The sequence below is a fragment of the Stygiolobus sp. CP859M genome (assembly GCF_037389975.1).
In the GTDB taxonomy this organism is placed as follows: domain Archaea; phylum Thermoproteota; class Thermoprotei_A; order Sulfolobales; family Sulfolobaceae; genus Stygiolobus.
Genome location: NZ_JBBHKS010000012.1, coordinates 57672 through 114835 on the forward strand (window position 1 = coordinate 57672; position 57164 = coordinate 114835).

A 57164-nucleotide genomic window follows, 5' to 3' on the forward strand; every position below is an offset into this window, starting at 1 on the left:
TTCTCAATCATCGGAGCTAATCCGCAACCTCCTCCGCCTCTGCTACAACAGAAGCTATTGACACCGTGGCTCGGTAACTCCCTGAACTTCTTCGATAAAGCTCTCATTAAAACTCTGGGAGGTTCAAATACTCCTCCTCTCCTTCCCAATTGACATGGGTCATGCCAAGTTATCACCTCGTCTACAGGCTCTATCTCGAACTCCTTCTCCTCATACCACTTCGCAAGCAATTCCGTAACGTGAACCACTTCGTACTTCGGTCTCACTTTAAGGACCTCATGCATCGTATACCTTAGCGATGGGTACTCGAATCCTCCCGCAGTAAGCACAACATACTTTGGAGACATCTCAATGAAATAAGCATAAACCCTCTTCATTACAGTCAACGCTCCTTCCTTATCTCCTATTACTAACCCTACTGGAGGTCTTATGCCCAAAGGTTTGGACATGAAGGTCCAATCCTTGCCCAACATGTCCAATATCTTCGCGGTCTTGATCAACACGCTAGGGTATACCATCGCTTCATAGATGCTCGCGTAAAACAGCACCTCTGAGTTCTTCTTGTCCAGCGGAACGTCTTTCCCTATTGCCTCCTTCATTTTCGATATCAGATTGCTCCACGCGTCCCTAAACACTGGAATGTCCCAATATTTGCCTGAAACCTCCAATTGTACTAGGTTAGCGTATATCTCCGGAGTTAACCCGGCTTTAAACGAAACCTGCCTCAGTAGGTCTATAAGCGCGCCGCTATCAATACCCATAGGACATACGAACATACAAGCTCCGCAATTAGTGCAGTGCCATACATAATCTGCCATAGTTTCAGCTTCTTCTAAGCTAAGGTACTTCTTGCTTCCTCCAATTATCCTTCCAATAGTTTTTCCCCAGACTGTAAATCTAGGCCTATATAACTGCCTTGCTATTTCTGCCTTGTTTACTGGAGAGTATTCTAGAGAGGTCGGCGTAAATGGGCATGCTGCCTCACATGCCTTACAGTTCACGCATGATTGTAAATAGTATAGAATTGTAGAATTCATCTGAGAGTAGAATACGTCATCAATAGCTCTCTTTAATGCTTCTAAGTTAATTGTTTCTTGTTCCATTACTACCATTTATTTCTCACCCCTCCTATATACCATGAAGTACCATTCTCTTACCTTACCCAAGTAAAATTCGAACATATGGAATCCTCTTGTGAAAGGTAATGTTGCTATTATTATCTCAGCGACTAGTATATGCGCTCCAAGTAAGTTATCGTACCAATAGACGTTATTAGGCGTGTGTGCAGTGGCGAAAAATCCTAGCAATACGTCGATGTACAGCAAAACGAAGAACCACCAGTCACCTGCCCTTAGAGATAATCTTTCCGCGGCCACTAGTAGCTTATGGCCTAGATGAACTCCTAAGAAAATTATTAGGAAGAATGTTAAGAATTGTCCATTTAGTATAACCGTTAATGGACCCCATATATCATTAACGAACAGCGTAGTTGAGGCGTGATTTGGTGTGGTTAATGCTAATAGTCCATCCTCAGAGCTTTCCGGAATTGCCAAGGGAAATAACGCACTGTATGGAGGAATATAATAAGCCCAAAATACCATGTGCTGGGCTAGTAAGAATATTATCAAGACTAAGGCGATATGGAACAATAAACCTACACCAGTAGTAACGGGCTTCCTTTTTATTCCAACCCTGCTGGAATTTGCAAAAGTGTTTACCAGAGCTGCTATTTTATGCCCACTACTCACTTGCCTTAGTTCAGAACTTGGATAAGGAATGAAAGGTTTTTGATAAGTCGCTAAATATCTGAATACCCTATACGAAGCCCCTAAGAAGAAAAAGAACACTGTTGGAACGAAGAGATCTAAAGCTAATGGATATAACGAATTACCTACTGGGTATGTGGCGTAAGGGATCTGCATTATGTTCCCCTTAATTTTCCTTTTTGAACCATCTTTTTCTCTGCTATGCCTGCAGCTGCACCTATTACAATACCTCCTGCTATTAATCCAGCAGTTGTAAGCGTTGAAGATGGTACTGGGACTTGTAACGGCTTATAGAAAGGTTCATATAAATCAGTGAACCCTGGCATTGTACAGCCTATACAGACTGCACCAGTCCTTGTAGGCCCACCTATTCCTCCTACCCAACCGTATTTATTCCATGGGCAATTCGATACTGGCCCTTTACATCCTACTTCAAATAGGCAGGCTGAAGTAGGTTGGCCTGGCTGTGTTCTAAAGTCTCCTGCAGCATACCAAGCGGCTCTAGGACACTGCTCATGTACAGTATATTTAAAGAAGTATAACGGCCTCCAGTACTGGTCTAATTCAGGAAGAGGAGCTAATCCACCTGCCCATAGTACTAGGTTTGCTAAAGTTCTCATTATTCCGTTACCGTTTGCAGGACAGCCTGGAACAGCTATTGCTGGCTTAACCGAAGCTGAGGGTGAAGGAGTTATGTCCAAATAAGCATTAGGATTCTTTACAAATGTATAGAATGGTGCAGCTCCGGCTTGTGCGTTTAAGTAGTTATCTTCATAAAATCTACTTAATAATCCTTTATATCCTCTTAAAGGATCGTCGAAAAAGCCAATAGCTCCAGTGGGAGACGGAGACCAAGAAGGAGTTATAAACTTTGGCGGGGGTTGGTAAACCTTATCGGCTATTAATCCCCCATAAGATGCACAATTACCTACTGTTAATACTGCAACAGCGTTAGGTAATAATTCTGCTACCCATTGGTTTAACGTCTTTGGTCCCAGCATTCCGAAATATCCAGGGTTATTTGGGTTGTATTGTTGTGCAGTATGTTCGTCTGGAAAACTACCCTCTATTACAAGAACGTATGGATTGTAATTCCCAGCTATTACGTCTTTTAAAATTTGTACTGCTTGCTCACCTTGTTGTGGCATAATAGATGGCCAGAAAGATATTTTAACACTTCCAGGACCTACTAACGGGCTCGCTCCAAATAATACTTCCGCTACTGAAGGATCGGTAGCTTGTATGATTGCAGTTGTATTTCCTTCACAAGCTTGAGCTTCGAACCATACTATGTTCACATCGCCATTTTTTATCATATTGACTGCTTTAGCAACAGCCTTATCCCATTCCGGAGCAGTAAGCATTGTTGCAGTTACTGCTAGCTTAAGAAAATCTCTTCTGGATATTTTGAATGACATATAGTATTCTATTAACCGACTCTACTTAATTACTTTTTCCTACGAAAGTCCTTGTAACATAAAATTAACTAAGTTAAAGACTAGAAATAATAAGACATTGATTTTATTATTGTTATAATTTTTGTTTTGGTGATTAATTATGATAGAGAATATCTCTGATACACTAATAACTTTTTTTTTTAATTTTTATCTCATACTTAGTCATATGAGCGACATAGATATTAAGATTAATGAGTACAAAAGGCTAATTAAAATTGAACCGACTAACGCATGGCATCACTTTCATTTAGGAGAGGCATTAGAAGAGAAGGGCGAACTAAATGAGGCTATAGAGGAATACTCAAAAGCCGTAGAACTAGATCCGACTTTTCCAGATTTTCATTTTAAGAAGGCAGAAGTTCTACTAAAACTATCTAAGTTCCAGGAGGCGCTACAAGTATACGATAACGCTATAAGAAAAGATCCTAAGAACGCACACCTTTACCATTACTTTAAAGGAGAGATTTATGAAAAATTAGGTAAATATGAAGAGGCATTAAAAGAATATAATAGGGCAATAGAATGGTCTCCTAATAACTCTTGGTATAGACAAGCGAAGATATACCTTTTGGAGAAAATGAATAAACTGGAAGACGCCCTCAAAGAGGTAGAGGAGTTGATTAAGATAGACAGTTCAGCCGTTAATCTAGAATTGAAAAATGAGATCTTGGTTAAGCTAAAGAATAACAACGACATTAAAGTTTAATTTATTAATTTTCTACTTTTTCTGTTAAATTTTTAATAGTTCTTTTCATTATCTATCTTCATGTCTTTTGAAGTAATACTGAAGGTAAGGAGGTATTCTAAATAAAAAGGAAGTTGGTGCCAAGAATATAAATTAAACGTGGATAAATTCACTACCGTTGTAGAGGCATTAAGGAGAATAAAAACCGAACAAGATCCTATGTTTTACTATGAATATTTTCTATTAGACTTATTTATGGTCGTTAATGATAAGACGCTATACGCTCTTTAGCTATAAAAAGGTAGCATAAGATCTTCTAGAGAAGAAAAATAGGAATAATAATTTATACTATAATACGTAAAATAGCTTATGCATGAGTGGTCTGTCGCAGATGCTGTCATTAGAACAGTAATAGATTGGGCAGACGGCAAAAAGATAAAGGTTAGGAAAGTAGTTTTGGGCGTCCCTTCATTCTCTTTTCTCGACGTAGAAATTCTAAAAGAGGCTTTCAATATGATGAAAAAAGACTCAGTTCTAGATGAGGCGGAGTTAGAAGTGAAGTTTAAGGAACCTAAATTTAAATGTAAAAACTGCGGTAAGGAATTTTCTCTTAACGAAGTTAAGGATCAAATAGACAGCGTTAGGTCTGAATTCGGAGAAGAATATCCAATGCATTTCATGCCCGCATTGGCTCCTTCTTTCATAAAATGTCCTTATTGCGGATCTCACGATATTGCTCTTGAGTCACAAGATATGACAATTGACGAAATCCAGGTGGAGGAGAATGGAACCGTTAAGACAGTTAGCCAAGGATAAACTTTCAGGGAAGAAAGTATACGCAGTTATGAGCGCTAAGGGAGGAGTAGGTAAGAGCATAATATCTTCACTACTAGCCCTAACAATGGGACGGACTACTTTAATAGACTTAGATATTCATACAATGGCAATATCTAAGCTTTTCGGACTAGAAGGTATGTTGCATGAGGTCACTAAGAATGGTATTGAACCGTTCGAAGTTAAAACTGTAAAAATAGTAAGTTTAAGTGGAATAGTAAAAGATAATTACGTGGTATTACCGGGGGGAAATCAATCATCTATCATGGAATCTCTAGTAGCTTATTCACATATTGACACCCAAACTGTGATTTTTGACCTTCCCCCCGGATTAGGAGACGAGATTTTAGTACTAGAAAGAATCTCGAATTTCACTCCTATAGTTGTAACCACACCTTCAAAAGTTTCGAAAAAGGTTGTAGATTACTTGATACGGTATTTGAGAGAAAGAGGGAAGGAACCTAAAGTCTTGGTAAACTTGGCGTACATAGACTGCGGCGGAAAGGTTGTAAAGCCTTTTGGTGAATATGATGGTTTTGGACTTCCTATAGATCCTAGCATTGAGGACTACATTGGAAGAATACAAGATTATGAAGGAATAGTAAAGGAAAAACTAAAAGAATTCATTTTAAGTTTATAACTTAAAAGATAATTAATTTCATTAGATATTAGTATATTGTTATAATTTAATGTTAAGATCTTATTTGTGAATATTACTAACTCCTCCCGCCAGCGAAGGTTTCCTTCTCATCTTTCCCACCATCGATTTGTCAGTCAAGGTAACCAGGGAGCCCTCAAGGAGGATCATTGCATAGCTCAAGTCCTTTTGGGACATCACTGGTTCCTCCTCTCACAGTCGAGCTGGAGAGAAGCGTCACTAAAAGAAATTTAGAAAAAAGAGGTATTTAAACACGGGCTACCCTAGCGAGGCTTTCCACCCCTCTTAGTAATCCTTATTAATTGTTTAAGGAAATATAATATATGGACTATTGTACGGCGCTTAAAGAAGTATTAAAACATAACATAATTTGGATAGAAGCTCAATCTTGTTCAGGAGAGACAGTGATGATATTAAGATCTGGTTGTGAAGGCTTAGAGGAGCTTTTCTTTCATTCTTCTCCAGTAAAGTTTGTCTCACTAGTTAGCGAGGAAAAATCAGGGAAAGAAATGTTGGAAAGTATACTGAATATGAACGATTTCGTCTTAGTGATTGAAGGAGCAATACCTACTAACGATTCCCTTTGCACATTCGGAGGATATCCTTGCACTCAAGTCATAAAACTTTTAGCTGAGAAGGCAAATAGCGTAGTTGCAGTCGGCTCTTGTGCAGTAAATGGAGGAATACTTAGAGAAACTGGAAGCAAAGGAGTTAAAGAAATACTTACAGATAAGAAAGTTTTAGAAGTTCCGGGCTGTCCCGCATCACCTCAAATGATAGTCGCAATGGTTTATTCCGCCTTAGGTGAAAGGTATGGATCTTGATCTAGATCCTATCAGTAGGATAGAAGGCCATTTAGGAGTTCACGTTAAAGTTGAAAATGGAGAATACATTGATGCCAAAGTTGGAGTGTCAATGTACAGAGGGTTCGAGAATTTACTCAAAGGTAAAGATCTCCATTTAGCACCTAATATTGCAGGAAAAATTTGCGGAGTTTGTGGTGCAACACACACTCTAGTTTCTACCGAAGCGCTAGAAATGACCTCAGGAATTTATCCTTCTGTTCAAGCTATAAAATACAGAAATATAGCTTATTCCTTAGCTGATCTGATGTATAATAATATAACAGTAACCTTTCTGTTCCAAGCTATCGATTATTCGACCGAAATAGTTAGTAAATATACACCGAGCGTTTATGATAAAGCTAAAGATACAAGTTGTGAGTTTAAAGATATTCACGGATATCCTAAGATTTCGTCAATTCTAGATAACTTATATTTTGGCAAGGAAATATACAGAACAGCTTTTCGCCTTCAGACTACACTTAGGGATCTTGCAACAGTTATATGGTTAAGATATCCCCAACCCCTTAGCCTCAAGCCTGGATCTATAACTATTAAAGATCCATCCGTAGTAGAGAAAGTTAAGAAATTTATGAAGGAAGATAAAAGTATAGAGAAACTTTTTTACATAATGGCGGATCTAAGAGAATTCTTTACTGAATATAAGAAAATAGAAGACACTTATGTTACATACGGACTTCTAGAGAGTGAAGAATATGATGCCGATTATGAGAAAATGGACGAATGGGCATCAAAAAGAGAGTTTCCACCGGCATTAATAATAAATGGCGAAATAGTTGAGAACAGACTTTCCAAGATTTTATTAGGAGTAAGAGTTTACGTAGACAATACTCCATATGATGAGTGGGATAGAGAATACGAAAAAGATGAACTTGGAAACGACATTGATAGAAGGCATCCATGGAATAAGGAAACTAAACTCAAGGACAAAATAATAATAAAAAATTTCGTTCCTACAGTAAGGCAGTATTATAATGGCAGGGATTACATGCCTACCACTGGAGATATAGCAAGACTTTATGCCTATAGACTAATGAGAGGCAAAATAAGAGCCTTAGGTTATGAGTGGGAACCTCGAGGTAATAACGTAATTGAAAGAACTTTCGCACGAATGTTCACAGTTGCTTATTTGAAGGAGTACTTACAACAAGTGGAAATAGATAAATCTGACCTTAATCCAAGAAAGGGCAAAAGAGAGTATAAGTTAGCGGTAGGTGCCCACGATGCTCCAAGAGGTGCTAATGCCCATTGGTTGGTTACTGATGGAAATAAAATTCTTAGATATCAAATAATAACTCCTACCGACAGAAATTTCAGTCCAAATGGCGGTCCGGTAGAAAGGTCAATAATAGGCCAAAAAGTTACTGAAATAGAAATTTCAGGCCTCGATGCTTTAAGAATTATAAGGAGTTTTGATCCGTGCTCTGCTTGTGCAGTTCATCTAGAATATAAGAATAACATACTAAAACTTATAGTTTGAAACTCTCTTCTAGAATGTAAATAATTCTTTTAAATTATTTATAATACTTGATATACTAAGATATTTCTCGTCTCTTTTTATTATTTTGATTGTAGTATCAATTTATACTATGCAAAACTTTCTTTGGTTCATGTTGAAATTCTTAGTGTTAGCTATTATTACACCAGTAAGCATAACGTTACCTATTGATAGAATCGTTGACGGTACCTTTATTAATTCCTTGGTTTTAGTACTAATTTCAGCTTTTATTTGATAAGCCATATAACCTCGTCCAGCCTTACCTTAAGAGAAAGCCATCTCAAATAATTATCGTGCAAGATTTGAGACTTATCAGTATTAAGAGAAGAAAAAGTTTTAGATTTATGAAGTTCTCATTTCTTTCGTCCCTATCTATGAATACGTTTACTCCTTTGTCGCTTATTTCACTGCTTACAGTTAACTTACTCCTTAAGCCTTGTGCTACGATTCCTATTTGAGATAAAATATTGATATCTTGAGCTTCTAATGCACTTGGTACATATAGTATTTCAGCGTCTTTTTGATCAACGCTTAATCCAGCAGATTTTGCATTATTTTTCCCACTGCGTTTTATCTATTCCCATAGCATTAGCCTAGTAAACGCCGAAATAGGAGACTATGTCTCAGTGCATGTAGGTTATGCTATAAAGGTTATAAATGAAGAAGACGTTAAGAATGAGCTTAAAAACTTCATAAAATCATTAAAATAGGCAATGAAAGACTACTATTATGAAAGCTTATAGAATACTTATCTCCGGCATCGTGCAAGGTGTAGGTTTTAGACCATTCATATATAGAATAGCGGTAAAATCTAATGTTTATGGTTATGTAAAAAATTTGGGTGGAAGCGAAGTAGAAGTTAAGATAATAGGCAGAGAAGAAAACATAGGCAACTTCTTTTCCTTGCTTTTCTCTAAAATTCCACCACCGGCTAAAATTGAAAAAATATTGATAGAGGAAGATAATATCCAAGACATTCACGAGTTTAAAATCTTGCCTAGTGGCAACGTAGTAAATGAACCTAGTCAAATACCTCCAGACCTATCAATATGTGACGATTGTTTAAGAGAGATTTTAGATCCTAAGGATAGACGATATAAATATCCCTTCAATAGTTGTGCCTATTGCGGACCAAGATATTCAATGCTTTATAAAATTCCTTATGATAGAGAGAGCACTGCTATGAGAGATTTTCCCTTGTGCGATAAATGTAAGGCAGAATACGAAGATCCTGAAAACGAGAGACGATTCGACGCACAAGGAATAAGTTGTCCAATTTGTGGTCCCAAAGTTTTCCTTTCTACAACTGATGGAGAAATAATAAAAGACAAAGATCCCATAGCTACAGCCGCGAAGCTTATTGAGGAAGGGTATATTTTAGCAATAAAAGGAATAGGAGGTTTTCACATTGCGGCTAACCCATTTGACGATGACGTTGTAATAAAACTAAGAGAAAGGAAAAACAGACCTCAACAACCTTTTGCGCTAATGGCCTTATCCGTAAATGTTATTAAAAAATACGCTGAAGTAAGCCAATTGGATGAGGAATTACTAAAATCCTTAGAGAGACCTATAGTATTGCTCAAGAAAAAGGAGGATTCAGAAATTTCCAAGTACGTTTCTCCTTACCTAGATAGAGAAGGATTCTTCTTATATTATACTGGATTACATTATTTACTACTCGATAATCTTAAGGAAAAAATATCAATAATGACGAGCGGAAATAAGCACGGCTTACCAATGTGTACTGATGAGGAATGCGTGAAAACTAAGTTAAAGGGAGTTGTGGATTATGTTTTATATCATAATAGAAAAATTGTAAATAGAGTTGACGACAGCGTGATAAGAATATCTGCTGGGAGAATTATGTTCCTCAGGAGGAGCAGAGGATATGCCCCTACATGGATAAGAATTAAGAAAAAATTGAGAAAAGTTGCAGTAGCAGTTGGCGCCGAACTCCAAAACGTTGGTGCTGTAGCTTTTGACGATAAGGTTACTCTTACTCAATACATAGGTGACACCGACGAGCTAAATACTCTTGAAGACCTGGAAAAATATATAAAGTTCTTCTTAAATACCTACCATCTAACTCCTGAAGTTATAGTAGCAGATAAGAATCCAGCATATCAAAGCACTAGACTCGCATCAAAACTTTCAGAAGAATACTCAGCAGAACTGGTACAAGTGCAACATCACTTAGCTCACGGACTAAGCGCCATGGCTGAGTATGGTCTTCACGACGCTATAGGAATAATAATTGATGGCATAGGTTACGGAGACGACGGTAACGGATGGGGCGGAGAGGTAATCAACATAAAAGATCACGGAGAAAAATATTCAAGAGAATATCATTTAAAATACGTACCTTATACTGGCGGAGACATAAATTCGTTAAAACCTGATAGAATGCTAGCACTATTTCTCTCAACATTTATGGATTGGAACGAAATTCAAAATTATGTCAAATTAAATGATATAGAACTAAAAGTATTAGAGTATCAAACGAGGAAAAACAGATTATTTACCTCAAGTACTGGGAGATTTTTAGACTCAGTCTCGGCGTTACTAGATATTTGTCATTATAGAACTTACGAGGGAGAACCGGCAATAAAGCTTGAAGCCTTTGCAAGAAATGGTAAGTTACTAGATTTCGAATTTCCAATAACTAATAACGAAATAGACACAACGGCGGCATTTAAGTGGATTATTGAAAACGGAATTCAAGATAAGCCAAGTATCGCGTATACTTTACAATACAAATTAGGAAAAGCGTTAGTTCAAGCTGCTTTGAAACTTAATCCAGAAAAAATAGTAGTATCTGGTGGAGCGTCAGTTAATGAATATATACTGAAAGGTATGATGGAAAATTCAGAAGGAGTCGAAATACTTACACAATCTAAAGTATCACCTGGAGATGGAGGAATAGCATTGGGACAAGTTTATTACATCAGTGAGGAAAAATGAAAGTCGTAATAGGAGTAGAGAAAATGTTTTTATGAAAGACGATGATTGCGGAAGCTTTATAACCTAAGCGTTAGACGGGTTAATTCCAATAGATGTTAAAGACTTGGGAATGGGAAGTTTATCTATCATAGATGATATTAAGGGATTATGATGAAATAATCATTATTGATGCAGCGGATATAGATAGTGACGTAGAAGTTTTTGAAATAAAAACTGAATTAGAAGATGAAATTCCTCGAGCAGTGATTTCAATGTCGTTAGGCGGCCCTCACTCCATGTCTATGAGAGATATACTCACAATCTTAAATTCTGATGGTAAAAATAGAAAAATAATTGTAATAGGCTGCAAGTCAAAGGAAATCGATGTAGGATATGGTTTAAGCGAAGAAATGATTAAAAACGGAATAAAAGTAATAGAAAAAATGGAAGAATTTATAGACTTTAACGTTGACGAGGCTAAGAAACGGTTTCTTACTATTATATGAGAAATCACAAGCCAATATTGAGGTAATAAACTTAGAGAAAACGAATAACATTTATATTCTATTTGAAATTACTTTGATTATACTAGCCAAAGTCTTTACTTCACGTAGGTTCATTCTTTCCTCATGAAAGCAATCAGTATGCAATTTCCATGCGGCTTTCCAGATATCTTTTAGCTCAACTTTCTTTTTAACGACTTTAAACAAAAGTTCAGATTCCCAATAATTTTTTGCGTTTACCTGATTTAGTATTTCACTCATATTATCTACAATAGCTATATACTTTAGAAAATCCTCTGTGGCTTTGTAATATTTTTCACAAGCATCAACTAAATCTCCCTTATTCAAAAACTCATCAGCCTCCTCCAAATATATTTCTGCTGAGGTTCTAATTAACATCAAGTAGTATATTTGCCTACTTACCTTAAAATAAATAATGGAGATCGGCAACCTAGGATTGCAAAAATAAGAGTTACGGTTAAGATGGACAATTCATGATATCGCAAAGCCTTTATGATTGATTTTCTTCGGTACGCTGGATTACTCTAACCCCTACATTAAACATTTGTTTAATTACGTATTCAACTAGCCTGATATTTACACCTTTCTGGCCTATGAAGCCTCCGGACTCTTCCTTTAATCTCACTACGAGCTCGTTACCTTGAAAATCTACACTATCAACGTGCTTAACTACCCAAGGTAAAGGATGCACCGCACTTATTATATCCTTAAAGTCTAGTTTTAACTCCACTACCCTAACCTTCATCTTAGTATCGCTCTCTATTCCGTTAATCCTTTCTCCGCTTTTACCTATTAGTCTATCCTCGTTGCCTTCCTTTACTACTATCAATGCGTCTGGGACGTGCTCTGAGGTTATATTAAGCTTTTTCTTTTCTTCTGAGAATTCAACGACAGTTATTATATCAGCATCTGGAGCTAGTAAGTGCGTTAAGTAATTCCTCATAGCCATTACTTATAGGTTTAATTGACTCAAGCATTTGATAATTTTTGAAGAAGGATTTTTGAGGTTAACTCATTGTGCACGTTTCCCCGTGCACTCGTGAATTTCGATCATCGTGCACGTATCCCCGTGCACTCCCGATTAATAACTTGTGTGGAGAAATATTTAAGCTTACACGTGTTTGATTTCTTTTTTACTCGTAGTTGAATTCTTTAAATAATGATTAAAAATGAGATTTACATAGCAATTGATGAGGCGGGAAATCCAAATGATGAAAAACCGTTTATAATTTCAGCAGTTTTAATTAACGATATAAACTGTTACCTAAATTTATACGGGGAAGCATTAAAGGATGTACAAAGGCTCACGGGCAAGAATATAAAATATTTTAAATGGTCGGAAGATTCACCTAAACAATTCAAGTTAGGAAAGGACGTTAAAGGAATTTTTGTAAACAAGGTATTAAAGAACCTGACGGGAATCTCCTTAATTATAAGGAAAGTAAATGAAACAAAATTAAGTAACTGCTCGGCGAAAATTTACGGAGAGATATTGGGCTTACATTTAAGGAAATACGTAGCAAGCAAGAGCGTCTTTGTTCATTATGATAGAACTCCGATATTAAGAGAAAGCGATAAACAATACGTTGTCATTAATTTTCCTAAATGGACTCTAGCTAAAGTCCTTGGAGTCGATTTCACCGGACATGATAAATGCAAATTAATTCATTCGGCAGATTATATCTCAGGTATAGTAAGAGAGCATGTAATGAAGGATGAACTTAAAGAAGAATATAGACAAAAAGTGGAAGAATATTTTAATGTTGTAATCAAAAATTTCAAAATAAAGGAGGTAAACATTAAAGATTGTGAGTAGTCAGAGAGAGTGACGTAGTATTTATCATAACTTATAAATTTAAGATATCATAATTAACTATGTCATCCGCGGGCGGGAAATACCTCTTTGAAGTCCGGTAACTCATGTTTTCATAAGTAGCGTCATATTCGTAGGGTTCTAATAAACCGTAAGTTACGAAGTCCTCACCTATGTCCTTGTACATACCGGCGAAAAACTCTCTCAGCTCTTTTGCTACATAAAGTAGTTTCTCAATATCCCCTTTTATACCTTTTATGCCTTCCTTATTTTATTGACCGGCGTTATGGTCTCTGATCTCAAGATCTCCTGCCCGTAGTGAAACATGTTGCGGATATCTCAACCACATCAAGGTAGCCATCTCTCTGATCTTAGTCCGGACTTTCAGGGCTATCTTGTACACTTCCCCGCTGAAGTAGAGCTGTTGCATCAAGTCTGAGACCCTAACGTAACCGTGTCTATCCTTTACAATAGTTTTCCCTCGCCTTATTGAACAAGGAAGGGTTATGGCGGAATACTACGTTCGAAGAAAAATCTATAGCCTCAAACATAAATGCTACTACTACGTTATTATACATTTAAGATTATTCTTCATATACGTTATAATTTCTCCTAGCCAGCTCTTCTTTCAGTTTAGTCTTGACTATCTCTACATCTCCTACATACATTATTAAATTACAGAAGATTTTCTCTATCTGAGAATACATGAAGTCATTAATTTTACAAGCTTCCTCAAATCCCAATTTTATAAGAAGTTCCCAGACCTCAAATTCCTTTCATCTACCCACGCAGTAAGTATTTTCACACCTTCGAGCCTTTTTATTGCCTCGTTAAAGAGAACATATATTAACCCCTTACCCCTGAACTCTTTGTCCACTGCATAGGCTATTTCCGCAACATGAAATTGTCTATCAGGACCGAAATATCTACCACGTGATGCTTGGAAAAAGCCCACAACTGTAGAGCCATTATATGCTAAGATCATAATGGTACTTTTTCCCCAAGATTTAGACCATTCAATGATCCGTTGTTCATCGATCTTACTATATCTTGTTAATGTATAATTGTCAGGGTCTCGGGAGAGTCTATTTATGAAATCCAGGTAGTCGTTAACTCTTTCATTTGAGCCTTCTGTTATGTGTAGTAACTTACCATCTATTTCTATTTTCATGTCTCTACTGACAACTATGGCAACATATTTTAAACTTTATACCTATACCTCGTTATCCCTCCTTTATTCTCCATTTAAACAGTCCATAAGGAGTTGACTTAAGGACTGCTTACCGTGCTCTGGAAAGTGTGAAGTAGATTTTTAAAAAAAGACTTTTAGTTATTCAGAACTCCACCTTTCTATTATTTCTTTGTTGTCTAGGACTAACATTAACTTACTCATGTTAGCTAAAGACCTCTCATGGGCTTGTTTGTCTGCCGAGGATACTGCTTCTCTAGCTATTACTGGTAAGAATCCTAAGGCTTGGGCGTGCCTCGCTGATGTTTCTACGCCGATATCCGTAGCGATTCCCGTGAAAACAATGACGTTGATTCCGGCATTTCTCATCATGAGTTCGAAGTTAGTCCCTACGAATATGGAAGCAGTGTTCTTGTTCAGTACTATGTCATTCTCCTTAGGATATACCTCTTTAACTATGTCGCCCGGATCAAATCTCCTCCTCAAGTACGGGGGCTGAAACCTCTCAGGTAAGGGTGTTATCTTAGTGTAAACTATTGGTACGTTATATTGCCTAGCAGAGTCGATTAACTCTTTAAGTTTGGCAAGAAACTCATCTCTGTTAAATATCGAGTTAACCAGGGCTTCTTGAACATCCCATACTACTAGAACGGAGTTCTTCCTAGTTATGAACTTTTTTACTTCGTCTTTGTTATACCAAGCCATAAACCCATATATTGATTATAGGTAAAAAGTTTATCACCAAACAAAATGACGAACTGTTAAACAAAGCTCGTACACGAATGTAATTAAGATTAGAAATTGAAGGAGGTTAATACTCATGGATTTCCTCGTTTCCCGCTTTGTCACTATTCATCGCAAGGACTGTTACCGATTTCTTCATCCTATCGGACAAACTTGTGTATATAGCTTCCGCTCTTGTCTCGTCGGTCTCGATATCCTTCTCCCTACAGTCCTCATAGAATTACTGCCTATTTTTAAGAGTTGTGTGATACTCGTTAACATTTAATGCTTAATGTACGAATAATGGTTATGGAACTGAAACTTCCTCCCAGAATTAAAGTGCTTGAGGCACTTGGAGCTATTGCTGATGGTAGAGTTGAAAAGACAGAGGAGGGTTGTAAGGTAGTCTCTTCCGAGAGGGATAAACAGTACGAGGTGAAGATCAAGGGACAAGTGGTCTACAGTGACGATAACGGGACAAGGTTTAGGGGATACATAGGTTACCCTATTATATCCTGCCTTATGTTAAACGGTGCCCTCCCTTTTGACGATAAGTATGCAAATGCGTTAAAGGGTATACCATGGAAGAGGCTCAACGAGGAGTACAAGAATTACGCTAGAGTAGAGGAAATAGTGTTTAAGGTAAGTGAAGAGAGAGGTGTTAAGAGGGAGGAACTGGAGAAATTTGTAGACCACGTTATGAATAAACTCAAGACTCTTCATCTCCGTCGTTAACAACTGCACTTATTTTCCTCTTTAAGTCATCCTCGACCTCATCCTCTCTGAGGACTTTTATAGCGTAGCCAGCATGTACTAACACCTAGTCACCTTCTTTAGCGCCTACTAAAGAGAGCGAAATGTTCCTCTTAACGCCTCCGAAGTCCACAATTCCTTCTTCTCCCTGCTTTTTCACCACTTTTCCCACAAAAGCCATGTCGTAGGGGTCATATTCCATAAGTAAATTATCTCAGAAGAGAGGATTAAAATATTGTTCTCTAAACACTTTTTTAAGCCAAATAATTAAATAATCATCATGGACAAAATAGATAAACGCATTATTATTGGGTTAGATCTCCTTTTAAATGAGTGAATATCTACGATAGCTTACAGATCTCTTCTTTATGTTGAATATTTTCTTATGATCCATTGTATTAAGAAAAAGAATTTTAATGAGATAAAAAATAAAAACTACCTAAGCTATTTTTGTGGAGTCGTTCTGTTTTAATTTATTCACTTTTTCTTCATATGATTTAAGTAGATTATCCATAGTTAATACTCCTAAATATTTACCGTCCTTTACTACACAGACCCATCTGCTTCTAAGTCTAGCCATTATATCCCAGCAGTCTTCAAAGGTAGATTCTGGTCTAACATATGGTACTCCTCTAACTACATATTTCCCTACAATATCATTACTGTCAGCTTTCTCTAAGTCCTTCAAATATACTGCCCCTACGAATCTATCATTATCATCTGTAACGGGTAAACTCAAGAAATTGTTTTCCATCATCTTAGATAAAGCTAAGCTTACTTTATCGTTTATCTTTACTCTAATGTCAGAAAGTTGAGCATCGCTTACCTTCAATATTTGTAATAATGGTATTTCATATTCAAGTTTATGTGCTGGTGAATCTCTTCTAGTAGGAACTTGAGCTTGATAAATGGTGTAATTTCCTGAAACTAAGTAGGAAAGAGCTACGGCTATCATAGTTCCGGGCAAGAGTTGTAAACTACCTGTCATCTCAGTGACCATTACTATTACTGATAGAGGTACTTTTCCTGCAGCACCGAAAAATGACGCCATTCCTATTATAACAAAAGGTGCTATTGTAGGAACTATGTTCGGGAAGATATGATTAAAAATAAGACCTAAATCAGCCCCTACGAAAGCTCCTATGAAAAGCCCTGGTGCAAATACTCCTCCACTACCTCCTGAACCTATTGAAAAGGAGGTAGCTAATATCTTTAATAAGGGAAGTAAAGCAAGAAGTAATATAGTAGGTAAAAAGGGAGAGTAAAAAGCGTTAGTCTTTTCGTACTCAATTAAATTTATCCAACCATAACCCGTGCTTATTACTTCAGGCGCTACTAACGCTATACTTCCCGTTATTAGTGCCCCTAGTACTGGTTTAAAGTAATTACTTATCTTTAACTTTTTGAAAAATGAGTGTACACCGTAAAACAGTTTAACATAAAGTATTGCTACGAGTCCATTAACTATTCCCAATACAGCATATAAGGGTAATCTGAGTGGACTAAATGATTCTGAGTAATAACCGAAAACTGGTGTAAAACCGTAAATTGATCCAAATATTACATAGCCTACTGCTGAAGCTATTAAAGAAGGATATAGTATTTCAGGTTCAAGGTCTCTCCTATATAATATTTCTGCGGATAATAATGCTCCGCCTATAGGAGTCTTAAAAATAGTTCCTATCCCTGCTCCAATACCTACAGCTACCATTTTTCTTCTATCCTCGGGAGGGAGTTTTAATAAATCAGCCAAAATAGAACCTATTCCCGCTGAGAATTGAGCTGTAGGTCCTTCTCTTCCAGCACTCCCTCCAGAGCCTATAGTTATTGCTGATGCTATGATCTTCACTGGTATTACTACCCACCTTATCTTACCTTGGTAATAATGATAAGCTCTTATTGCTGCATCAGTCCCATGACCTTCAGCCTCAGGTGCAAATGTATAAACTATGAGTCCCGAAAGTAGACCACCTATAGCCACTGAGACTGGAATTAGATAATAATTTCCAGGGTGAAAAGCAAAAGAAAGATTCCCTCCTTCCCCTAAAGGTTCTGGATAGGAAACACCTATAAATTTATGTATGAAGATGAATTCAAATATATGTAATAAAGTATAAAATATTGTAGCAGCTATACCTGCTATAACACCTGCTATAACACCTAGAATAAACCACTTTTCAAAGTAAGGTAGTCGTTCGAAACGGCTCATAACAATCTTTAACAATTTAGGTTTAAAAAATTACACTTGATTATCAGAATCTTTCATATTATTGTCGTTAAGCTGTTATTTTGCATAAATAGTTAAGGATTAGGAAAACTCTTATTAGATAAGACCCTTCTCGTCCCACTTGTAATACAAGGTGATTGTGTAAACCTTTAAATGGAAGTGGCTAGACAAGGACTTTGGTAAGGAGTTTTAGCAAATTTCTTCTGTTCATCATCACTCTTAAGAGGTAAGGAAGAGGGAGTTAATGGGTATACATTCCAGAAACTGGTATATAGAAAGGGAGTTTATGTAGCTCTAATCCTGCCTTAAGCTATATTGATAGAATTTACTGCTTCTCGCACTCTAGCAGACGATATATATCGAAGTTTATTAGATGTTAATAGTATAGTTAGTGAAATTGGAAGTATCGAATTAGTAAATGAGTGGAGAAGAAAACAATTAGAATATACATGGCTTCTAACCCTTATGGGTAGATATGAGAGCTTAATATAATTTATAACTGGATTACACGAGGGTAAATATGGATATTACAATTGGTTTAGAACGAAGAATCTTCAGTATGTAGGAAAAACGTTTATGTTTCTCTCGTTAAGATAATTACGTCTCCTAGCCCTGAGAAGGCAAGGGTCCCCTTATCGATTTTAGACTACATTCCTCATTTGAGGAACAGTCGAGAGCATCTCTGACCTCTCCAGTTTAAGTTCATAATTGCAATAACGTCCCTATCATTCTCGTAATCACAATACGTACAAAGAAATTACCCATAACCGACTTCCACCATCTTTTTTCGGCATCTAGGACATAATATAGAGGAGTAATTGAATTAAAATACCATAATTAAATCTTAAACTGGGTTAATTTATCCCCTCTCATCTTATCTATAATGACAAATATTATCCTCGGAAGAGAAAAGTATGTTATGGGGCTTGAAATAGTTCTTAGAGGAAGAGGTGGTATGGGGGTAGTAACTGCTGGTGAAATACTCGTTAAGGCTGCTGTCCTTGAAGGTAAGTATGGCCAGTCCATCCCCTCCTATGGCGGAGAAAGAAGAGGAGCTCCGGTAACTTCTTACGTTCGCCTCTCAGATGAGCCGATATATATACACAGAGAGGTTTACAACGCTGATCTTATCGGGGTATTCGACCCCTCACTCTTTAAGGTTATGAATCCTCTCGAGGGTTTGAAGGAAGACGGGATCTTGGTCATAAACACCAAGACTCCACAGAAGTTGTGGAAAAAGACCTTCTATCTAGATGCAGTGGAAATCGCTGAAAAGCTGAACCTTATCATTGCGGGATGGAGGTTAGTTAACATTCCTATGGTAGGGGCAATAGCGAGAATAACTGGAATGATATCATTGGATGCAATTGAAGAGGCTGTAAAAGAAGAGTTCGAAGGTAAGTTAGGTGAAACGAACGCAGAGGCGGCTAAACTAGGTTATGAGATGGTGAGGGAGGTATGATCAGCTATCCAATTCCCTTAGGAAGACCGAAAGTAGGTGCAGCGGGACTTACCGGGCATTGGAGGGTAATAAAACCCGTAATCCACTACGACAAATGCACTAAATGCAGGCTCTGTGTAATTTACTGCCCTGAAAACACAATAGACCTTTTGGAGGGATTTGACGTGAGGATAGACTATGATTATTGTAAGGGATGCGGAGTATGTGCACAAATATGTCCTCAAAAAGCCATCGAGATGGTTCCGGAGGTGAAATGAAGATGATGACCGTGACAAAACACGTAACTGCAATGGTAGGTAACCACGCAGTAGCTTATGCAGTAAAACAAGCTAAACCGCAAGTCTTAGCAGTTTTCCCAATAACCCCTCAGACTACGATGCTCGAGAAATTAGCAGAGTATATAGAAAAAGGAGAGCTCAAGGCAGAGTTAATAAAGGTTGAAGGCGAACACTCTGCTCTATCAGCTGTTTATGGTGCAGCTGTAGCTGGAGCTAGGGTTTTTACGGCAACGTCTTCTCAAGGTCTGTTATACATGACCGAGATGATTTACTGGGCTGGAGGTGAGAGGGTTCCTATTGTTAATGCTGTAGCTACTAGGGCTTTAGCTGAACCTTGGTCAATATGGGATGATCACCAGGATTTCTTCAGCAAGAGAGATGCGTCTTGGATCATGATGATGGCGGAAAACGTTCAGGAAGCCTACGATATGACGTTACAAGCCTTCAGGATAAGCGAAGACAAGAGGGTATTACTCCCGGTGATGATGGGCTTTGACGGATTTATCTTAACCCATACGATGGAGAGATTGGAAATCCTCGAAGATGAGACTGTTAATAAGTTCCTACCTCCTAGGGAATTCAATCTGATAGATTTTAACGATCCAGTCAACGTAGGCCCCATTGCAGCCCCGGATGATTACATGAGAATTAAGTTCGAGACTATGAAGGCAATGGAAGGGAGTAAGGAAGTCATCGAGGAGATAAGTAAGGAGTACGAGGAGATAAGCGGTAGGAAACAGTTTGGCTTAGTTGAGTGCTATATGTGCGATGATGCGGAATATGTGTTCACAACGGTTGGTGCATGGACTGGGGATGCTAGAGAAGCCGTGAGGAGGATGAGGAGCCAAGGAAAGAAAGTGGGCTTACTAAAGATAAGAGTGGTAAGACCCTTCCCCAGGGAGAGGATCAAGAATGTGTTGAAAGGAGTTCATGGTGTGGTAGTATTTGACAGGGAGTATTCCTACGGTATCGGAGGAATTTTAGCTACGGAGGTTAAAGCTACCCTCTACAACAGCGGAATCGATGTTCATAGTGTAATAGCAGGTATAGGAGGGAAAGATGTAAGACCACTTCACTTCCAAAAGGTAATGGAAGACGTGTTGAACGGTTACAAATTTGATGAGAGGTGGTTAAATGAGTGAGGAGTTAATTCCCGATTATATTAAACAAAAGAAAGTGATCAGACAACAAAACTTCTTCAGGGGAAACGCCGCTTGTCCAGGGTGTCCTATACCGAAGGAACTCGACTTACTGTTAGAGGTAATGGGTAAGAAAACAGTATTAGTGGTTCCTGCCTCATGTTCAACAGTGATCATGGGAGATATCCACGGATCTCCTTCACCGGTACCGGTAGTTCACAGTGCCTTTGCATCAGCTGCAGCCATAGCTAGTGGTTTATCAAGGCAGTTGAGGATAAGGGGAGAAGACGCCAAAGTTGTGGTTTGGGCTGGAGACGGTGCTACGGGAGATATAGGCTTTGCTACTGTCAGCGGAGCGGCGGAGAGAAACGAGGACATACTTTACGTATGTTATGATAACGAGGCTTTCATGAATACCGGCATACAAAGGTCATCATTAACACCCTACGGAGCCTGGACTACAACTACTCCAGCCGGTAAGAGGGAATTTAAGAAACCAGTGCCCTTTATTATGATGGAGCACAAGATACCTTACGTGGCTACTGCTTCAATTGCCTACCCGTTTGATTATCAAGCTAAGTTGAGAAGAGCAAAGAACATGCAGGGGTTCAGGTACATACATTTACTCTCTCCGTGTCCCCCAGGATGGAGGTTCGACAGTAGTTTGACTATCGAAGTGGCTAAACTTGCTGTGGAAACTGGAGTGTGGCCGTTATTTGAGGTTGTTAATGGCGAGTTTTCGTTAACGGGAGTAAGTAAGACCTTACTTGATAAGTCTAAGAGGAAACCGGTAGAGGAATACTTGAAATTGCAGGGAAGATTTGCAAAGATGAGTGAAGAGGAGATTAAAGTGTTCCAAGAAGCCGTTGATTATATGTGGGAATACATAAAGGAATTAGTAAAAAGATAACACAGTTAGACGAAGTTTATTTCTTTTTACTAATTTAATTATAGAAAGATTTTCTTAACCTGAACTTAAAAGGAATAGTTGTAGTTTTATGGCACTTTTTGATCAAAAGATAATATCTCTGACATCCTTCCGAGTAATATCGATGAATTCATAATAATTAAAAGGCGTTCATAAAAATTAGTTCAATTGCTAAAACTGCAATAAATGCTATAAGTCCTACAGTTTTCACATCATCTTCTTAACCTTTCTCAATGTTACAATAATAATTGAATTTGAAAATATTATTTTATAAGATATAATAGGAAAGCTGTTTTCAATATTAGATTAAATTTCTTAAAGAATGAAATAAAACTCATTATTACTGTTACTAAATGTAAATCGAATAACGTATTCATTAATATTTTCTATTACTTATAAATAAAGATTTAATCTCTGTAATAATTCTTATATTTTCAAATGCTATGTCTTTTCCCAACCAAATTCACTGTATATTTGTCCTTTTAATAGTCCTAAGTCAATTGCTTGTCTTACATAAGGAACTATATTTTCTGGAAGCTTGCTAAGCTCAAACCATCTTAAAGCTTCAGCCTTATTAGGTTCTTTAATTGTGGGTTCACCTATCCACTTAATTGCACTAAAGAAAAAGTCTACTCTTTCTTGGTTTTCAAATCTGTGCATTACATGGGTAAGCACTAAATCCTCACGGCTAAGTTTAATTCCAGCTTCTTCCATAGCTTCTCTTATCATCGCATTTGTTGCAGATTCTCTAGCTTCAACATGGCCTGCTATAACACTCCACCAACCATCCACATACCCTGTATTTTTCCTTAATTGCAAAAGAATTTTACCTTCCTTCAAAAGAAAAAGATGGACCGAAAGTATTTGAGGATGTCTGTTCACAGGATATGATATTAGCTAAAAAATAAAAAACTAGTCTAATTAAGTCCTATAATACCAATATTATAATTATTAAGATTATTTTTAGAAATTAACATGTAAATATCGTACAGCAAAATAATGAGATAATCAATATGAAAATTATAACCTAAGATGAAAGTCTTTCATATTCAGAAAAAATCTTTGTAAATTAATTTTTATTATCTTAAGATTAGTTACCGTGCTATTCATCTGTAAGTTTAACACTAACAGTTTGACCTTAGCAGTTATTCCTCATAAACTCCTCATATTGTAATATAGAATTTAATTTAATTTCGAAACACATGCCTTCATAGATTAGCCTTCTTAACCGAGTTCACTAATAAACTTAATTAGATAGTTAGAATAGAAAGATAATATATATTTTCTACGTACACAGTTAGGTAATAGTTTACAGAGCTTCTTTTCTGATTAGTATGACTGTTATAGATTTCACGTATACGAAATCACTGTTTTACCTCTTCATACCCTTCCCTTAAAACATTTACAACGTCATTTCCTCTCGTAACTATCATTTTGCTTAAATCTCATATTAATTAAGAAAATTTTTTTAACTAGCTTTCAAAAAAGAGAATTATGCCACTACTTGATTACGGCGAGGTAAAACTTGAGGTAAACGGTCTTAGTGACCAAGAGTTAAAAGACCTACAACAGAACATAGACAAACTATTCAAACTGTGCCATCTAGTAGCGGAGAAGTACGGAATTGCAATGAACGATGACGAAGTGAGGAAAATCGTGGACTATTTAGACCAGTTTACGGAGAACATGAGGGATGCTGTGTTTAAGAAGGGAAACAGCACGATAAAGGTAATCTTAGAAGAATGGGTAACACTCCCCAACCAGAGGAGGTTGATAGGTCTGTGGTACTTGTTGGACAAGCTGGGGTATAAGACCGACAGACAAGCTGACCTCGAGTTAATTAAGCAGAGGCTCCTCGAGTGGAGGACTAAGGCTCAAGAAAGAAACGACAAGGACGTCCTAGAACTGCTGAACTACTTCACAAAGTTAGGATTTTACAACTTCTAACCCTTTTTTCTTCTTCTTTTTTAACGTATACCGAGGTAGTGTGGTTAGTGTTAACTAGTTCTCCTCAGAAGGCGAGACCTCTATTAACCACATCTTTGTAAAAATTTTCTAGTTTTCATTACTATTATTTTTCATTATCTCTTCCAATTTGCTTAAGACATACGCGTAATTATATTCAGCTTTAAGAGTCTCTACAGTCACCTTTCTCTTATCTGGGAAATTGCTATTGAGTATTCTAGCGAAGGGCTCTCCGTTAACACTTATCTCTATCTTTTTGTAAAATGACTCACAGAACAACAACTCTCCTACGTCACGTTGTCCCTTAACCTTATCGTGCAATAAGATTACTTCAACACCCTGACTCATTCCTGACCTTCTAACACCTTGATCACCACTGATTACTGCCAGAGGGGCTGGTAACTCCTTCTTCAATGCTTTAGCTTCATTAATTAGAGCGACATCGGAACCTCTGCTAGATTCGGAGACCGGGACTTGCTTATGTATTCTTCTGTATGAACTCATGGCTAGGTAAAATTTAGGGTCTTCTCCCTTTTGTGTAGACTTAGTGAGCCTCAACAGTTCGTTATAAGTAGACCTCGAGGGGAGTAGACGGGGCCCATTTTCTCTATCCCAGGCGATCTTGGCGAGCCTTTCCCCTAGATGTACGTAAGCGTTAACGTCAGCTAGGAAGAAGTAACCCTTTTTGACGTATTCCCTGATCTCTTCCTCTTCCTTAAACCTTATATCTCCAGACCTCAATTTACATAGTTCTTCAAAGTCCTCATCATAGTCAACCTTACCTAGAAGAAAATAGAGGTTTACCAAAGCCTTTAGAGACTCCACTTTGATATCGACTTTTTCAGGTAAGTTCGGCACTGTCTTAGGAGGGTCGTATGAAACACTCGTGCCTTTCCTCACATCGAAAACTGTTATTTCTTGAAGCGGTACGTAACCGAAAATATGGTATCCCTTGCTCTCTTCCTTTAAGTAAGCGTAACGAACCTCTCTAGCCTGAGAATAGTTGAGTACGGCAATAGCCATGTACTTCCTCCCCGGGGTTATGTCAGCCACATCTATACTGATATCCTTAACCTTATCCCTCCAATTGTTTATCCCAACTCCAAGTTCTAAGACCTTAGTCTCGGCATTAATCCCGAAGGATTTCATTACCCCGGTTAAGTCTAGATCTCGAGCTTCTTCTGAAAGAATTAGGATTTTGTCGGGTCTGATCCCGGTAAATATTTCTGTCATTATTGCGTCTAACGTAGTGACAAGTTTATTTGAGCCGAGTGTAGCGAGGATCATTAGTGAATAATGATAAAACTAATATATATATTGAGTGGAAGATAGAATCTCGTGCATTAAGGTGCATAGAGTCTAGTTCAAGGGATAATAACATCCCTATAAAGACGAATGTATCTATTCAACGTACCATACTGACATTAATCACGTCCTTCCTAATGGGACTGTGGAAGGACAGTGAGCATATCATTCATTAACGAGACTAGACTAATGGATTCCTCTAATTTCAAATGGAGTTTGGATCTCTGAGCCGCTCGATTACTTTCTAGGTATAAAGACCGAACCGATGAATTGACGTTCTTCTGGAATAAGGAAAGTTCCAGTAACGGTTGCAGGGAACATTATAGGAGTAGCTTCTGCCAGAACCGTGGTAAAAGAGGCGATTAATAATCAAAACTGGGCTACAGAAAAGCTATCCGACATAGCTAAGCCTATAGCTATAAAGGTGTGCTTTCAAATTTTCTTAAATATGCTTAAGCCGACTATATTCTTGTGGTAAGCAGGGTCAACGATTGGATTAGGCAAGCTGAGAGAAATTTTAGATCTGCTGAAATTAATTATCAAAACGAACTTTATGAAGAAACTTGCTATGAAGCTCAGCAAACTGCAGAAAAAGCTGTCAAAGCTTTGTTAAGTTATTTTCAAAAAGAACAGAGAGGTCATTCTATCACCTTCCTTTTACAGTCATTATCTATTCAAATTCCAAGTGAAATATTAAGATGTGCACAAGAACTTGATAAACATTACATACCCTCACGATATCCTGACGCTTACGATCAAGGTGCTTTTGCAGATTATTATAATAGAGACGATGCAACTAGATGCTTAGATTGTGGTAGAAAAATTTTATCATGGGTGAAGGACGTTGTGGGAGGAACTTTGCAAGGAATATTCTAAGTTTAATCCAAAGCTAGTAGTGTTATTTGGATCTTACGCCAGAGGCGATTATACTAACGAGAGCGATATTGATGTTTTGGTTGTTTCCGACGTTTTTCCACACGATCCTAGGGAAGGTTTCGCAATGACCTATACCATGAAATTCCCCAAGGTAATGCCTGTAGCAATGAACACCCAAGTTTTTTTAAAGAAGTTAAATGAAGGATCTACGTTTATTCTTGAAACCATAGAAGACGGTAAAATATTGTGTGGAGATAAGGAATTTGAAAACGATGTTTTAGAAAAATTCAAGGAAATTAGAAAAAAGTTTAGAAGAAAAGGGAAGTTATGGGAATGGTGACAAAATCTCACCATAAAATTCTTTGTATATTTCTTTCGGGATTACATATGGTGGGCAGTCGAGTGGGTCAGAGAACCACTTGAAAGGGGGACTTTCATCCAAATTACGTCTAGTCCTTTGAAGGAAAGGAGATAACGGTTACTCCTCCTACAGTCTCATTAAGCCCTTAATCGAACTGGGAAGAAGCATCATTAGCGTCACTGAAAGATTAAGGAGTATTTAAATACAAGGCTATCCAGCTGGCGAGACTTTCCGCCCCCTTAACCTCAATTTTTGTAATTACTAAGTTTTGGCTTCTACTTTCCTTTCTTATTAACTTAGCTAAGTTGAATCGCGTTTAAATAGTCTGTAGCCAAACTAAAACCTATGAGAAGGAAAGTTGAAGGCTTAATACAAGGCAAGGTCACTAGAGACGGGGCTGGGGTAAAGCTATACCGCGTCTTTGGTGGCTTAGAAACTGTAGACATTACCGACCCCTTTCTTCTATTAGACTTCTTCGGCTCCGATAAGCCTGAAGAGTATATCATGGGCTTTCCTTGGCATCCTCACAGAGGGATAGAGACGGTAACACTATTATACAAAGGCAAAGTAGAACATGAGGATAGTGAGGGTAATAAAGGTGTAATTTACCCCGGTCAAGCCCAATGGATGACGGCAGGCAGCGGAATATTTCATCAAGAGATGCCGAAACCTATGGATAGAACGTTTAACTACCCTTATGATCCGAACACGGTGTCTGGTCTCCAGCTCTGGATCAACTTGCCTGCAAACTTGAAGATGACAGACCCAGTTTATAAAGACGTTAAACAAATACCCAAAGAGGAGTTCGATTTTGGCACTATCCAAGTCCTATCAGGAGAATACAAAGGACTAGTGGGACTGGTAAGAGTTAAGAGCCCAGTAGACCCATCTTACTACGACGTGGAATTACACGGCGAGTTTAACGCTTCTTTCAAACACGGTTACACTGTTCTGGCGTTTGTCGTAGAAGGAAAGGTAACAGCTGAAGAGTCCCTCCCTTCAATACCAAGCGGAAACTTAATAGTCTTCAGTAGAGAGGGAGAAGAGATTAAGCTCAGCGGAGAAGGGAGAGTAATAATTCTGGCTGGTAGACCGTTATACGAGCCGGTGGCTTGGTACGGTCCTATCGTTATGAACACGAGGGAACAGATCTATGAGGCTTTGGATGACTTAAGAAAGGGGACTTTTGTGAAAAAGACCGGATTAAGGGAAGATGTTTAATACCTTAACGTTAAGTTCAGAAAGGAAGGTATAATATATACACAGCTATACTACAAAACCATTTAATAGTTGTATTATCGCTATACCTAGGTTTAAGTATCTCAATCTTCCTAACTAGTTTAGTTTATAATTTAGTATTACCGTAAAAATCATGTGTCGTCATTAAGGTCACTCATCTCACAAGGACGACAATTTTACGATAGTAGGGATTACTACAACGCATACAAAACTTTCGAAAAAGCTTATAAGATGTTTCCAGACCATGAGGAAGTGTTACTGTGGAAAGGGAAGACAGAGATAAAACTGGGGAAATTGAAGACGGCAATTAACACCTTGAGAAAGATCGTAGAAGGCTATAACAAAGACTCATGGGAAGCCCTTTACACTTTAGCTTTAGCGATTTACTATTACTCCTTCTTGTTAGCGAGTTCCTCTTCAAGGAAAAAGAACCTTAAAGTAGCTCTAGATTATAGTGAGAGGGCTTATACTAATTCCAAGAAGAACAAGAGCGAAATAGCCTCTTTGCGTTCAGTCATCATTGCGGAATTAGGTCAGCTGGGGGAAGCGGAAAAGTCCTTAGCAGTAGTGAGAAGGGGAAACAATTTCAACCCCCCGGTGAGTATCGCCCTCACACACATTTACAGACTTAAGGGGTTACTAACAGAAGCCATATACGAGATAGACCGAGTCCTACTTTACGAACCCAATAATGTAGACGCATTAATCGAGAGGGCTCTGGTACTCAGGGACAAGGGAACTTACGACCAAGCGTTAGTGACCTTGGACATCGCTTTACAGACGGAACCTACCAACGTCCTAGCCATGCTCTTCAAAGCTGAGGTACTCGAGACGATCGGTAAGACAAACGAGGCTATGGCACTCTACAAGGTCATAGACTCAATAGTCTCGAGCCCTCTAATCAAGAAAAAGCTCTCAACGTCCCAGCCTAAGTCCTTGCCCTCCAAACTCCTGAGCACCTCCGCTCCTATTAACTGGGACCCGAAAGTGTGGGTAGGGAAAAAGCTCTCCATATATGAGGTAACTGACGTCTTGGGAGAGGGAGGCAACGGTTACGTGTTAAAGGCTAGGACTCCTAAGGGTAATGATGTTGCGGTCAAAGTTCTGAAAATCTACACCGGTGTACCTGAGGAACACTTCGACACACTCATAAGTGAAGCTAACAGTTTGTCAAAGCTCTCCAGCGACCCTAACGTAGTCAAGGTATACGCAGTACACGTGGACAAGTTCCTCATCGAAGAGGTCTTAGCCGGGAACTTTACGTTTTACAAAAGAGAACCTCCTTTGCTCGTCATGGAGTTCATGAGGGGCGGAAACATGGCCGAGTTAATGCACGACGACAAGTTCTTCTATTCTACCCAGTGGAATAAGGCTGTGTATAGGGCTATCGCAAGTGTCGCCTCAGCTATGTACCAGATGCACAAGTTAGGTTTGGTACATATGGACGTCAAGCCCCAAAACATATTCCTGACTGAAAAGCCCAATTACCCCTATGATCTCCAGAACGTTAAGTTCAAGTTAGGTGATTTGGGTAGTGTTGTTAGGGTCAACGGGAAAGTGCTACAACTGACCGTGGAGTACGCCAGTCCAGAAGCATATTTGGAGAATGCTAAGCCCTACTTCGACGTGTTCTCTTTGGGCATGACCATGTATGTCCTACTTACCAGAAAACTGGACAGACCAGACCTTCAGGAGATGAACAACGCTTACAACTGTTACCAGAGAAAGGACTTTAATTGTGTGAGGGATGAGGTCAGAAAGGCTCAGGGTAAATTAAGGGGATGGGATCCCAATGTACCCGCTGAGGTAAAGCCCTTGTTAGCGTCTATGATATCACCAGACCCCGTCAGGAGACCTACTTCCTTAGAGGTACACAATTTCTTGTTAAAATTGTTAAGATGATAAGAGTCTAGGGCAACAGAACAGAAAAAACAAGAAAGAGTACTCTTATCTTATTTCGTTTACCACTTTTTCTATCTCTTGATAAGGAGGTTCCTTTGTAGGATCGTCAGATACCCATTTGTACCTTATCACCCCTTCTTTATCTACCACGAACACCGCCCTCTTAGCGAGTATATAGTCAGGTAGTGCAGGGAACTCCCAATAAACATTATACTTCTTCACGATTTCTCTGTTGTAGTCACTGACTACGATGAAATTGAGTTTGTATTGCTCTTTAAATGCCTTGTTACTGAAAGGAGGGTCTACGCTGATCCCTATAACTACAGCGTTCATCTCGTTGAATTTAGCCATAGAGTCCCTAAAGGTGCACATCTCTTTAGTACAGACCGACGTAAAGACTGCGGGGTAAAAGGCTAGGACTACTACTTTGCCTCTGAAATCTGACAACCTCACTTTTTTCAACTCAGTATCCACAGCCTCGAAGTCCGGGGCTTTCTCTCCAATTTCTGGCATAGGAATTATTGTGTAACGTAAGAATTTAAACAAACTTTTGAAAAGTGCATAAATACTAATGATAAACACCTTTATATGTCCGGGTATTCAGGTCCAAAAAGTCACCACTTTTCCTCCTTTAACTTGAAACTTACATAATTTTTTTAAAATTAGCAAATGGATTTAAGCAACCGTTCAAAGATCATATTATGGAGAGCCGAAAAATAGTTGAAGAATCGGAACAGTTCTTAGCTACCTCTACACGAGACCTACCATTAGTTTTGGACAGAGGGGAAGGTATGTGGTTATATGACGTTGATGGTAATAAATACCTAGATTTTACCTCCGGGGTGGGTGTGAATAACTTGGGCTGGCCATCTCATCCTGAAGTCATAAGAGTAGCGGAAGCACAAATGAGGAAACTAGCCCACTCTATGGGGAACGACTTTTATAACGTCCCTCAATTAGAGTTAGCTAAGAAGTTAGTACAACTAGCTCCGGGAGAATTTCCCAAGAAAGTGTTCTTCTCTAATAGCGGGACAGAGGCTGTAGAGGCTTCCATCAAATTAATTAAACAATCTGACCCTAAGAGAAAATACCTTGTCGCGTTTATTGGTTCCTTCCACGGCAGAACTTTCGGTTCTCTATCCCTGACCGCCAGTAAGCCGGTACAGAAATACTTGTTCGGTCCCACTTTACCGGGAATATTCCACATACCTTATCCGAACCCTTTCAGGAATCCGTGGCACATAAATGGGTATGAGGACCCTGATGGTCTAACAAACGCGGTTTTAGAGTACTTAGAGTCTTGGGTATTCGCCCACTTGGTAGACCCAGAAGAAGTTGCCGGAATAATCTTTGAACCCATACAAGGTGAAGGAGGATACATAGTCCCGCCTAAGGGTTTCTTTTCACAGCTAGAAAAGACAGCGAGAAAGTACGGGATATACCTAATAGACGATGAAGTACAAATGGGTATGGGTAGGACGGGAAAAATGTTCACGATAGAGAACTTCAACTCTACTCCAGATGTGATCACTTTAGCTAAGGCTTTAGGTGGAGGACTTTACCCTATCGGAGCTACAGTGTTCAGGAAAGACCTAGACTTCAAGAAAAAAGGGATGCATAGTAACACTTTCGGCGGTAATGCAGTAGCATGTGCTATAGGAGTCAAAACGTTAGAGATTGTGAAAGAGCTCTTACCTAGAGTTAACGAGTTAAGTAAGCTATTCCGCGAAGAACTTACACAAATGAAAGTAGACGACGTAAGAGGGTTAGGGCTTGCTTGGGGTATAGAGTTCGTGAAAGGTGAAAGGAAAGATCCTGATACAAAGACGAGAGACAAAGTTATAGAAGAGAGTTTTAAGAAGGGATTATTACTCATTCCCGCAGGAAAATCTGCAATAAGGATTATACCTCCCCTAGTGATCAGTGAGGAAGAGGCTAAGATCGGTCTCTCCATGTTAAAGGAGGTGATTAACTCATTACGTTGAATTGGAAATATTTCGGTAGACCTTGGGGAAAGTGTGAGGAGTGTTGGGCTAGTTATGAAAGAGGTATACAACATGAAAATTCGTTAAGGTGTTATAAACTAGGGATACCCGTAAGGGCGCTGAAAGTAGGGTTAGAGGAGTTCATCAGGTTATTAGAGGAAAGATATACTGGTAAATATACCATATTCTCTTTTCCCATATCCTTAGCGAGTAAGGGAGTTGTGATCTTGTATTTCGAGAGCAGGGAAGAAATGGAAAAGGCTATTAGTGAACTTTCAAAGTACACAATGACTGAACCTAAGGATAAGTTCTTCTTCGATAGATTCGTCAATGTAGATTGGATAAATGGGTTTAATTACAGAAGGGGGTGTCCTGAATATGATGAGGTTTTCGGGGACTGGAGAAAATGGAAAAACAGAGATAAAAAGTAGATATATATCTTTTTTTTAATCCCATCAATCAGTTTTTTATGTCTTCCATCTTTGAAAAAAGCTCGTCTAAGTTTAAGAACTTTGATCTGAGAAATCTTTCATGTAACTTAATACCCTAATTCAGATAGTTACCTTTTACGAGCTTTTGAGCTTCCTCGCTACTTGGGCTAATCTTCTCCCTTGAAATCTCGCTATCTTTATCTCATTTTCGTCTAACTCTTTTTTAGAACCTAGATGTGTGGCACCGTAAGGGCTCCCTCCGGTGGTAGTAGAAGATATTTCAGGAATTGCGTAACCTAGGGGCACTATGATCATCCCGAAGTGATAGGCGTAAGTTGACATAGTTAGGATGGTAGTTTCATGTCCTCCGTGAACTGTAGATGCTTCTGTGAAGAAAGTTACAGGTTTACCGTAGAGCTCGCCAGACCTCCACAAGGGAGCAGTGCTGTCGAGGAATGTTTTCATTCCTCCAGCCATGTTCCCGTATCTAGTTGGAGAACCTATAGCTAATCCATCAGCCCATTTAAGGTCTTCTAAACTCACTTCAGGTATATTACTAGTGGTCTCAATAGGAATGTGAAATTTTTCTACTAATTCAGGGTATAATGTTTCTCTGACTTTTCTTATTTTTGTTTCAGCTCCTTCATCTTCAGCTCCTTTTGCTATCTCCTTAGCTAGTTCAACTATGGACCCGTACCCGTAGAATAAGACCAATATTTTGACGTCCATAAGTAAAAAGAGCTATACATAATTTAAAATTTGATTCAACATGACCAAGTAAATGTAGGAAAGGTTTTGATATCGGAATAATTATCAACGGATAAAAGCATATAAAAGGGACAAATATGAAAACATTGAAAAATGCTTGTGTTGAGATATTATTACAGCTCCTTCAGGGTCAATAATATATGGAGCTAATACTGAAGACAGCATATATACTTCATACTCTCCATCTCTACCTAAATTCTCTAGTGCTACACTTTTCTTTTCGTATACGTAGAATACTTGCTTTGATATTAATACTACCGAATCTACATTAGGTGAAACATACACATAACCAATTTCTCTGACTAATTCTATTTCCAATGTCCCCGCTTTGTCTACAACTCTATATAGTGACGAATATACGTAGGGCGGAATAATTATCTTTACACCTGAGAAACCAGCAGAGACTATACTTTCATAAGCTTTCACAATATAACTGGCTATATTATCTGGTGTTATCCAGTCACTCTTTTTAATCTTCTTACTACGTTGCAATATCGATAAAGGATGATCCTTAAATAAATTAGTAGATCTTCGAATACTTTGTTAGATAATTACTGACCTATTTATTACTCCCGCGAAATATTACTATCGATTTCGAAAACTTTAAATATTTTACTATCGATCTCGATATTTATGAGTGAACTGATAGCAAAACAAAGAGGAAGACTCAGGTCAATGATACTTTGGCTACTTTACCAATCGCCTAAGAGAGGAATAGATATCATAGACGATGTATATAAGATGACATGGGGTTTCTGGAAACCATCACCTGGATCAGTATACCCTCTACTAAGCAAAATGGAAGAAGATGGAGTGATCAGGAAAATCGACGGTGAGAGGTATACCATAACCGATAAGGGAATTAAGGAGATTGAAGAGATCTTACCTTTGAAACACAGAAGTAGTATTGACGACGCAGTAGAGGAACTGGAAGGGTTATCAACATTCTTCAGTGAAGTAGATAAGGCTCAACTCTCTCGATATAAGGAAAGAATTGAAAAGGCGTTAAGGAAAATCGAGGAGGTGATAAAAGGTGGGTGAGGCGATAAAGGCAATAAACCTCACTAAGGTTTTCGGTAAGTTAGTAGCAGTCGACCATATAAATTTCGAGGTTAGAGAGGGAGAAATATTCGGTTTTCTAGGACCTAACGGAGCGGGAAAATCAACTACCATAAAAATGCTAACTACAGTATTGAAGCCTACGGAGGGAACTGCTATAGTTAATGGTTACGATATAATTAAAGATCCAGCAAAAGTAAGGAGCTCCATCGGAGTAGTGCCTCAAGAGTTCACTGCTGACGAGGACTTGACAGGCTGGGAGAATATAATGATGATGGCTGGGCTCTACGGTATAAGGAAGGACGTAGCTAGAGAAAGGGCTAAGGAACTACTCGATATGGTCGAGCTAACACAAGCAATGAACAGAAAAGTACAGACATATAGTGGAGGGGTGAGGAGGAGGTTGGAAATAGCAATGTCTTTGATCAACAGACCTAAAATCCTATTCTTGGACGAACCCACTTTGGGTCTAGATGCCCAGACCAGAAGCGCAATTTGGAACTACATTATGAAGCTTAAGAGGGAGTATGGAATGACTATCTTCGTCACTACTCACTACCTAGAGGAAGCAGACCTTTACGCTGATAGAATAGCTATAATTGACCACGGTAAGATACTTGCTATAGGATCGCCTAAAGAGCTAAAGGAAAGTATAGGCGGTGACGTGGTTATGCTGACTACCACGAGTGATGAGGAGGCTATGAAATTATTACAGAATATCGATGGTGTACTCGATGTGAAGAAAGTCGACGGTATGTTGAGGATAAAAGTGAAGCATGGAGAAGAGATGGCCCCTCAAATTCTTGAGAGATTAATAAAGAACGGAGTGAAGGTGTCGAGAATGTCCATAACAGAGCCTACAATGGACGAGGTCTATATGGAATATACGGGTAGAAAAATGAGAGATGAAGAGAGTGATTCAAGGGAGGCATTTGCAATGAGAAGGACTCTTAGGAGGGCTAGGGGATAAACATGGTTGAGGAAATACAGAAAAGAAGAGAAGAGGTAGACAGATCTTCATTCCACGGTCTTTGGACTTTAACAAACAGAGAGTTAAAGAAGTGGTACAAGGCTCCAACAGTCCTCCTCTTATCCGTCGTGCAACCAATCTTCTGGATAGCACTTTTCGGAAAGGCTATGAACCTACAGAGTTTATTCTCTGGAACAGCTCTTTCAATACCCGGATTGAACATACCGAAAAGCATAATTGACCAGATCGGGCAGGAAATATTGAAACAAACTTTCGGCACAACAGATTATTTCTCTTACCTCGCTGCGGGAATGCTGTCCTTCATAGTATTGTTCACTTCAATGCAGAGCGGTATGTCAATGGTATGGGATAGAAGGTTAGGAGTATTGGATAGGCTTTTGACGACCCCAGTACCGAGGGGTAATATAATCATAAGCAAAGTGTTGTCTTCGGTGATTAGGTCATTGGTACAAGCTACTATTGTCCTAGCCGTAGGAGTGCTGTTAGGGATGTCCTTTTATCCGGGAATAAACGTCTTAGACTTTCTTGGAGCTTACGCTGCTCTATTCCTGATGTCCTTCGGACTTTCCTCCCTCTTCCTGGTAATAGCCATTAGAGCAAGTTCATGGCAGTCCCAAATGGCGGTGATGAACTTACTCAATCTGCCGTTACTATTTACCAGCAATGCGTTTTATCCTATAAAGTCGATGCCTTTCTGGTTAAAACCAGTTGCTGAGGTAAACCCATTAACTTATTCAAACGCAGTAGTAAGGGGAATGCTACTAGGTATACAAACAAACCTAGCAATAGACTTCACATACCTCGTCGTGTTTGCCGTAGTCCTATCTGGAGTCGGTATAGTTCTATCATGGAAATATTTTAGCTCTTAGTTACGGTTTGTTTTTTTGTCACCTTTTTAGTTTTTATCTACCAGATTATGTAAAATACTCATGAGACTCCTTTTTGTTCAGAAATTTAAGCTGAAGGAATGAGGGAAGGAGACGTGGAGTGAAGGTGAGGGAGACTACGGTTAAAATTTACGTGGGATTTATAGTGTCATATTCTACTTCTCAAAAATCTCATTAGTAAAGGTAGATAATATTCAAAAGATATAAGTTTTTGAGTGTTATCGACTCTCGAAACATTAACGTTGTAATTTAATTTGTAACTGTATTTTTATTTGTATCGAACTTAAATTGACCGAGGGTAGTGTATAACCGATTAGTTTGTATATTCTCAAACTAGCCTTTAACATCACAAACTTGAACTACTGTGCTAAAGACAGAGAGTTTTTGGCAAGAAATAACTACCTATCCCTTCCTTATGAAGAAGACTAAGCTAAAACCACTACTCCTACGTTACTAGTGCATTTAAAGTTAATTTACTAAATTTTTTCCAATGTCTCAAGATAATGGGTAGAAGTGTATATATACTAGAAAAATACTCGATCTCCTGCTCCTAACGCGCGTGTTTTCTCTTGTTTAGTCTATCACTTACAAGAAAAACAAATCTACCCCGAGCAACGCTCCACCTATAACCGTGAGGGGTAACATACCTAAAGCTATCCCTACCATAACCATTGCGACAGCTAACTGAAGAGTACCATACTTAAGCATTACCTTGAAAATATCACAAGTCATGACCGAAAATACACTTTAATATTTAATACTTATTTACTTTTTATTCTAAGATTTTAGCTTTCCGGCTTAACATAGTTTAAGGAGTTTATACACGGTGAATAGCATCGTTAAGCAATCAATAGTATGCAGACGAATATCTGATCAAGGGGAGTGTGATTACCGATAAGTTAACTGAGGAGTCGTGCTTAGCGTGTAGCATACTAAGATGTAGTACGCTTGGAATGTTTTCAATAATTCCCCAACGAGAAAAACCAGATCGAAAATAAGCCCACAATACTTAATAATGTTTAATGCCATTTCAATTCACGTGAGAGTCTTCATAACAAACATAAAGAAGCTCTGTTGTCATCTATGTCTTTAAAGTAAAGTATATATCTCCCAAAGATAAAGAAAAATAAGATGTGGAAAAGTAAAAAAATCTTAAGAATAGCCACGTTATTAATAATATTGACTACAATGCTTTTAATCACAAAGACTGATGCTTATACTACTTCAGATACGACTAATAATCTCGTCCTCGTAATTTCTACTAATTGGGATTATGTAGGTGCAGATAGTAATCATACAGTTGTAGCAGATCAAGTAAACATATATTACGCTGATGGTATAGTAACGTTAAATGGTGAGACAATACTGCCTATATTTGTAGTAAATCAGGGTTTAGTCGACGCTTCTGGGTGTTGGTATGAAGATGATGGAGGGTTAGGAGATAGTAATGGTCCTACGATGATTCAGTATATTAATATAACCAATGATCCTCCCAACACATGGATATACAATACATCTCCTAATAATGCATGGCAGTATTGTCAATACGCTACTCAAACAGAACAAGTATCATATTCATTAACTATTACAGTGACGCCAGTGTCTGAGTTATCGTCGTCCTCTACTGCTACAGCTGGAGTTTCCGAAACTTTCTATGTCTATCGTGTTCAAGGAGAAACTTTCTTACCAGGTTCTAATCCTAATCCTAATTATGTAAAAGGATGGAAATGGGCTATTAATCAGCCTGGTGCAAATTCCTATGCACAAGCTGAATGGACATGGCCAACAGCCACATTAATATATACTCCTAATGGTAATGGATTAAGTCCAGCATATCAGTTAGATATAGAAGTATTTACAATAGGTAACTTTTGGGATAATTGTTTTCCATGGAATTTACAGAATGGACCCGGTGCCGGATGGATAGTTAACTTCTAGTTAGGAGGTGTGGTAATATATGATTAAATGGAAATTAATATCCATAATTCTAATCGGAATAGTAGTGGTACAAAGTGTAATTATATTCAATCAATATAGGCACATAAATTTAGTTAATGAGCAATTTCTTGGTAATAAACAGATTATGGCTGTTGCTGTTTCTTCGCCGATATATAGGTCAACTCCGTTAGTTGGTAATTATCCATTTATAATTAATAGTGGAATATTAGTAAGGAACTTAACGCACTATGTTCTAATTATCGCATACGTTAATATTAATTTAACTAAGGTGAAAGTAGGAGATTCATTTCTAATATATCCATCAATTAATATTGGTAGTTATGCTCCGGAACAATTATATAATAATCCATTATTAAACGTGACAATACTTAACAATACTGTATTCAGTATGAATGGACTCGAATATCTTACTTTCACAATAAAAGTAAATATAATGGCATTGAATACAACGGCAAGTGGAGGTGCGACCATTTTATTGAATAGCAGTATTCATGGTGTAAAGATCGGTGCTCCAAACGGATCAACAGCCGTTACTGAAATATTTAGTAATACATTACTATTCACAGGGTTGCAATTATATAACAATTCCGAGATAAAACTGGAGTTTTATATAGCACCGAACACGATATCGTTTAAGTTATAATTTTTTTATCTATAAGTATTTCGAAATGTTTTTTAGATTTAATCCCTAAAAATTAAATTTAAAATGCCATTATTTCTACGTTGAAGTCCTATTTATAATCTGAATAAAACAGAAAGTTTGGGGGTAAACAGGCTGAAAGTCAGGATACCAAGGTTTATCCTCTTATACTTAAATATCTCTTTCTTAGTACTGGTGATGCTAAAGATGTCCAAACTTAACTGATTAGTTCGAGTTTTTCCTATTATTACTTACTTGGTTTAATTCTTCTTTAGGGCTAACAATAATCCCTTAACTTCTCCAAGTAGTCCTTAACATCTCTCCTTTCACTTTCAGCCTCTAAGTACGCCTTGTCTATAACGGGGAGTTGTGAACAGTATACTAAGACCGCCTTATTCCGATCTTCCATACTTCCCCAAAACTTCCACGCTTCCAAGTATGTTATCACTACTTCTTCTGGTGGCACAATATACACTCGGTAGGAATCGACACGGATCTCCAGAGGGGGTTTCCTTCTGTTATAGTTTTCTCCTACAATATCTATACCTTTTTCGGATATCTCTCTTATCTTAGGTAAATATATCCTGAGACCGAAGTCTGAGAACTCCCTCAATACTTCTCTTACTATATCAGCACTACCACCTTCTACAATTATATCTACGTCACCCGTTCTATAGCTCCTTCCTGAATAGATCTCCGCTGCAAAACCTCCTACTATGATTACCCTACCGAGCCTTTTCCTTTCAAGTAAGGTGTTGAGTATAGCTAAGAACTTCAAAAAGCGGTCTGTCTCACTACCTTTTAACTCTCCTACTCTTGAAAGTAATTCCCTAAGCAACCAGTCTTGTAATATATTACTCCACCTTCTATTTTCCAACAACCTAGTTCTTCTAATAACCTAATATTCTCTTCACCCAGTTTAGCTAATCTTTTCAACTCCTCGTCCTTAATCTTGCTCCCCCGAGGTCTCCCTCTGTCCTCAAGTAGCTTAATCACGATTTTAGGGTCTACCACAAGATGATATTAATGACCAAGGTTAAAAACTTATAAAGATAAATAGTTACTGACTTCCTCTCCACCAGCGAGGGTTTCCCGTCATCGACTCGTATTTATATCTGAGGGGCGGTAATTCCGCCTCGGTAAAGAAATCTAATGTGTTTCTCTTTAAGTGCTTAGCCATAATTCGTAGTCTTTTTCAGAAGATAAAAACAAAGCTGGTTCGTATAACTTTTCTTTCCCCCTTCTCCGCTTTATCCACCCTACGTTTTTCATTGTCTTATTGACTTTATTACTTTTCATCGGATTAATTTATCTATATAGATTTAACACCTCAAAAGTTGTTTGATATTCAAGTCTAAGTTTAAAGAAAAGGTGGTTAAGGAGGTGGAAAGCCTCTTCTAGGGGATGAATTACCGTCCATATTTAATACTTCTTTTTGTGAAATTCTTTTAGTAGTGCTAACAAGGTTCCTCCTTAGCTCGATTGAGGGCTTAATGGGACTGTGGGAGGAGCAACCGTTATCTCCTTCCTTCATTGAAGGGGGTAGAGCTCGGCAATGAAAGTCTCTCTCCTCAAATGGATTGTGGTATCTGAGTCAACTCGACTGTCTACCAGATGCAAACCCGAATCAATGAGGTGAATGATAGACACTCCAAATGAGAACCCTTATCCTTCCAGAGCAGGAAGGGAGTCTGACTTAACCCGTATTCAGTCAGGTTTAATTTCGCTCGGTTTTATTATTCTGATGCCTAACGATTTAGCTATAGCTATAATCCTCTCCTCATTCTTATCGTCAATGAAGGGAGTAATTACGACCACTTCAGAGACTTTACGTCCTTTCTCTTTTTCATATAATTCTTTTTTCTTACTGAAGGGAATTAAATCGCTTCTCTTCAGCGAAGCTGTTAGTTCAACTAGTATTACTTTGCCGTCACTAATGATCACGTCTATTTCTACTTCCGATGGATAGCCGTAAACTATTCCATCTTTGTCAAAGATAATTTCTCTATCTACTTTCCAGTTTGTATTAGATAAAAGTTCCATCATGCCTTTTCTAAATACATCCTCAGCCTGAATACCCCACCTGGTGCCTAAGGCACTAATCATCACTTCTAAGGTCTTTATATCCTGCTTGGTCGCCATAACTTTCTTAATACCCTCGATATCCTTCTTTACTTCTTCGAGTTCTTGTTTTGTAGCCATTGTTTTCTTTATCTCCTCAAGTTCTTGTTTTGTAGCCATAACTTTCTTAATACCCTCGATATCCTTCTTTACTTCTTCGAGTTCTTGTTTTGTAGCCATTGTTTTCTTTATCTCCTCAATATCCTGCTTAGTCGCCATAACTTTCTTTATCTCCTCCACGTCTTGTTTTGTAGCCATTGTTTTCTTTATCTCCTCAATATCCTGCTTAGTCGCCATAACTTTCTTTATCTCCTCCACGTCTTGTTTCGTAGCCAAATTCTGCCATGGTGTGAGTTTTGCCAAGACCTGATAAATAATTTCAGGATGTGAGGCTAGTACATCAGCTAATATTGAGGGATTCTCTGTCAATACTTTCTTAATCTCGTCGGCTAATGACATTCTAAATTATACCTCTTCTTACTAAAATAAAAACCTAATTACAAAGAAAGGTAGTTAAAGGGGCGGAAAGCCTCGCCAGATGGATAGCCCCGTGTTTAAATACTTCTTTGTCAAAATTTTTCTTAGTGACGTTGATGACGCTCCTCCGCAGCTCGATTGAGGGCTTAATAGGACTGTGGGAGAAGCAACCATCATCTTCCTTTTCTTTCAAGGGACTAGAGCTCGGCAATGAAAGTCCCCTTTGTGGGGGATACCCCCACGCCCCCAATGCTATTTTCAAATGGGAGTGGTTCTCTGAGCCACTCGACTGCCCACCAGATGAGAGATGTAATCCCGAATCGATGGTGGGAACGATGAGCCCTCTGAAGGCGAACCCTCGACCCTTCCAGGGTGAGGAGGAAGTCAGGGACTCTGAGAATCAAGCACTCTTGTAAGCTAAAACTTTGATAAATACTATGTTAAACCTCAAATCAACCGTGCTAAAGGATTGTTCAAAGAGTCTATCCCCCAAAGTCACTACTTCCTCTAGACAAACACTCGTCCATTCTATTCAATAATACTTTTTAATGTCCGCAAACAATACACCTTATGGAAGAGCTTTATACTGACAAATTAGTAGAGCAACTAAAGGGAAGGGTAAAAGAGGCTTACGAAATCGTAACAAAGTATTCCCGAGACGGGAACGTCATAGGTAAGGTAACACGATTCGAATACATTAACGTCGGGAGCAAACCCCTTATAAAAGTGGACATATCCTTTGAGAGCTACTTCAAAAACCCGGTAAAGAGGGGAGAAATTATAGCTATATCTTCTATAATACCGAAAGTGATTGTAATAGGCTCGGTGGACACAATAACTAGAGGCGACATGATGACGACCTTGGGTATCAAGGAGATAAGGGGAAGGGAAGACCCCTCGACAATAATAACTAATACCGTCCTCACCATCAATCCCTTGGCTGAGGTGAGGATAGAGGACTTAGAAAAAGGCGAACCCAAGCCCACCCCGGTAGTATCACCAATAGACCCACAGTCCCCGGTATTCTTGCCTAAAGATGACCTCATCGAGATAGCCCTCAACATACTAAAGGACGGAGTAACCGTTGGCAACGTTTTTTCCGGTTTTACCAAGATAGGGGCTAGGGTCGTTCTAGACGAAGAGACATTAAGACACCACGTACTGGTCATAGGTACTACCGGGTCCGGTAAGACTACATTGCTGAAGTCGATAATTTACGACGCTGGGATCCCCAAACAGTCAGTGGTCTTTGACAGGCAAGGAGACTTCGTAAGGTTTGCCATAGAAAAGGGAATGGAGGGGAGTGTAGTAGTCCCTATTACGAGGAATCTGTTGGAATATTACAATACTTTTGAGAATATGATAACGAGCAGATATTGTCAGGACGGAATAAGTGAAGGGGAATACGTTGAGTGCGGGAAAATTAAGTTCTACCCCTTCTCGTTAAAGTTCTCAACTGTGTTCAAGACCTTTAACAATATAACCCCTTACATGAGCGATCAGGCATCGATGATGTGGGAGCCGATATATAATCGCTTCAAGAAAAACCTTTATGAGTTCTTAAAGGAGCTGGTAGCCGGGAAGGGCACTAAGAATGTGACCGATGAACAGAGACAACTTATCAACCGCATATGGGGTTGGGTTCTAAATCATATTACCTTAAGTAACCTCGTAGACGAGCCGATATATCTTACGGGCGATTTGTTAAAACAAGTGAACGAAATGGTGAAGACTACTAGGGAGGTGTTTAGGGAGTTCCAGCACGGTAATCAGAAAGTTAAGTATACTATCATAAAGAAGGAGGGAGGAAGCGATAAGTTAGGAGGGAATTCTGACTCCTCTGTGGTCCTCTACTTAAACGAGCTATTAAAATACACAATGGAGGAAGACCTCGATATTCATTCAGGTACGGAGGCTAATATTAATAGGTTGCTGAGAACCCTGAACGATTACGGCATATTTGACGTTGAAACTACAATTCACGAACTACCGGAAGACCTCCTGAATACAGAGCTCTTAATAATCGACTTGTCCTTCCTTTTGGAATCGACGGAGTCCACAGACCCCCTCTCGATAGTCGTGTACAAGATATTAAACGAAGTTTACGGCTTTAAGGATAGGCTTTACAAAAGTAACTCAAAGAGGACTTTTCTGACGTTATTGATAATGGACGAAGCCCATGAGTTCTTCCCGCAGGCTAAAGGAGAAGTGTCCAAGTCAACTATAGAGAGGATGATAAATAGGATCCTTAGGTTAGGTAGGGTTAGGGGCTTAGGAGCAATACTAGCTACGCACATGCCTCAAGACTTGAACGAACTCATATTACAGTTAACTAATACAAAGATAATTATGAGGAATAATAAGGATGTCCTCGAGGATATAGGGGCAAAGGATTATGCCGACATACTAATAAGCGCACCACCAGGTTTAGCGTTAGTGAAGTCCATAAGGTTCAATGATATACTGATGCAGACCAATCCACCTTGAAAGAGAGTGAAAGGGGTACATTCTGTTGAACACCGTTAAAGATGGTTTGGTAGAGCTTAATAATGCGTCACAGCAAGGAATAAGACTCAAATCTTCTTCCTAAGTACGAAGTTAGACAATATATAGTCCTTATCCTTTAATTTCTCAACGGTCTTTACGGTGTAATACTCCCTGAACTGTTTAACCTCTTGGTTATTAATAGCGGAAAGGGCGTCAGCCATCACCGTTAGTAAGTTCAACTCAGCTCTGTCTTTGACTACCCATGTGGCAATAAGCGAGAGGACTTTTTCCACGTCATAACCGCTGATGTAAGCTATATCCACTCTACTCGGGACACCAATCCTCGACGCCTTAACGTAAACTGATGCAATTTTCAATTTCCCGTCACTGTACTCCTTATAAGCTTCATAAGCCGACATAAGCTTATCTAGTTCACTTACTTCCCTACTTATTTTATCCCATTCTATTACCCCGATACCAACTATTTCCTCCCCCACAAAACGAGAAAGGAGACTGTCCACCACCATTTTTTCCCTATAATCCGTGTCCTTCAGATAACCTCTCTCCTTAAGTAACGAGACAATAAACCGCTCAGAAAACCTCTTGGCTATCCCTAGTATTGCCTTACCCTTCTCCAGCATTCTTGTCACGTGTTGAGCCCTCGTCTTCGCGAGTTCCTTTAGAGAGGGAATCGACTGTTTACCTCCTCTTTCGTCTATTATAGGAGGGTCTACTATAGGACCGTCTAATAATACATAATCGCACTCGTCACACGTCCCCAAAAGTTGGCTTTCCAAGTTAATCATCAACCTAATTGAGTCGTTGCTCACGGTGTCCTCCCCCATATAATCGTCCTCAATTTCCACAGCGAATACCGGGTCTCTATTTACCACTTTCTTTCCAGACGTCACTTCGCCGATTACCTTTACAGCCTTAGCGATGATAAGGTACACATCACCTAAGTTCTGGACGTTCTTTGAACCGTCTATAGCACAATATATCCCTTTAACGCGTGAAAATTTAGGGTGATAAACGGACATGCCTAGCTCATTTAAGTCTACGTTATCTACTACGGTCTTTATAACGTTGTACCTATCGACGCTCTTTTCTACTATGTCGTCTATCTTTCTGAAGGCTTCCATTTACTCACCCTTCAGCTTTAGTGTTACTTTTAGTTTCCCCTTGAGTTTCCTGAGCTTTTCGTCCTCATCAAACCTCTTAAGCAGTGTTGCAAGCTCAGTTATGTCGTTAATCTCGACTTCCCCTTCGTCCACGAGCTTCGTCACAACTCCCTCCAGTTCCGAGCCTATCCTACTAACGATTTCCTTTTTCCCCTCCTCAGCCTCTCTGAGGGTCTCAGAAAGAGAGTTTAAGCACTCTTTTAATTCACATAAAGTCTTTGCATCGCACTCATCAAATTCCACTTCCTCATCGAAAGCCCTTAAAAACCCGTTGAGTGAGTTTAACCTCTCGGTCTTTATCTCAATTTCCTTCTTTAGGTCTTCCATCTTCTTGTCTAATTCCTCCTTTATAGACTTGATGTCATCCTCTACTTCCTTTACCTTGTCGTCGAGGAACTCCAACGCCTTGACTACTTCGTTTAGCGTTGATGATAATATCTTCAAATCCCCTAAGTTATCGACGTTTAGCTCCTTGCCTAACTCGTAAAGTCCCTTAATGGCTTTAGACAGTTCTCTCCTCCTCGTTAGGAGTTTATCCGTCGATACTGACTTGCAACACTGTTGAACCTCCTCTAGTTCTTTTAACTCCGCGTTTAGGGATGAAAGGACTGAAAATAGCTTGTCCTTAACCTTGTTTTGGTATAGTTCTTTGGATATTGTAGTTATGTTAGCTTTTATAGACGTCATTAGCGTGAGTATCTCTTCATTCCTCTTTTCCTCCCCTTGTAGAGAATTTATCAATTCGTCTAACTCCTCAATTATCCCCATTTACGAACCCCTCCTTTTTAGCCCTCTCGTAAATCTCGTTAATGTTAGCCCTTATACCGCTTATGTCCTTTTTAATATCTTCTAATCCCTTGACGTAAGGAGTATTTAACATGGTGTTAAGCATATCCTTAATCTTTTCCAGCCTTACCTTTACGGACTTCAACGTGTCGATGCTTTCGGCGATTTCACGACATTCCTCACCTACATCTTTCATTGTTGAGTACACCTCGTCGTTCTTATAGACCTCATCAATAAACTCCGCGTAAGTAAACAGCCTCGACTTGTTCAAAGCTTTATATAACTTCTCCACATTTTTACGGTCTTTTCTTATCTCGTGAACACAGTCGGTAAGTTTTTGCTCATCCTGGACGAGCCTTTTCAGCCTTTGTAAAGTGTCCTCAGTATGTTGGATAGCCTTCGCTTCTTTTACGAACTTTACGAGTTTCTCCCTTATTTCCCTAATCGTTGTTAGTTCTTGTTCAACTACCTTGACGGTCTCTCCCTTGATGGACATCCTCATCTGGGATAGTGTCGATATCGCTTCCAACATATCAAAAAGCAATGCCTGAGAAGCCACGTTGTCCTGAGCTCTCTTCCTCACCTCTAAAGCGATCCTCAAGAGTTCCTTAAGGTCTACGACCTTAACGTCCCTTTCCTTTATGGTAATCAACTTTACTTCCTGAACTTTACCTTTTACCTCTTCTAACTTTTTGTCTAAGTCCTTCAGCGTGTTGACTTTTACATAACCAGACCTTAACGCTACCCTTATCAAGTCGCTAACCCCTTCTACTATTCTCTCATCTAGTTGTACCAAGTCCGCATTGAGTATATTCTTTACTTTCTTTTCCAGACCCTTGTGCGTTCCCTCAACGATCTCGACGGCTATCTTCTCAACGTCTTCCTTACCAAGTCTTTTCAGTACTTTGTCCACAACCTTTTTAGCGTAGTCCCCTAAAAAGTCGTCTAAGTCGAGATCTGTCCCATCCAGTTTTATCAGTTTCTTCTTGTCTAAGTCCGATAGGAACTCCAGCAATCTGGTACCAGTCTCTATGTCTTGCACTGTAAACCTTACGTTCTTCTTTTCATAAGTTCTGAACTGGTCTGTTAAATCCCTTACCGTCTCGTAAACCTCCTGAACGGATACTTTACCGCTTTTTCCGGTCAAGCCCTTGTAATACAGCACGTAGTTCATAATACTCTGGAACCTATATTCAACTTGTTCCATTGAAGAGAAAGTATGGTAAATGTTCTCGTAGATCTTGTTAACCTCGTTTATGTCGTTAATGAGTAGGTCGAGCTTTGCTATCTCATTTGCAAAAACGAGCCTGAAAGCTGGATCTCTCACCCTCAAACCTTTAGAGAGGTATGATAATTGGAGAAAATACCTCTGTAAGGGGTGAGTTAACTTTATTGTGACATTTCCACCTTCCTTATCCGACGCCGTGTACAAAACGGTGAAATCAGACTGGGTTGTGTTCATTGGGTCGTCCGTTATTTTCACCTTATATGCAAATGAATAGAAGCCGTCCTTATGCTTGCACTCAAAGACGATTTCACTGCTCTTCCCCTCCGGTAACGGGGAGCAACTTACGTTATTCAACTTACCGTCCTTTTGGGCAATCGACACTACTTCTTTAACAAAGTTCTTCAAACCCTCAACTACCTTAGGGTACACGGCGTTAGTTTGTTTCAGCAGCTTCTCAGTCTCTTCCTTATACTCTTCTATCACTTTTTGAACCTCTTCGTACTTATCACCTTCGAGTAAGAAGTCCCTCAACTGGACATTAAGGTACCTCTCCACTTCCTCCCACTTAACCGCACATATCTCCTCTCCTTTCAGTGCCTTGTAAGCCTCTTTTAACACGTTCTCGTCGGGAAATAACGGATAATATTCTCTCGGCTCCTTGGGGATTATTACGTAAAGGTTGTCATCAACACTTAAACCTTCTCTTACCTTCATTGTCGTAATTACGTCCTCGATCTCCCTCCTCACGTTAGGGTCCAATTTGTTTGCAAACTTATTCCTCCACTCTTCGAATTTCACCAGTTTTGCGTTAATGCACGAGTAATCGTAACCCCTCATTATCCTGCCTATGTCCTCAGGTTCGGTCTTAAACAAGGTCGCGTCACTGACTTCCACCGTTCTGTATAGATCCGTTATCGCCTCTCTCCGGGTGACTAATAGCTTGTATAATGCCTCTGGGGAATTTTCATGTAGCTGACACATGAAATTATTAACTATTTTCGTTATATTCCTTCTCGTGACGGGGATTAGGTAATATAAGAAGTTAAGGTATTCGATGAGGGATATTGATTCACTCTTAACGTTCTTTAGCATACAGTACAACATCAGGAAATACTCGACCTTTGTAGGTTCTGTAAGTACTCTTTCCCTTATCCTATCTTTAAAGGCTGTGTACGTCTCGGGTAATAGGCTGTGTAAGAGACCCCCATAAGAAAACACTTTTGTGTAACCGGAAGGCGTAGCAAGTAAGAATATGACGGAGTCTACGTCTTTCAGCTCGCTTATCTTCTTCATGTGGGTGAAGAAGTTTATTATTTCCTCTTTGTACTTATACTGCAGGTTCTCTAAGTTCTCTACCTCGTCTATGATCATTACTTCTCTGTCCTTTACGGTGAAAGAACCGAGATTGCCCACGACGATCTCATCGATCTTGACGTTCCTCACTTCACAGCCTATCTTCTCTGCCTCATCCTTAATTACCTTGCTCAAGAATGTCTTACCCATACCCCAGTCCCCTATCAGAACCACGAACATAGGGGAAGACTTCTTCCTAGCTATGAAATCCAGTAATTCCCTCTCCTTTTCGTAGAACGTTATGGAATCGGTGAACTTCGTAGAAAGTACGCACTTGTATACTTCCGTTAGGTCACTCCATGCTCCCGTCTCCGATATGAACCTTTCACACACGCCCATCACCCGGAGAGAATTTCTAAGATATCACCTTCAGATCCTATATCGGACTCGAGCTCGGACTTCCTATCTATTTGAACCCTTACTGGAATCTCGAGGGAGTTTATTAGACCCGTCACTATCGCCTGACCCCTAGGTAATGATATGAGTTCTTTAGCTAGGTATTCGGATATTCCTCCAGTAGCTGACTGTATATACTTCACGTCTTCGTGGTATACCCTGTGAAAGATGAAAGAGTTTAACATCGAAAGTACTACTTTGTCGACGAAAGCAGGTCTCTGACTTATGAGTATCAACGAAGCCCCGAACTTCCTACCCTGAGTGGCTAAGGTAGCTAAAACGTCCTTAGTTAACCTCGCGTTGACTGGGTAGTTTTCACTCGGTATGTAGTTCTGTGCCTCTTCGATCACCAGTGAGAGGATCCTCCTCTCGTTATTCATCTTCTTTTTAACTAGGTAGTTTAACATCAACCTAGCGATGTATCCGACGACGATTTGTTTAGTGAGTAAATCCATCCCTGGTGCACCGTCGGCTGAAAAGTCTATTATCACAAGCCCCTGCTTGAAGAATATCTCATCCAACGTGTCGTAGCTAAATGCCTCTCCATCACTCGAAATCAGGTCATACTCCTTAACTTTGCTCCTGAAGGTCTGTAAAGCACTTTGTAGTGCCCTTTGTGTGTTTTTAGTGAACCCTAATTCATCCTTCCTCTCCTCTACGATCTCGTTTACCTTTTGCTGAAGTTTAGAGAACCCGTCCTCTACGAACAACGTATTGTAGTCCTCGTCCCTTAGCTCGTTCAGTGCCAATTCTAATAAGTTCATCTGTAAAGAGGCTTGCGCGACGTCAGTATCTCTATATTTCGCCGTTATGACCATGTAGGCTATATCGGAAGGGGTAAAGAGATTCATATCGAGCCTGAATCTCTGCGAGTTAGGTATGTCGGTGAAGGTGTAGCGGGTGATCATCTGCCTCGAACCGTTCCTGTTAACGTATTCTCTCTTCATCGAGAGGATAGCTAAGTCTATGTAGTCGCCGTTAGCATCTATCACTATCATAGGGATTGCGTAATACTTACCATCATACTCTATGTTAGAAAACACGTCTATTAAATACCTCATGTTATAGCTCTTACCCGAACCGGTCTCTCCGAAAATGCCCATGTGCATCGGTAGGGCGTTAATTTTGAGGAGTAAGGGAATGTTAGTGTTTATTATTCTCCCATACTTCACGTATCTCGGGTCTTCAAGCTTTTCCTCGTAAAGTAACTCGAGGAATTTCCTCTGTGTTTGATCGAGTTTATTTATGTCTTTTATTTCAGGGAACTTTAGCACTAAGTTTCCAGGCATTTGAACCTTGGCGTTATTCTCCTTTATTACTCTTAGCCACACTGAAAGGTATGTGCTCTTGTCCAGAACGGAAGCTAAGACTTCGCTGTCGATCAGGCTCTTCACTATTCCCAAGGATTCGGTGTAAAAGTCGTTCCCGTATTCGTAGTGTTCTACTTGTACGAGGCCCATCCTTCCTTCCCTATCTCGCACTATCAGAAACTCCCCTATCTTGACGTCATGATCAGCCCTGATCAAGGCTTTCACTACGTTAGGAGTTCCTCCTTCAAGCACTATTCCTATTGCATCAGCATTACTCACAGATGTGGATGGACGTGAGAGGATTTAGGTTTTTATTACTGTAAAACGGTATTAAGAAGAAAGCGGAAAAAATAGGTATGATTTAATTCGTACGTAGTCGTCACTTCTTCCTTCTCAGGGCGTAGTATACCAGTAATACACCGGCTACTATGAGACCGCCTATCGGTATGACATAGGTAGTTGACTGGCTGGTTTGGCTAGGTACTGAGGTCTGAGGTGTGGTAGTTTGGGTAGTAGTTGATGTTATTGAGGTTTGAGCTGATGTAGTAGTAGTTGAGGAAGTAGTTGTTGACGAAGAGGTCGTTGAGGAAGTAGCGGACTGTGTAGTTGTTATAGTGGTAGTTGTTGTCGTCACGCTGGTTTGAGTCGTGCTACTCTGAGTCGTGGTAGTTTGGACAGCACCTGAGGTAGTAGTCCTTATTTGAAGAGCTAACGAGGAATTTATAACTACATATGTGAGATCTGGTTTACCTACGCTTAATTCTGCGTAACCTTGAGGAGTAAAGGTCACGTAAACGTTGTCCGTTGCCTCAGCCGTATCTCCTCCGAAGGTGTAATAAGAAGGGAATTCCACATACTCGTTGTTTTGTAGGTAGAAAAGACCTAGTGTAGCCGAAATACTCTTAAACGTAGTAACCTCGCCGTTCCCTCCTCCTCCAAATATTAACTCTGTATCGTAATACGAACCGTAAAGACCCGTTGGACCTGCAGGTGTGTATTCCATACCGTTTACTTGGAAATACGCGGAGCTTACATTTGGATCGACCACCAGCACCTTATCAAACGTTTGGGAAGATAAGACCGTGGAAGACCCGTTCTCCAACACTACGACGTTGAAAGTGATTAATACGCCCTTACCTTTTACTACACTCTCGTTCATTACTAAATAGCCCGAAAACGGAAGGGAATATGTGAAACAAGGTGAGGAGTTGTAGTTGCCGTAGTAGTTCCCTCCTTGAGGACTAGGTTTTACGTATCCGTCTCCTTTTATGCTCTGGTTCGTTAGAGTAGCCGTGGGATTAGTCATGTTAAACACGTTGTCGTGATAAAGTACTATGCTCTCGTTAGTCAGGAAAATTAATACGTCTTGCGGCCACAATATCCACGTGGAGTTATCGTCGTTGTTAATGACCAATACAGAGTTTAGCTGAAGTGATGCTGAGTATGCAGGTACAAGGTTCTGAGAGCCGTTGTAAGCTAATAGAGAGGTTATGTTAAAGTAACCCAAGACTGAGGTGGTGTTAACTACGTAAGTCTTCGTCCCTGATACACCGTAACTTGCTATTCCCATGGGATAAGCATTTGTATGTGTTATCTCGATGTATAAATACGGGTTTACATATTCAGGAAGAACTCTATATGCAAAGGCTAGATACGCAGGCTTATCGTGAGGGTTAGTAATATTGAGGAAATAAATTCCAGTTGGTAGATCGACAGTGTAGAAACATGTTTCAGACGTGTAGTTCCACGTTAGGGTGATGGGAGAGGAATTGAAGAAGACCTGAGACTCATTATTGAAAACATTGTAGTAAACAGTTTGGTTCGAGACACCGAAAAGCGCTAAGGTCGAAGGAGAGCCCAGTGTAGACAAATGAATCGGAAGTGAATAGGTTCCACCAGGTGGTATGGTCACGAACTCCTCCACATAAGTCGAGGAGTTTTCGGGTGTAATGGGCGTAGTATTATAGTAATACGAAATATTGGCATATTGTGTAGGCGAGTATATTACTAGGTAATACATACCGGGGTTTGCCAGTACTCCGTTAACTATCGCCGAACTGTTCTGGACTACGATTCCTTGGAGCGACCCAGTACTGTTGAATTGAGAGAACTCGCTGGGAGTCATAAGTGCCACTGTCACTGTAGCGTTGCTCTCGACGGCGTAAACTATCGCCGATAGGCTATTAACGTGAACTGGAATGTATAAAAAGTATCCTGCCTTTAAAAGGAGAGCGTGTGCAGGTAGGAAAGAGGCGAGGAAGAACACCATTAATAGTAGGGGGAAAAGTTTCTTCATTGGAAGAAATGGTGAAGGGGACTTTTATAAGTATTACCCTCCACGTGGGTCATGATCTAGTGTGATACCGTAATTATTCTAAGATGTGCCATACACCGTTACCTAAGGCACATAATGTTCTGTCACCGTCATAGGCCCTTACCTCAACGAAGGCGTAAGTCTTCGTCCTCCTTATTACCTCAGCCTCATATTTGAAAGGAGATTTCTTCATCTGCCTCATGAAGGTTATTGAAAATTGTAGAGTGAAGGCTTCCTTTATTCCTAAACTCCTTACAGCATAACTCCCGGTGTAATCCATAGCGGTAAATATTATGCCACCATGAAGGATACCGCCAATCCTAGTCAGTTCCTCCTTGTAGTCCATTACAGTAACTGCCCTACCCTCCTTAGCTTCCACGAACCTAATCCCCATAAAACGGAACAAGTGTTCACTCCTCTCAAGGAGTTCGTTAAATTCGTTAGCCCCACTCATATGATCCAAAATAGTAATAAGCCCTATTTTAATTTATTCAAATACTTTTTTCAAAGTTCAAATTTAAGGATAAGCGATTTATATTCTTAAATTATTAATTATAATTATGGAACGCTTACTTTTACTCGGAAACGAAAGTATAGCGAGAGGTGCGTTAGAAGCAGGGGTTGCCGTAGCCGCAGGTTACCCCGGTACACCTTCTACAGAAGTAATCGAGACGTTACTCAAAGAGAAGGATAGATACGTAGAGTGGAGCGTGAATGAGAAAGTTGCATTCGAAACGGCGTACGGTGCAGCTATTTCTGGTGCCTACTCTTTAGTCACAATGAAACACGTAGGACTGAACGTCGCCTCAGACGCATTAATTAGTTCGTCATACACCGGTGTCGAAGGTGCAATGGTTATTTTTTCAGCTGGAGACCCTTCCATGTGGTCTTCTCAAAACGAACAAGACAACAGATATTATGGCTTAATGGCTTTAATCCCAGTGTTTGAGCCCTTTGACCCACAATCAGCCCACGATTTAACGGTCAAAGCTTTTGAGTTCAGTGCAAAAGTGAAGCACCCAGTCTTACTCGTAAGTAATACCAGAGTAAACCACTCTAGGACATGGGTTAACGTAGGGGTCAAAAAAGCACCGGTATGGGGTAAGTTAAACAAAAAGCCTCAGGTCTATTCTCTCGTCCCCAGTGTCGCGAGAGCTAATAGGGAAAAGCAGCTTAAGAGGTGGGAATTGATCACGGAAGAGGTTAAGGAATTTAACGTGATTGAGGGAGACGGTAAGAAACTTATAATAACCGCTGGTGTAGGCTACGCGTACATTAAGGAGTTAGTAGAGGATAACGTCAGAATATTGAGGTTAGGAGTATCTGTACCGTTAAACAAAGAACAAATTTTAAAAGCCGTTGACGGAGTCGATGAGGTACTAGTAGTAGAAGAATTAGAGCCGATAGTAGAGACGCAGTTGAAGAACATACTTTTTGACGAAGACGTCAGATTAAAGGTACACGGTAAAGACTACGTCCCTAGGACTGGTGAACTAACCTTCGAGAAAGTAGGTAGGGCTGTAGCTAAGTTCTTAGGTTTACAGCTACTGGAATTTAAAGAACCCGAAATAAAGATACCTGATAGACCCCCCGCTTTATGTCCAGGTTGTCCCCATAGATCGTCATTTATAGACCTTAAGAGAGGGATAGTGAAAGGGGGGCTAAATGTTACCTTTTTCTCTGGAGACATAGGATGTTACTCTTTAGGAGTTCTACCCCCGTTTAACGTCCAAGATAGCCTCATAGAGATGGGGAGCAGTTTAGGGATAGCCAATGGAGTCTTCAGAGCTACTAACACAATCCCAGTAGCTGTTATTGGGGACTCCACTTTCTTTCATAACGGTCTTTCAGGACTGGCAAACGCAGTGTATAATAACTTACCAGTGCTAATAGTTGTGCTGGACAACAGAGTCACTGCAATGACTGGACAAAACCCCAGTCCTTCAAGGGAAATTGAGATCGAGGAGGTAGCTAAAGGCTTGGGAGTAGAGTTCGTGAAGGGGTTCGATCCGTTCGACCTCAAGAAGAGCATCGACGTAATAAGTGAGGCTACAAAGTGGGTCAAGGAAAAGAGAAAACCGGCGGTGATCGTAGCGAAGAGGGCTTGTGCATTAGACGTTTTAGACAAGATTAACGGGGATTTACCCATAGCTGTAGTTGATGAAAAGAAGTGTACAGGCTGTAGTATATGTTACGATTTCTTTACTTGCCCTGCAATTACAGTAGGCGATAACAAGAAAGCAGTTATAGATACATCGCTATGCATAGGTTGTGGGGCGTGTATCCCAGTCTGTCCACATAATGCGATAACCTTGAAGGGTGAAACACCAAAAGGGTGGGATGAGTTATGGTTAAGTTAAACATCGTTATAGGAGGTGTAGGAGGACAAGGAGTAATAACTATGGGAAAAATGTTAATTAGAGCTGTGAAGCCTTGCTACAGAGCTATATCTTCGGAGACTCACGGTCTAGCACAGAGAGGAGGAGGCGTAAACGTTCACGTGAGAATGGGGGACGTTTATGCCCCTCTAGTACCCCTAGGGACGGCTGACTACGTAGTAGGACTTGAGGCAATTGAAGGTCTTAGGAATATAAAATACGCCAGTAGTACCTCTGGTATATTTATAATGAATACGAAAATACAGAGACCAGCTATCCCGAAAGTGTCTTTACCTACCATTGACGATGTCATCAGACTAGTTAAGAAATACATAAAGACAGTCGTGGTAATTGACGCTGAAGACTTGGCCCTGAAAGCAGGAAACCTTAAGGCTGTAAATTCGGTATTGGTCGGGACTATGCTCTCAGTAGGTAAATTGCGGGACTTTGTAGACGAAAGTGTGCTTCTCAATTCCCTTAATGAAGTTAATAGGAAAGCAGTTTATCTCGGTATGGATAATTATAGCGTCCTATAGAGAATTCGGGAAAAAGATCAAATTAGCATCGAAACTGATCGTTTGTCCCTACACTTTCATTTCAATCATTTTATGTTCATTCATGGTCGAGTGTAGGGACTTAGCCCTCAACCACAGGTGGGTCATGGGACTCTTTCGAGCCCAACGGCACGGGGCTCACATCTCCGTGATCTCCCTTTTGGGCATTATGTCACACTCACTTTTCGGGAATGATTAATTAATCGTGTTTTTTAATAATTCCTCTAAATCCTTCTTTGCTTTTTCTAACTTTTCGTCCCAAAAATCGTCAAAATAGTATTTTAAATTAAGTAACCACTCTATGACCTCTTTCACGTCGTCTATTACCTCTTTAGAGTTCCTATAATCAACAAAGTTAGGATCGAAACCATTATAAGAGAACTTGTGTAAAGTTAAAGCAATTCTTATCACGTTCTCAGCGTCAATGCCTAAGTTTTTTAGGTCTTTTGAGATCCCTATTAAACCTGTTGTAGGTGCTGAATACCCCACGTTCTCGTGCCAATACTTTTCCTTCTCGTCTTTTAATTTGATAATCTCGTTAAGGTTCTTTACAACCAGTGCACTAACAGCGGATTTTACACCTAAAAATGCCTTTAAAGAAGCGTTTTGTAACAGACCCTTTTGTATCATCTCTAAAGCTTGTTTACCTTCAACTAAACTATCGTATAATTTAGCGTAAATATAACCTTTAGAATTATTTTTATAATCTAAATATCCTTCCACGTGTTAAGTACACACCAACGAGTAAAAAGCTTTAAGTCACTGCGGTACTTTCCACTTACGTCTTATATAAAACATTTTAGTTAGATCCTGCAATATTGATCTAATTAATATATATTCTATACAAGCTTCCGGTATAAAAACCTTTCCTTAAAAATTAAGCATAGTCCACACTACTTACGCAATGGAACCTGCTTTTCTCGCTAGCATCAAAGGGCTTATTATAATACAGTATAGCCCAAGTAATAACTGCCAACTTTCTAGCACACGCAACACTCAACTTCTTATCCCTAAGCCTACCCTTATGATCCTAAAAAAAGCTTGATGACAGGTTTAAACCTTGATGGCAGTCAAAGCTACAAGATAGAAAGCCCTCCCCAAAACAGCATCACCCCTCCTAGAAATACCTATAGGTTCGTTGAGTCAACTCAAGTAGCTCTTTAAGATTAGATTCCTTTATCGGCTCGTGTCCTAATTTCTCGATCTCACTAAGTCTCACGCTCTTTTATGTAATTAGTCGCATTATTAATAATCTCTTACATTTACCTTGGATGCTTTATTCCAAAACCACTCACTCAATTTTTAGTGTAGAAATTTTATTCAACTAAAATATCCGATAAAACTCATTGGTATAGAAATATAAACTTATTTTAATTTTTATAACTAATTGGATTCCTTATTAACGTCGTTTATATCTTCCATTTCAACGTTCTCTAATACCTCTTTTATTACCTCCTCTGAGAGGAATATTAGGGTTATTCCTTTTATTCTTCTAACTATCATATCTGAACGCATTAGCTAAAAAGTGAGAGAGATGAAATAAACTGTAGAAGATCTTGAATATTATGTAAGATCAATATTTTAGTATATAAAGTGAGTCTTCTCATTTAAAATTTGCAAGCACGCTCTCTTTGAAAGACATAAGTTATTAAACAAATCGATAATTGATTTTCTCAGCCTAGAATATTTGCTCATGGTATTACGAATCAAATAATTAAAATCTCGTTCTTTAGACGTGCCAAATGGAAGAATTTTTAACTCGCTTCAAATTTTCCACGGTATGGAATGTCCTTTTTGCGGATTTAAGTACTTGATAGACGTAAATGTAGGGCAGAGCACTAACAGACGCAATATAAACCTAGGATTTAGTTTTCTATCTTTTGGCGTTTCAACAAACTTATTAAGAGAGACTTCGCATTTACTCTCCTTCAAAGCTGAATATTGTAGTAACTGCAAAAGAATATATACGGCGTGGAAATTGAATGATTTAAATAATATAGATTTGGATATAGGTAAGTTAAATTGTAGAATTTTAAAATGTTACATCGTAATACCTATTTCATCAATTTGCCCTTTTCAGAGGTATAAAAAGGATATTGCAAAACACTTTAGCCTTAACGTTACTGATGTTCAAGATCCACTGATTATAATCATATGGTGCAGAAAAATAATGATGGAATACTTAATTAGACAGTTAAGAGAATATTATGATATGAATGCTCACATTATAAGGATAGCTGACAAGGGTTACGACAATCTGACATCAGGCAGGTGAAAGATTATGTATGATAAATTGAGCACGTCAGAAATAATTCTATTAACACTGAGAGAAAAGGGAGGAAAGGTCGATATTGACAAACTGCAAGAGAGAATTAAAGAATTCTACAACTCTAAATGCACGAGCGAAATATGCGATAAAATTGATCCTGACGATAAAAAATTGATTGCTAACTCCTTGTATTATTTAACCA

62 protein-coding genes and 3 pseudogenes (2 of these 65 cut by a window edge) are annotated in these 57164 nt (G+C 39.2%); 33 read left to right on the top strand and 32 right to left on the bottom strand.

Annotated features, from left to right (window positions below; all coding sequences use genetic code 11):
- The 3 genes in view from WIW72_RS05240 to WIW72_RS05250 are tightly spaced (each overlapping or abutting the next) and all read right to left on the bottom strand, a layout consistent with a single transcriptional unit that may run on beyond the window.
- Positions 1-1112, bottom strand: partial view of a (Fe-S)-binding protein gene (locus tag WIW72_RS05240; protein WP_337720727.1) — the 5' portion only. The gene continues 253 nt to the left of window position 1, outside the view; the window shows 1112 of its 1365 coding nt (coding positions 1-1112); the start codon lies at positions 1110-1112; its stop codon lies beyond the left edge, outside the window.
- Positions 1113-1922 carry a hypothetical protein gene (locus WIW72_RS05245; protein ID WP_337720726.1) on the bottom strand — a complete coding sequence of 270 codons (810 nt, stop codon included), beginning with the start codon at positions 1920-1922 and terminating at the stop codon, positions 1113-1115.
- On the bottom strand, positions 1922-3184 hold the full coding sequence (locus WIW72_RS05250) for a hyaluronate lyase (RefSeq protein WP_337720725.1): 1263 nt from the start codon (positions 3182-3184) through the stop codon (positions 1922-1924). The genes WIW72_RS05245 and WIW72_RS05250 overlap by 1 nt, the downstream gene beginning before the upstream one ends.
- Before the next feature lie 205 nt (positions 3185-3389).
- Here WIW72_RS05250 and WIW72_RS05255 point away from each other — a divergent pair, with 205 nt between their 5' ends.
- The 6 genes and pseudogenes from WIW72_RS05255 (at position 3390) to WIW72_RS05280 (ending at position 7743) form a co-directional block, all read left to right on the top strand.
- Positions 3390-3929: a tetratricopeptide repeat protein gene (locus WIW72_RS05255; RefSeq protein WP_337720724.1), complete on the top strand. Its 540-nt coding sequence runs from the start codon at positions 3390-3392 to the stop codon at positions 3927-3929.
- 60 nt (positions 3930-3989) lie between these two features.
- Positions 3990-4139, top strand: a pseudogene (locus WIW72_RS05260) (succinate dehydrogenase/fumarate reductase iron-sulfur subunit); the annotation flags it as partial.
- A 138-nt stretch (positions 4140-4277) separates the two neighbouring features.
- Positions 4278-4724: a hydrogenase maturation nickel metallochaperone HypA/HybF gene (locus WIW72_RS05265; protein ID WP_337720723.1), complete on the top strand. Its 447-nt coding sequence runs from the start codon at positions 4278-4280 to the stop codon at positions 4722-4724.
- Positions 4693-5382, top strand: coding sequence for a P-loop NTPase (locus tag WIW72_RS05270; protein ID WP_337720722.1), 690 nt, complete (start codon positions 4693-4695; stop codon positions 5380-5382). The genes WIW72_RS05265 and WIW72_RS05270 overlap by 32 nt, the downstream gene beginning before the upstream one ends.
- A gap of 341 nt (positions 5383-5723) precedes the next feature.
- On the top strand, positions 5724-6224 hold the full coding sequence (locus tag WIW72_RS05275; protein WP_337720721.1) for a Ni,Fe-hydrogenase I small subunit: 501 nt from the start codon (positions 5724-5726) through the stop codon (positions 6222-6224).
- A complete protein-coding gene (locus WIW72_RS05280) occupies positions 6214-7743 on the top strand; it encodes a nickel-dependent hydrogenase large subunit (protein ID WP_337720720.1) in 1530 nt (509 codons plus the stop codon). Before WIW72_RS05275 ends, WIW72_RS05280 begins: the two co-directional genes overlap by 11 nt.
- Positions 7744-7845: 102 nt before the next feature.
- Here WIW72_RS05280 and WIW72_RS05285 read toward each other — a convergent pair whose 3' ends face one another.
- A complete protein-coding gene (locus tag WIW72_RS05285; protein WP_337720719.1) occupies positions 7846-8004 on the bottom strand; it encodes a hypothetical protein in 159 nt (52 codons plus the stop codon).
- Positions 8005-8348: 344 nt separating this feature from the next.
- Between WIW72_RS05285 and WIW72_RS05290 the strand changes: the two genes are divergently transcribed.
- From WIW72_RS05290 to WIW72_RS05300, 3 genes are all read left to right on the top strand, one after another.
- A complete protein-coding gene (locus tag WIW72_RS05290) occupies positions 8349-8471 on the top strand; it encodes a HypC/HybG/HupF family hydrogenase formation chaperone (protein ID WP_337721270.1) in 123 nt (40 codons plus the stop codon).
- Between the two features lie 19 nt (positions 8472-8490).
- Entirely contained in the window at positions 8491-10725 is a 2235-nt protein-coding gene (gene hypF / locus WIW72_RS05295) for a carbamoyltransferase HypF (protein WP_337721263.1), read from the top strand.
- A 131-nt stretch (positions 10726-10856) separates the two neighbouring features.
- Positions 10857-11210: a hypothetical protein gene (locus WIW72_RS05300; RefSeq protein WP_337720717.1), complete on the top strand. Its 354-nt coding sequence runs from the start codon at positions 10857-10859 to the stop codon at positions 11208-11210.
- Positions 11211-11261: 51 nt separating this feature from the next.
- Here the strand turns inward: WIW72_RS05300 and WIW72_RS05305 are convergent, their stop codons facing one another.
- Both WIW72_RS05305 and WIW72_RS05310 read right to left on the bottom strand, forming a co-directional pair.
- The gene (locus WIW72_RS05305; RefSeq protein WP_337720716.1) at positions 11262-11606 is read right to left on the bottom strand and encodes a PaREP1 family protein; all 345 of its coding nucleotides are present in this window, start codon (positions 11604-11606) and stop codon (positions 11262-11264) included.
- Positions 11607-11718: 112 nt separating this feature from the next.
- Positions 11719-12171, bottom strand: a complete 453-nt coding sequence (locus tag WIW72_RS05310; RefSeq protein WP_337721264.1) for a hypothetical protein — start codon at positions 12169-12171, stop codon at positions 11719-11721.
- A gap of 216 nt (positions 12172-12387) precedes the next feature.
- On the opposite strand from WIW72_RS05310, the gene WIW72_RS05315 reads away from it, so the two are divergent.
- Positions 12388-13044 (top strand): hypothetical protein, encoded by a 657-nt coding sequence (locus WIW72_RS05315; RefSeq protein WP_337720715.1) that lies wholly within the window; start codon positions 12388-12390, stop codon positions 13042-13044.
- Between the two features lie 31 nt (positions 13045-13075).
- On the opposite strand, the gene WIW72_RS05320 is transcribed toward WIW72_RS05315, so the two are convergent.
- The 5 genes from WIW72_RS05320 to WIW72_RS05340 form a co-directional block, all read right to left on the bottom strand.
- Positions 13076-13228, bottom strand: a complete 153-nt coding sequence (locus WIW72_RS05320; RefSeq protein ID WP_337720714.1) for a hypothetical protein — start codon at positions 13226-13228, stop codon at positions 13076-13078.
- A gap of 84 nt (positions 13229-13312) precedes the next feature.
- Positions 13313-13471 (bottom strand): hypothetical protein, encoded by a 159-nt coding sequence (locus tag WIW72_RS05325; RefSeq protein WP_337720713.1) that lies wholly within the window; start codon positions 13469-13471, stop codon positions 13313-13315.
- 154 nt (positions 13472-13625) lie between these two features.
- Positions 13626-13784, bottom strand: a complete 159-nt coding sequence (locus WIW72_RS05330; RefSeq protein ID WP_337720712.1) for a hypothetical protein — start codon at positions 13782-13784, stop codon at positions 13626-13628.
- A gap of 2 nt (positions 13785-13786) precedes the next feature.
- The gene (locus WIW72_RS05335; protein ID WP_337720711.1) at positions 13787-14212 is read right to left on the bottom strand and encodes a GNAT family N-acetyltransferase; all 426 of its coding nucleotides are present in this window, start codon (positions 14210-14212) and stop codon (positions 13787-13789) included.
- Between the two features lie 159 nt (positions 14213-14371).
- The gene (locus tag WIW72_RS05340) at positions 14372-14935 is read right to left on the bottom strand and encodes an isochorismatase family cysteine hydrolase (RefSeq protein ID WP_337707862.1); all 564 of its coding nucleotides are present in this window, start codon (positions 14933-14935) and stop codon (positions 14372-14374) included.
- Positions 14936-15262: 327 nt separating this feature from the next.
- On the opposite strand from WIW72_RS05340, the gene WIW72_RS05345 reads away from it, so the two are divergent.
- On the top strand, positions 15263-15688 hold the full coding sequence (locus WIW72_RS05345) for a hypothetical protein (RefSeq protein ID WP_337720710.1): 426 nt from the start codon (positions 15263-15265) through the stop codon (positions 15686-15688).
- 85 nt (positions 15689-15773) lie between these two features.
- Here the strand turns inward: WIW72_RS05345 and WIW72_RS05350 are convergent, their stop codons facing one another.
- The 3 genes and pseudogenes from WIW72_RS05350 to WIW72_RS05360 all read right to left on the bottom strand — a co-directional run.
- Positions 15774-15908, bottom strand: a complete 135-nt coding sequence (locus WIW72_RS05350; protein ID WP_337721265.1) for a hypothetical protein — start codon at positions 15906-15908, stop codon at positions 15774-15776.
- Positions 15909-16145: 237 nt separating this feature from the next.
- On the bottom strand, positions 16146-17915 hold the full coding sequence (locus WIW72_RS05355) for a chloride channel protein (protein WP_337721266.1): 1770 nt from the start codon (positions 17913-17915) through the stop codon (positions 16146-16148).
- 659 nt (positions 17916-18574) lie between these two features.
- Positions 18575-18753 (bottom strand): annotated as a pseudogene (locus WIW72_RS05360) (zinc ribbon domain-containing protein); the annotation flags it as partial.
- Between the two features lie 63 nt (positions 18754-18816).
- Here WIW72_RS05360 and WIW72_RS05365 point away from each other — a divergent pair.
- From WIW72_RS05365 to WIW72_RS05380, 4 genes are read left to right on the top strand one after another with little or no spacing between them, the layout of a single operon-like run.
- Positions 18817-19395 (top strand): 2-oxoacid:acceptor oxidoreductase family protein, encoded by a 579-nt coding sequence (locus WIW72_RS05365; protein WP_337702097.1) that lies wholly within the window; start codon positions 18817-18819, stop codon positions 19393-19395.
- A complete protein-coding gene (locus WIW72_RS05370) occupies positions 19392-19652 on the top strand; it encodes a 4Fe-4S binding protein (protein ID WP_337702095.1) in 261 nt (86 codons plus the stop codon). The genes WIW72_RS05365 and WIW72_RS05370 overlap by 4 nt, the downstream gene beginning before the upstream one ends.
- A 2-nt stretch (positions 19653-19654) precedes the next feature.
- Positions 19655-20815, top strand: a complete 1161-nt coding sequence (locus WIW72_RS05375) for a pyruvate ferredoxin oxidoreductase (protein WP_337702093.1) — start codon at positions 19655-19657, stop codon at positions 20813-20815.
- A complete protein-coding gene (locus WIW72_RS05380; protein ID WP_337702091.1) occupies positions 20808-21722 on the top strand; it encodes a 3-methyl-2-oxobutanoate dehydrogenase subunit beta in 915 nt (304 codons plus the stop codon). Before WIW72_RS05375 ends, WIW72_RS05380 begins: the two co-directional genes overlap by 8 nt.
- A gap of 459 nt (positions 21723-22181) precedes the next feature.
- Here the strand turns inward: WIW72_RS05380 and WIW72_RS05385 are convergent, their stop codons facing one another.
- Positions 22182-22622, bottom strand: a complete 441-nt coding sequence (locus tag WIW72_RS05385) for an NUDIX hydrolase (RefSeq protein WP_337702089.1) — start codon at positions 22620-22622, stop codon at positions 22182-22184.
- A 612-nt stretch (positions 22623-23234) separates the two neighbouring features.
- On the opposite strand from WIW72_RS05385, the gene WIW72_RS05390 reads away from it, so the two are divergent.
- Positions 23235-23687 carry a hypothetical protein gene (locus tag WIW72_RS05390; protein ID WP_337702087.1) on the top strand — a complete coding sequence of 151 codons (453 nt, stop codon included), beginning with the start codon at positions 23235-23237 and terminating at the stop codon, positions 23685-23687.
- Positions 23688-23795: 108 nt separating this feature from the next.
- Here the strand turns inward: WIW72_RS05390 and WIW72_RS05395 are convergent, their stop codons facing one another.
- Positions 23796-24992 carry a hypothetical protein gene (locus tag WIW72_RS05395; protein ID WP_337702085.1) on the bottom strand — a complete coding sequence of 399 codons (1197 nt, stop codon included), beginning with the start codon at positions 24990-24992 and terminating at the stop codon, positions 23796-23798.
- 489 nt (positions 24993-25481) lie between these two features.
- Here WIW72_RS05395 and WIW72_RS05400 point away from each other — a divergent pair, with 489 nt between their 5' ends.
- The 4 genes from WIW72_RS05400 (at position 25482) to WIW72_RS05415 (ending at position 29388) form a co-directional block, all read left to right on the top strand.
- Positions 25482-25886 (top strand): HEPN domain-containing protein, encoded by a 405-nt coding sequence (locus WIW72_RS05400; protein WP_337702083.1) that lies wholly within the window; start codon positions 25482-25484, stop codon positions 25884-25886.
- Positions 25855-26226, top strand: coding sequence for a nucleotidyltransferase domain-containing protein (locus tag WIW72_RS05405; RefSeq protein ID WP_337702081.1), 372 nt, complete (start codon positions 25855-25857; stop codon positions 26224-26226). Before WIW72_RS05400 ends, WIW72_RS05405 begins: the two co-directional genes overlap by 32 nt.
- Before the next feature lie 366 nt (positions 26227-26592).
- Positions 26593-27468 (top strand): pirin family protein, encoded by an 876-nt coding sequence (locus WIW72_RS05410; RefSeq protein ID WP_337702080.1) that lies wholly within the window; start codon positions 26593-26595, stop codon positions 27466-27468.
- Positions 27469-27621: 153 nt separating this feature from the next.
- Entirely contained in the window at positions 27622-29388 is a 1767-nt protein-coding gene (locus WIW72_RS05415; RefSeq protein WP_337702078.1) for a protein kinase domain-containing protein, read from the top strand.
- A gap of 45 nt (positions 29389-29433) precedes the next feature.
- Here WIW72_RS05415 and WIW72_RS05420 read toward each other — a convergent pair whose 3' ends face one another.
- A complete protein-coding gene (locus WIW72_RS05420) occupies positions 29434-29901 on the bottom strand; it encodes a peroxiredoxin (protein ID WP_337721267.1) in 468 nt (155 codons plus the stop codon).
- A gap of 188 nt (positions 29902-30089) precedes the next feature.
- Between WIW72_RS05420 and WIW72_RS05425 the strand changes: the two genes are divergently transcribed.
- Both WIW72_RS05425 and WIW72_RS05430 read left to right on the top strand, forming a co-directional pair.
- Positions 30090-31373, top strand: a complete 1284-nt coding sequence (locus WIW72_RS05425) for an acetyl ornithine aminotransferase family protein (protein ID WP_337702073.1) — start codon at positions 30090-30092, stop codon at positions 31371-31373.
- The gene (locus tag WIW72_RS05430; RefSeq protein ID WP_337702071.1) at positions 31370-31804 is read left to right on the top strand and encodes a hypothetical protein; all 435 of its coding nucleotides are present in this window, start codon (positions 31370-31372) and stop codon (positions 31802-31804) included. Before WIW72_RS05425 ends, WIW72_RS05430 begins: the two co-directional genes overlap by 4 nt.
- Positions 31805-31939: 135 nt before the next feature.
- Here the strand turns inward: WIW72_RS05430 and wrbA are convergent, their stop codons facing one another.
- Together wrbA and WIW72_RS05440 are read right to left on the bottom strand one after the other, a co-directional pair.
- Positions 31940-32533, bottom strand: coding sequence for an NAD(P)H:quinone oxidoreductase (gene wrbA, locus WIW72_RS05435; RefSeq protein WP_337702069.1), 594 nt, complete (start codon positions 32531-32533; stop codon positions 31940-31942).
- Positions 32534-32617: 84 nt separating this feature from the next.
- Entirely contained in the window at positions 32618-33064 is a 447-nt protein-coding gene (locus tag WIW72_RS05440) for an encapsulin (RefSeq protein WP_337702067.1), read from the bottom strand.
- A 141-nt stretch (positions 33065-33205) separates the two neighbouring features.
- Between WIW72_RS05440 and WIW72_RS05445 the strand changes: the two genes are divergently transcribed.
- The 3 genes from WIW72_RS05445 to WIW72_RS05455 are packed head-to-tail and all read left to right on the top strand — an operon-like array spanning position 33206 to position 35491.
- On the top strand, positions 33206-33613 hold the full coding sequence (locus tag WIW72_RS05445) for a PadR family transcriptional regulator (RefSeq protein ID WP_337702065.1): 408 nt from the start codon (positions 33206-33208) through the stop codon (positions 33611-33613).
- A complete protein-coding gene (locus tag WIW72_RS05450) occupies positions 33606-34601 on the top strand; it encodes an ATP-binding cassette domain-containing protein (RefSeq protein WP_337702063.1) in 996 nt (331 codons plus the stop codon). The genes WIW72_RS05445 and WIW72_RS05450 overlap by 8 nt, the downstream gene beginning before the upstream one ends.
- Before the next feature lie 2 nt (positions 34602-34603).
- On the top strand, positions 34604-35491 hold the full coding sequence (locus WIW72_RS05455) for an ABC transporter permease (RefSeq protein ID WP_337702061.1): 888 nt from the start codon (positions 34604-34606) through the stop codon (positions 35489-35491).
- Positions 35492-36094: 603 nt separating this feature from the next.
- Here the strand turns inward: WIW72_RS05455 and WIW72_RS05460 are convergent.
- Entirely contained in the window at positions 36095-36241 is a 147-nt protein-coding gene (locus tag WIW72_RS05460) for a hypothetical protein (RefSeq protein WP_337702059.1), read from the bottom strand.
- 399 nt (positions 36242-36640) lie between these two features.
- Between WIW72_RS05460 and WIW72_RS05465 the strand changes: the two genes are divergently transcribed.
- Both WIW72_RS05465 and WIW72_RS05470 read left to right on the top strand, forming a co-directional pair.
- Entirely contained in the window at positions 36641-37447 is an 807-nt protein-coding gene (locus WIW72_RS05465) for a hypothetical protein (RefSeq protein WP_337702057.1), read from the top strand.
- Positions 37448-37466: 19 nt separating this feature from the next.
- The gene (locus WIW72_RS05470) at positions 37467-38111 is read left to right on the top strand and encodes a hypothetical protein (RefSeq protein WP_337702054.1); all 645 of its coding nucleotides are present in this window, start codon (positions 37467-37469) and stop codon (positions 38109-38111) included.
- 274 nt (positions 38112-38385) lie between these two features.
- Here the strand turns inward: WIW72_RS05470 and WIW72_RS05475 are convergent, their stop codons facing one another.
- From WIW72_RS05475 to WIW72_RS05485, 3 genes are all read right to left on the bottom strand, one after another.
- Positions 38386-38946, bottom strand: coding sequence for a DUF6036 family nucleotidyltransferase (locus tag WIW72_RS05475; protein ID WP_337702239.1), 561 nt, complete (start codon positions 38944-38946; stop codon positions 38386-38388).
- Positions 38919-39122 carry a hypothetical protein gene (locus WIW72_RS05480; protein ID WP_337702053.1) on the bottom strand — a complete coding sequence of 68 codons (204 nt, stop codon included), beginning with the start codon at positions 39120-39122 and terminating at the stop codon, positions 38919-38921. The genes WIW72_RS05475 and WIW72_RS05480 overlap by 28 nt, the downstream gene beginning before the upstream one ends.
- A gap of 693 nt (positions 39123-39815) precedes the next feature.
- A complete protein-coding gene (locus WIW72_RS05485) occupies positions 39816-40688 on the bottom strand; it encodes a DUF3782 domain-containing protein (protein ID WP_337702052.1) in 873 nt (290 codons plus the stop codon).
- 125 nt (positions 40689-40813) lie between these two features.
- Between WIW72_RS05485 and WIW72_RS05490 the strand changes: the two genes are divergently transcribed.
- On the top strand, positions 40814-41122 hold the full coding sequence (locus tag WIW72_RS05490; protein ID WP_337702051.1) for a hypothetical protein: 309 nt from the start codon (positions 40814-40816) through the stop codon (positions 41120-41122).
- Positions 41123-41276: 154 nt separating this feature from the next.
- Complete coding sequence (locus WIW72_RS05495; protein WP_337702049.1) at positions 41277-43193, top strand: ATP-binding protein; 1917 nt, start codon at positions 41277-41279, stop codon at positions 43191-43193.
- A gap of 86 nt (positions 43194-43279) precedes the next feature.
- Here the strand turns inward: WIW72_RS05495 and WIW72_RS05500 are convergent, their stop codons facing one another.
- The 6 genes from WIW72_RS05500 to WIW72_RS05525 form a co-directional block, all read right to left on the bottom strand.
- Complete coding sequence (locus WIW72_RS05500; RefSeq protein ID WP_337702048.1) at positions 43280-44335, bottom strand: DNA double-strand break repair nuclease NurA; 1056 nt, start codon at positions 44333-44335, stop codon at positions 43280-43282.
- Positions 44336-45142, bottom strand: a complete 807-nt coding sequence (locus tag WIW72_RS05505) for a coiled-coil domain-containing protein (RefSeq protein WP_337702046.1) — start codon at positions 45140-45142, stop codon at positions 44336-44338.
- Positions 45129-48080: a hypothetical protein gene (locus tag WIW72_RS05510; protein WP_337721268.1), complete on the bottom strand. Its 2952-nt coding sequence runs from the start codon at positions 48078-48080 to the stop codon at positions 45129-45131. Before WIW72_RS05510 ends, WIW72_RS05505 begins: the two co-directional genes overlap by 14 nt.
- Entirely contained in the window at positions 48080-49726 is a 1647-nt protein-coding gene (locus WIW72_RS05515; RefSeq protein ID WP_337702043.1) for an ATP-binding protein, read from the bottom strand. Before WIW72_RS05515 ends, WIW72_RS05510 begins: the two co-directional genes overlap by 1 nt.
- Positions 49727-49826: 100 nt before the next feature.
- Positions 49827-51743, bottom strand: coding sequence for a thermopsin (locus WIW72_RS05520; protein WP_337702041.1), 1917 nt, complete (start codon positions 51741-51743; stop codon positions 49827-49829).
- A gap of 73 nt (positions 51744-51816) precedes the next feature.
- The gene (locus WIW72_RS05525) at positions 51817-52215 is read right to left on the bottom strand and encodes a PaaI family thioesterase (protein ID WP_337702039.1); all 399 of its coding nucleotides are present in this window, start codon (positions 52213-52215) and stop codon (positions 51817-51819) included.
- Positions 52216-52321: 106 nt separating this feature from the next.
- Here WIW72_RS05525 and WIW72_RS05530 point away from each other — a divergent pair, with 106 nt between their 5' ends.
- Together WIW72_RS05530 and WIW72_RS05535 are read left to right on the top strand one after the other, a co-directional pair.
- Positions 52322-54121 (top strand): indolepyruvate ferredoxin oxidoreductase subunit alpha, encoded by a 1800-nt coding sequence (locus WIW72_RS05530; protein WP_337702037.1) that lies wholly within the window; start codon positions 52322-52324, stop codon positions 54119-54121.
- Entirely contained in the window at positions 54109-54675 is a 567-nt protein-coding gene (locus tag WIW72_RS05535; protein ID WP_337702035.1) for a 2-oxoacid:acceptor oxidoreductase family protein, read from the top strand. The genes WIW72_RS05530 and WIW72_RS05535 overlap by 13 nt, the downstream gene beginning before the upstream one ends.
- Positions 54676-54888: 213 nt before the next feature.
- Here WIW72_RS05535 and WIW72_RS05540 read toward each other — a convergent pair whose 3' ends face one another.
- The 3 genes and pseudogenes from WIW72_RS05540 to WIW72_RS05550 form a co-directional block, all read right to left on the bottom strand.
- Positions 54889-55416: a PaREP1 family protein gene (locus tag WIW72_RS05540; RefSeq protein ID WP_337702034.1), complete on the bottom strand. Its 528-nt coding sequence runs from the start codon at positions 55414-55416 to the stop codon at positions 54889-54891.
- 154 nt (positions 55417-55570) lie between these two features.
- Positions 55571-55821: pseudogene (locus WIW72_RS05545) on the bottom strand (hypothetical protein); the annotation flags it as partial.
- A gap of 255 nt (positions 55822-56076) precedes the next feature.
- Positions 56077-56208, bottom strand: coding sequence for a hypothetical protein (locus tag WIW72_RS05550; protein ID WP_337702033.1), 132 nt, complete (start codon positions 56206-56208; stop codon positions 56077-56079).
- 265 nt (positions 56209-56473) lie between these two features.
- On the opposite strand from WIW72_RS05550, the gene WIW72_RS05555 reads away from it, so the two are divergent.
- Positions 56474-56968: a hypothetical protein gene (locus WIW72_RS05555; protein WP_337702032.1), complete on the top strand. Its 495-nt coding sequence runs from the start codon at positions 56474-56476 to the stop codon at positions 56966-56968.
- A gap of 6 nt (positions 56969-56974) precedes the next feature.
- On the top strand, positions 56975-57164 hold the 5' portion of the coding sequence (locus WIW72_RS05560) for a hypothetical protein (protein ID WP_337702031.1). Its footprint extends 41 nt past the window's final position; the window shows 190 of its 231 coding nt (coding positions 1-190); it begins with the start codon at positions 56975-56977; its stop codon lies off the right edge, out of view.

Bases quoted from the DNA above. Each gene is read 5' to 3' on its own strand.
- WIW72_RS05530 (WP_337702037.1), top strand. From the start codon at position 52,322: ATGGAACGCTTACTTTTACTCGGAAACGAAAGTATAGCGAGAGGTGCG.
- WIW72_RS05535 (WP_337702035.1), top strand. From the start codon at position 54,109: ATGGTTAAGTTAAACATCGTTATAGGAGGTGTAGGAGGACAAGGAGTA.
- WIW72_RS05335 (WP_337720711.1), bottom strand. From the start codon at position 14,212: ATGAAAATAGAAATAGATGGTAAGTTACTACACATAACAGAAGGCTCA.
- WIW72_RS05325 (WP_337720713.1), bottom strand. From the start codon at position 13,471: ATGCAACAGCTCTACTTCAGCGGGGAAGTGTACAAGATAGCCCTGAAA.
- WIW72_RS05525 (WP_337702039.1), bottom strand. From the start codon at position 52,215: ATGAGTGGGGCTAACGAATTTAACGAACTCCTTGAGAGGAGTGAACAC.
- WIW72_RS05550 (WP_337702033.1), bottom strand. From the start codon at position 56,208: ATGCGTTCAGATATGATAGTTAGAAGAATAAAAGGAATAACCCTAATA.
- WIW72_RS05390 (WP_337702087.1), top strand. From the start codon at position 23,235: ATGCCACTACTTGATTACGGCGAGGTAAAACTTGAGGTAAACGGTCTT.
- WIW72_RS05285 (WP_337720719.1), bottom strand. From the start codon at position 8,004: ATGGCTTATCAAATAAAAGCTGAAATTAGTACTAAAACCAAGGAATTA.
- WIW72_RS05380 (WP_337702091.1), top strand. From the start codon at position 20,808: ATGAGTGAGGAGTTAATTCCCGATTATATTAAACAAAAGAAAGTGATC.
- WIW72_RS05410 (WP_337702080.1), top strand. From the start codon at position 26,593: ATGAGAAGGAAAGTTGAAGGCTTAATACAAGGCAAGGTCACTAGAGAC.
- WIW72_RS05395 (WP_337702085.1), bottom strand. From the start codon at position 24,992: ATGATCCTCGCTACACTCGGCTCAAATAAACTTGTCACTACGTTAGAC.
- hypF (WP_337721263.1), top strand. From the start codon at position 8,491: ATGAAAGCTTATAGAATACTTATCTCCGGCATCGTGCAAGGTGTAGGT.
- WIW72_RS05485 (WP_337702052.1), bottom strand. From the start codon at position 40,688: ATGTCATTAGCCGACGAGATTAAGAAAGTATTGACAGAGAATCCCTCA.
- WIW72_RS05425 (WP_337702073.1), top strand. From the start codon at position 30,090: ATGGAGAGCCGAAAAATAGTTGAAGAATCGGAACAGTTCTTAGCTACC.
- WIW72_RS05315 (WP_337720715.1), top strand. From the start codon at position 12,388: ATGATTAAAAATGAGATTTACATAGCAATTGATGAGGCGGGAAATCCA.
- WIW72_RS05255 (WP_337720724.1), top strand. From the start codon at position 3,390: ATGAGCGACATAGATATTAAGATTAATGAGTACAAAAGGCTAATTAAA.
- WIW72_RS05460 (WP_337702059.1), bottom strand. From the start codon at position 36,241: ATGACTTGTGATATTTTCAAGGTAATGCTTAAGTATGGTACTCTTCAG.
- WIW72_RS05275 (WP_337720721.1), top strand. From the start codon at position 5,724: ATGGACTATTGTACGGCGCTTAAAGAAGTATTAAAACATAACATAATT.
- WIW72_RS05520 (WP_337702041.1), bottom strand. From the start codon at position 51,743: ATGAAGAAACTTTTCCCCCTACTATTAATGGTGTTCTTCCTCGCCTCT.
- WIW72_RS05250 (WP_337720725.1), bottom strand. From the start codon at position 3,184: ATGTCATTCAAAATATCCAGAAGAGATTTTCTTAAGCTAGCAGTAACT.
- WIW72_RS05510 (WP_337721268.1), bottom strand. From the start codon at position 48,080: ATGGGCGTGTGTGAAAGGTTCATATCGGAGACGGGAGCATGGAGTGAC.
- WIW72_RS05420 (WP_337721267.1), bottom strand. From the start codon at position 29,901: ATGCCAGAAATTGGAGAGAAAGCCCCGGACTTCGAGGCTGTGGATACT.
- WIW72_RS05300 (WP_337720717.1), top strand. From the start codon at position 10,857: ATGATATTAAGGGATTATGATGAAATAATCATTATTGATGCAGCGGAT.
- WIW72_RS05310 (WP_337721264.1), bottom strand. From the start codon at position 12,171: ATGAGGAATTACTTAACGCACTTACTAGCTCCAGATGCTGATATAATA.
- WIW72_RS05320 (WP_337720714.1), bottom strand. From the start codon at position 13,228: ATGTACAAGGACATAGGTGAGGACTTCGTAACTTACGGTTTATTAGAA.
- WIW72_RS05365 (WP_337702097.1), top strand. From the start codon at position 18,817: ATGACAAATATTATCCTCGGAAGAGAAAAGTATGTTATGGGGCTTGAA.
- WIW72_RS05370 (WP_337702095.1), top strand. From the start codon at position 19,392: ATGATCAGCTATCCAATTCCCTTAGGAAGACCGAAAGTAGGTGCAGCG.
- WIW72_RS05555 (WP_337702032.1), top strand. From the start codon at position 56,474: ATGGAATGTCCTTTTTGCGGATTTAAGTACTTGATAGACGTAAATGTA.
- WIW72_RS05375 (WP_337702093.1), top strand. From the start codon at position 19,655: ATGATGACCGTGACAAAACACGTAACTGCAATGGTAGGTAACCACGCA.
- WIW72_RS05495 (WP_337702049.1), top strand. From the start codon at position 41,277: ATGGAAGAGCTTTATACTGACAAATTAGTAGAGCAACTAAAGGGAAGG.
- WIW72_RS05305 (WP_337720716.1), bottom strand. From the start codon at position 11,606: ATGTTAATTAGAACCTCAGCAGAAATATATTTGGAGGAGGCTGATGAG.
- WIW72_RS05280 (WP_337720720.1), top strand. From the start codon at position 6,214: ATGGATCTTGATCTAGATCCTATCAGTAGGATAGAAGGCCATTTAGGA.
- WIW72_RS05340 (WP_337707862.1), bottom strand. From the start codon at position 14,935: ATGGCTTGGTATAACAAAGACGAAGTAAAAAAGTTCATAACTAGGAAG.
- WIW72_RS05455 (WP_337702061.1), top strand. From the start codon at position 34,604: ATGGTTGAGGAAATACAGAAAAGAAGAGAAGAGGTAGACAGATCTTCA.
- WIW72_RS05270 (WP_337720722.1), top strand. From the start codon at position 4,693: ATGGAACCGTTAAGACAGTTAGCCAAGGATAAACTTTCAGGGAAGAAA.
- WIW72_RS05265 (WP_337720723.1), top strand. From the start codon at position 4,278: ATGCATGAGTGGTCTGTCGCAGATGCTGTCATTAGAACAGTAATAGAT.
- WIW72_RS05245 (WP_337720726.1), bottom strand. From the start codon at position 1,922: ATGCAGATCCCTTACGCCACATACCCAGTAGGTAATTCGTTATATCCA.
- WIW72_RS05500 (WP_337702048.1), bottom strand. From the start codon at position 44,335: ATGGAAGCCTTCAGAAAGATAGACGACATAGTAGAAAAGAGCGTCGAT.
- wrbA (WP_337702069.1), bottom strand. From the start codon at position 32,533: ATGGACGTCAAAATATTGGTCTTATTCTACGGGTACGGGTCCATAGTT.
- WIW72_RS05465 (WP_337702057.1), top strand. From the start codon at position 36,641: ATGTGGAAAAGTAAAAAAATCTTAAGAATAGCCACGTTATTAATAATA.
- WIW72_RS05470 (WP_337702054.1), top strand. From the start codon at position 37,467: ATGATTAAATGGAAATTAATATCCATAATTCTAATCGGAATAGTAGTG.
- WIW72_RS05505 (WP_337702046.1), bottom strand. From the start codon at position 45,142: ATGGGGATAATTGAGGAGTTAGACGAATTGATAAATTCTCTACAAGGG.
- WIW72_RS05350 (WP_337721265.1), bottom strand. From the start codon at position 15,908: ATGGAATATGACCCCTACGACATGGCTTTTGTGGGAAAAGTGGTGAAA.
- WIW72_RS05355 (WP_337721266.1), bottom strand. From the start codon at position 17,915: ATGAGCCGTTTCGAACGACTACCTTACTTTGAAAAGTGGTTTATTCTA.
- WIW72_RS05345 (WP_337720710.1), top strand. From the start codon at position 15,263: ATGGAACTGAAACTTCCTCCCAGAATTAAAGTGCTTGAGGCACTTGGA.
- WIW72_RS05445 (WP_337702065.1), top strand. From the start codon at position 33,206: ATGAGTGAACTGATAGCAAAACAAAGAGGAAGACTCAGGTCAATGATA.